General features: G+C 42.6%; 56 protein-coding genes (2 of these 56 running past the window's edge). 16 read left to right on the top strand and 40 right to left on the bottom strand.

Annotated features, from left to right (window positions below; all coding sequences use genetic code 11):
- The 5 genes from rplW to QEP08_RS14485 all read right to left on the bottom strand — a co-directional run.
- Window positions 1-154, bottom strand: the 5' portion of a protein-coding gene (gene rplW, locus QEP08_RS14465) for a 50S ribosomal protein L23 (RefSeq protein ID WP_285059055.1). The gene continues 137 nt to the left of window position 1, outside the view; 154 of the gene's 291 nt are visible here — the first part of the coding sequence; its start codon is at window positions 152-154; its stop codon lies beyond the left edge, outside the window.
- A gap of 1 nt (window position 155) precedes the next feature.
- Complete coding sequence (gene rplD, locus QEP08_RS14470; protein ID WP_285059057.1) at window positions 156-785, bottom strand: 50S ribosomal protein L4; 630 nt, start codon at window positions 783-785, stop codon at window positions 156-158.
- 4 nt (window positions 786-789) lie between these two features.
- A complete protein-coding gene (rplC, locus tag QEP08_RS14475; RefSeq protein WP_285059058.1) occupies window positions 790-1407 on the bottom strand; it encodes a 50S ribosomal protein L3 in 618 nt (205 codons plus the stop codon).
- A 180-nt stretch (window positions 1408-1587) separates the two neighbouring features.
- Entirely contained in the window at window positions 1588-1983 is a 396-nt protein-coding gene (locus QEP08_RS14480; RefSeq protein ID WP_285059059.1) for a DUF1634 domain-containing protein, read from the bottom strand.
- Window positions 1980-2816, bottom strand: a complete 837-nt coding sequence (locus QEP08_RS14485) for a sulfite exporter TauE/SafE family protein (RefSeq protein WP_285059061.1) — start codon at window positions 2814-2816, stop codon at window positions 1980-1982. The genes QEP08_RS14480 and QEP08_RS14485 overlap by 4 nt, the downstream gene beginning before the upstream one ends.
- 81 nt (window positions 2817-2897) lie before the next feature.
- Between QEP08_RS14485 and QEP08_RS14490 the strand changes: the two genes are divergently transcribed.
- Window positions 2898-3503: a hypothetical protein gene (locus QEP08_RS14490; RefSeq protein ID WP_285059063.1), complete on the top strand. Its 606-nt coding sequence runs from the start codon at window positions 2898-2900 to the stop codon at window positions 3501-3503.
- Window positions 3504-3583: 80 nt separating this feature from the next.
- Here the strand turns inward: QEP08_RS14490 and rpsJ are convergent, their stop codons facing one another.
- From rpsJ to QEP08_RS14515, 5 genes are all read right to left on the bottom strand, one after another.
- On the bottom strand, window positions 3584-3889 hold the full coding sequence (gene rpsJ / locus QEP08_RS14495; RefSeq protein WP_008244591.1) for a 30S ribosomal protein S10: 306 nt from the start codon (window positions 3887-3889) through the stop codon (window positions 3584-3586).
- 58 nt (window positions 3890-3947) lie between these two features.
- A complete protein-coding gene (gene fusA / locus QEP08_RS14500) occupies window positions 3948-6062 on the bottom strand; it encodes an elongation factor G (protein WP_285059074.1) in 2115 nt (704 codons plus the stop codon).
- Between the two features lie 13 nt (window positions 6063-6075).
- A complete protein-coding gene (rpsG, locus tag QEP08_RS14505; RefSeq protein ID WP_285059076.1) occupies window positions 6076-6543 on the bottom strand; it encodes a 30S ribosomal protein S7 in 468 nt (155 codons plus the stop codon).
- A 16-nt stretch (window positions 6544-6559) separates the two neighbouring features.
- On the bottom strand, window positions 6560-6973 hold the full coding sequence (rpsL, locus tag QEP08_RS14510; protein WP_008244597.1) for a 30S ribosomal protein S12: 414 nt from the start codon (window positions 6971-6973) through the stop codon (window positions 6560-6562).
- A gap of 114 nt (window positions 6974-7087) precedes the next feature.
- The gene (locus QEP08_RS14515; RefSeq protein ID WP_285059077.1) at window positions 7088-7309 is read right to left on the bottom strand and encodes a VF530 family protein; all 222 of its coding nucleotides are present in this window, start codon (window positions 7307-7309) and stop codon (window positions 7088-7090) included.
- Window positions 7310-7355: 46 nt separating this feature from the next.
- Here QEP08_RS14515 and QEP08_RS14520 point away from each other — a divergent pair, with 46 nt between their 5' ends.
- The gene (locus QEP08_RS14520) at window positions 7356-7997 is read left to right on the top strand and encodes a DUF8465 domain-containing protein (RefSeq protein WP_285059079.1); all 642 of its coding nucleotides are present in this window, start codon (window positions 7356-7358) and stop codon (window positions 7995-7997) included.
- 3 nt (window positions 7998-8000) lie between these two features.
- Here the strand turns inward: QEP08_RS14520 and QEP08_RS14525 are convergent, their stop codons facing one another.
- The 3 genes from QEP08_RS14525 to QEP08_RS14535 all read right to left on the bottom strand — a co-directional run bounded on the left by QEP08_RS14525 (window position 8001) and on the right by QEP08_RS14535 (window position 11200).
- Entirely contained in the window at window positions 8001-9965 is a 1965-nt protein-coding gene (locus QEP08_RS14525; RefSeq protein ID WP_285059080.1) for a M1 family metallopeptidase, read from the bottom strand.
- 71 nt (window positions 9966-10036) lie between these two features.
- A complete protein-coding gene (locus QEP08_RS14530; protein ID WP_285059081.1) occupies window positions 10037-10753 on the bottom strand; it encodes a carboxypeptidase-like regulatory domain-containing protein in 717 nt (238 codons plus the stop codon).
- A 99-nt stretch (window positions 10754-10852) separates the two neighbouring features.
- A complete protein-coding gene (locus QEP08_RS14535; protein ID WP_285059083.1) occupies window positions 10853-11200 on the bottom strand; it encodes an arsenate reductase in 348 nt (115 codons plus the stop codon).
- Window positions 11201-11335: 135 nt separating this feature from the next.
- Between QEP08_RS14535 and QEP08_RS14540 the strand changes: the two genes are divergently transcribed.
- The 5 genes from QEP08_RS14540 (at window position 11336) to QEP08_RS14560 (ending at window position 19563) form a co-directional block, all read left to right on the top strand.
- On the top strand, window positions 11336-12850 hold the full coding sequence (locus QEP08_RS14540) for a sensor histidine kinase (protein ID WP_285059085.1): 1515 nt from the start codon (window positions 11336-11338) through the stop codon (window positions 12848-12850).
- A gap of 8 nt (window positions 12851-12858) precedes the next feature.
- On the top strand, window positions 12859-13545 hold the full coding sequence (locus tag QEP08_RS14545) for a LytR/AlgR family response regulator transcription factor (RefSeq protein ID WP_285059086.1): 687 nt from the start codon (window positions 12859-12861) through the stop codon (window positions 13543-13545).
- Between the two features lie 94 nt (window positions 13546-13639).
- Window positions 13640-17122, top strand: coding sequence for a hybrid sensor histidine kinase/response regulator (locus QEP08_RS14550; RefSeq protein WP_285059088.1), 3483 nt, complete (start codon window positions 13640-13642; stop codon window positions 17120-17122).
- Between the two features lies 1 nt (window position 17123).
- Window positions 17124-17951: a CheR family methyltransferase gene (locus QEP08_RS14555; protein WP_285059090.1), complete on the top strand. Its 828-nt coding sequence runs from the start codon at window positions 17124-17126 to the stop codon at window positions 17949-17951.
- 25 nt (window positions 17952-17976) lie between these two features.
- Window positions 17977-19563 (top strand): response regulator, encoded by a 1587-nt coding sequence (locus QEP08_RS14560; RefSeq protein WP_285059091.1) that lies wholly within the window; start codon window positions 17977-17979, stop codon window positions 19561-19563.
- On the opposite strand, the gene pth is transcribed toward QEP08_RS14560, so the two are convergent.
- The 3 genes from pth to QEP08_RS14575 all read right to left on the bottom strand — a co-directional run bounded on the left by pth (window position 19553) and on the right by QEP08_RS14575 (window position 21799).
- Window positions 19553-20113: an aminoacyl-tRNA hydrolase gene (gene pth, locus QEP08_RS14565; protein WP_285059093.1), complete on the bottom strand. Its 561-nt coding sequence runs from the start codon at window positions 20111-20113 to the stop codon at window positions 19553-19555. The two genes, QEP08_RS14560 and pth, sit on opposite strands and share 11 nt — an antisense overlap.
- Window positions 20114-20208: 95 nt before the next feature.
- Window positions 20209-20787 carry a 50S ribosomal protein L25/general stress protein Ctc gene (locus tag QEP08_RS14570; RefSeq protein WP_285059094.1) on the bottom strand — a complete coding sequence of 193 codons (579 nt, stop codon included), beginning with the start codon at window positions 20785-20787 and terminating at the stop codon, window positions 20209-20211.
- Window positions 20788-20857: 70 nt separating this feature from the next.
- Window positions 20858-21799 (bottom strand): ribose-phosphate pyrophosphokinase, encoded by a 942-nt coding sequence (locus QEP08_RS14575; RefSeq protein ID WP_285059096.1) that lies wholly within the window; start codon window positions 21797-21799, stop codon window positions 20858-20860.
- A 673-nt stretch (window positions 21800-22472) separates the two neighbouring features.
- Between QEP08_RS14575 and QEP08_RS14580 the strand changes: the two genes are divergently transcribed.
- Complete coding sequence (locus tag QEP08_RS14580; protein ID WP_285059098.1) at window positions 22473-25502, top strand: DUF2723 domain-containing protein; 3030 nt, start codon at window positions 22473-22475, stop codon at window positions 25500-25502.
- Between the two features lie 266 nt (window positions 25503-25768).
- On the opposite strand, the gene QEP08_RS14585 is transcribed toward QEP08_RS14580, so the two are convergent.
- The 9 genes from QEP08_RS14585 to QEP08_RS14625 all read right to left on the bottom strand — a co-directional run bounded on the left by QEP08_RS14585 (window position 25769) and on the right by QEP08_RS14625 (window position 39438).
- Window positions 25769-26734, bottom strand: a complete 966-nt coding sequence (locus tag QEP08_RS14585) for an acetyl-CoA carboxylase carboxyltransferase subunit alpha (RefSeq protein ID WP_285059100.1) — start codon at window positions 26732-26734, stop codon at window positions 25769-25771.
- 136 nt (window positions 26735-26870) lie between these two features.
- The gene (locus QEP08_RS14590) at window positions 26871-27560 is read right to left on the bottom strand and encodes a GDSL-type esterase/lipase family protein (protein ID WP_285059102.1); all 690 of its coding nucleotides are present in this window, start codon (window positions 27558-27560) and stop codon (window positions 26871-26873) included.
- 46 nt (window positions 27561-27606) lie between these two features.
- Window positions 27607-28941 (bottom strand): glycerol-3-phosphate transporter, encoded by a 1335-nt coding sequence (glpT, locus tag QEP08_RS14595; RefSeq protein ID WP_285059104.1) that lies wholly within the window; start codon window positions 28939-28941, stop codon window positions 27607-27609.
- Window positions 28942-28994: 53 nt separating this feature from the next.
- Window positions 28995-29897 (bottom strand): glycerophosphodiester phosphodiesterase family protein, encoded by a 903-nt coding sequence (locus QEP08_RS14600; protein ID WP_285059105.1) that lies wholly within the window; start codon window positions 29895-29897, stop codon window positions 28995-28997.
- A 19-nt stretch (window positions 29898-29916) separates the two neighbouring features.
- A complete protein-coding gene (locus tag QEP08_RS14605; RefSeq protein ID WP_285059106.1) occupies window positions 29917-31329 on the bottom strand; it encodes a calcineurin-like phosphoesterase C-terminal domain-containing protein in 1413 nt (470 codons plus the stop codon).
- A 78-nt stretch (window positions 31330-31407) separates the two neighbouring features.
- Window positions 31408-32961, bottom strand: a complete 1554-nt coding sequence (locus tag QEP08_RS14610) for a DUF5689 domain-containing protein (RefSeq protein ID WP_285059108.1) — start codon at window positions 32959-32961, stop codon at window positions 31408-31410.
- 34 nt (window positions 32962-32995) lie between these two features.
- A complete protein-coding gene (locus tag QEP08_RS14615) occupies window positions 32996-34450 on the bottom strand; it encodes a SusD/RagB family nutrient-binding outer membrane lipoprotein (protein ID WP_285059110.1) in 1455 nt (484 codons plus the stop codon).
- An 11-nt stretch (window positions 34451-34461) separates the two neighbouring features.
- Complete coding sequence (locus tag QEP08_RS14620; protein ID WP_285059112.1) at window positions 34462-37716, bottom strand: SusC/RagA family TonB-linked outer membrane protein; 3255 nt, start codon at window positions 37714-37716, stop codon at window positions 34462-34464.
- A gap of 105 nt (window positions 37717-37821) precedes the next feature.
- Window positions 37822-39438: a glycerol-3-phosphate dehydrogenase/oxidase gene (locus tag QEP08_RS14625; RefSeq protein ID WP_285059867.1), complete on the bottom strand. Its 1617-nt coding sequence runs from the start codon at window positions 39436-39438 to the stop codon at window positions 37822-37824.
- Between the two features lie 201 nt (window positions 39439-39639).
- On the opposite strand from QEP08_RS14625, the gene QEP08_RS14630 reads away from it, so the two are divergent.
- Window positions 39640-40404 (top strand): DeoR/GlpR family DNA-binding transcription regulator, encoded by a 765-nt coding sequence (locus QEP08_RS14630; protein WP_285059114.1) that lies wholly within the window; start codon window positions 39640-39642, stop codon window positions 40402-40404.
- A 10-nt stretch (window positions 40405-40414) separates the two neighbouring features.
- Here the strand turns inward: QEP08_RS14630 and QEP08_RS14635 are convergent, their stop codons facing one another.
- The 7 genes from QEP08_RS14635 to QEP08_RS14665 form a co-directional block, all read right to left on the bottom strand.
- Window positions 40415-41869, bottom strand: a complete 1455-nt coding sequence (locus tag QEP08_RS14635; protein ID WP_285059115.1) for a M28 family peptidase — start codon at window positions 41867-41869, stop codon at window positions 40415-40417.
- 6 nt (window positions 41870-41875) lie between these two features.
- Window positions 41876-42847: a polyprenyl synthetase family protein gene (locus QEP08_RS14640; protein ID WP_285059117.1), complete on the bottom strand. Its 972-nt coding sequence runs from the start codon at window positions 42845-42847 to the stop codon at window positions 41876-41878.
- Window positions 42848-42886: 39 nt separating this feature from the next.
- Window positions 42887-44302, bottom strand: a complete 1416-nt coding sequence (locus QEP08_RS14645) for an MBL fold metallo-hydrolase (protein ID WP_285059119.1) — start codon at window positions 44300-44302, stop codon at window positions 42887-42889.
- A gap of 10 nt (window positions 44303-44312) precedes the next feature.
- Entirely contained in the window at window positions 44313-45329 is a 1017-nt protein-coding gene (locus QEP08_RS14650; RefSeq protein WP_285059121.1) for an asparaginase, read from the bottom strand.
- Between the two features lie 2 nt (window positions 45330-45331).
- Entirely contained in the window at window positions 45332-46096 is a 765-nt protein-coding gene (locus QEP08_RS14655) for a TatD family hydrolase (protein WP_285059122.1), read from the bottom strand.
- An 80-nt stretch (window positions 46097-46176) separates the two neighbouring features.
- Complete coding sequence (locus QEP08_RS14660; RefSeq protein ID WP_285059124.1) at window positions 46177-47175, bottom strand: FKBP-type peptidyl-prolyl cis-trans isomerase; 999 nt, start codon at window positions 47173-47175, stop codon at window positions 46177-46179.
- An 11-nt stretch (window positions 47176-47186) separates the two neighbouring features.
- Window positions 47187-48197 (bottom strand): DHH family phosphoesterase, encoded by a 1011-nt coding sequence (locus tag QEP08_RS14665; protein WP_285059868.1) that lies wholly within the window; start codon window positions 48195-48197, stop codon window positions 47187-47189.
- Between the two features lie 144 nt (window positions 48198-48341).
- Here QEP08_RS14665 and QEP08_RS14670 point away from each other — a divergent pair, with 144 nt between their 5' ends.
- The 3 genes from QEP08_RS14670 (at window position 48342) to QEP08_RS14680 (ending at window position 49812) form a co-directional block, all read left to right on the top strand.
- Window positions 48342-48761 carry a nucleoside-diphosphate kinase gene (locus QEP08_RS14670; protein ID WP_285059126.1) on the top strand — a complete coding sequence of 140 codons (420 nt, stop codon included), beginning with the start codon at window positions 48342-48344 and terminating at the stop codon, window positions 48759-48761.
- Window positions 48762-48858: 97 nt separating this feature from the next.
- Window positions 48859-49596 carry a BamJ family beta-barrel-assembly machinery protein gene (gene bamJ / locus QEP08_RS14675; protein ID WP_285059128.1) on the top strand — a complete coding sequence of 246 codons (738 nt, stop codon included), beginning with the start codon at window positions 48859-48861 and terminating at the stop codon, window positions 49594-49596.
- Window positions 49597-49644: 48 nt separating this feature from the next.
- Entirely contained in the window at window positions 49645-49812 is a 168-nt protein-coding gene (locus QEP08_RS14680) for a hypothetical protein (protein WP_285059130.1), read from the top strand.
- An 8-nt stretch (window positions 49813-49820) separates the two neighbouring features.
- Here the strand turns inward: QEP08_RS14680 and QEP08_RS14685 are convergent, their stop codons facing one another.
- Together QEP08_RS14685 and recF are read right to left on the bottom strand one after the other, a co-directional pair.
- Window positions 49821-50111, bottom strand: coding sequence for a DciA family protein (locus QEP08_RS14685; protein ID WP_285059132.1), 291 nt, complete (start codon window positions 50109-50111; stop codon window positions 49821-49823).
- Window positions 50104-51207 carry a DNA replication/repair protein RecF gene (gene recF, locus QEP08_RS14690; RefSeq protein ID WP_285059133.1) on the bottom strand — a complete coding sequence of 368 codons (1104 nt, stop codon included), beginning with the start codon at window positions 51205-51207 and terminating at the stop codon, window positions 50104-50106. The genes QEP08_RS14685 and recF overlap by 8 nt, the downstream gene beginning before the upstream one ends.
- Window positions 51208-51343: 136 nt before the next feature.
- On the opposite strand from recF, the gene QEP08_RS14695 reads away from it, so the two are divergent.
- Complete coding sequence (locus QEP08_RS14695; RefSeq protein ID WP_285059135.1) at window positions 51344-52012, top strand: tetratricopeptide repeat protein; 669 nt, start codon at window positions 51344-51346, stop codon at window positions 52010-52012.
- Window positions 52013-52062: 50 nt separating this feature from the next.
- On the opposite strand, the gene QEP08_RS14700 is transcribed toward QEP08_RS14695, so the two are convergent.
- Together QEP08_RS14700 and QEP08_RS14705 are read right to left on the bottom strand one after the other, a co-directional pair.
- Window positions 52063-52704, bottom strand: coding sequence for a DUF6266 family protein (locus QEP08_RS14700; RefSeq protein ID WP_285059137.1), 642 nt, complete (start codon window positions 52702-52704; stop codon window positions 52063-52065).
- Window positions 52705-52947: 243 nt separating this feature from the next.
- Window positions 52948-53220: an ORF6N domain-containing protein gene (locus tag QEP08_RS14705; RefSeq protein ID WP_349019040.1), complete on the bottom strand. Its 273-nt coding sequence runs from the start codon at window positions 53218-53220 to the stop codon at window positions 52948-52950.
- 677 nt (window positions 53221-53897) lie between these two features.
- Between QEP08_RS14705 and QEP08_RS14710 the strand changes: the two genes are divergently transcribed.
- From QEP08_RS14710 to QEP08_RS14720, 3 genes are all read left to right on the top strand, one after another.
- Window positions 53898-54242 carry a helix-turn-helix domain-containing protein gene (locus QEP08_RS14710; RefSeq protein WP_285059139.1) on the top strand — a complete coding sequence of 115 codons (345 nt, stop codon included), beginning with the start codon at window positions 53898-53900 and terminating at the stop codon, window positions 54240-54242.
- Window positions 54236-55516: a type II toxin-antitoxin system HipA family toxin gene (locus QEP08_RS14715; protein WP_285059141.1), complete on the top strand. Its 1281-nt coding sequence runs from the start codon at window positions 54236-54238 to the stop codon at window positions 55514-55516. Before QEP08_RS14710 ends, QEP08_RS14715 begins: the two co-directional genes overlap by 7 nt.
- 221 nt (window positions 55517-55737) lie before the next feature.
- Window positions 55738-56073, top strand: coding sequence for an MmcQ/YjbR family DNA-binding protein (locus QEP08_RS14720; RefSeq protein WP_285059143.1), 336 nt, complete (start codon window positions 55738-55740; stop codon window positions 56071-56073).
- A gap of 64 nt (window positions 56074-56137) precedes the next feature.
- On the opposite strand, the gene QEP08_RS14725 is transcribed toward QEP08_RS14720, so the two are convergent.
- From QEP08_RS14725 to QEP08_RS14740, 4 genes are all read right to left on the bottom strand, one after another.
- On the bottom strand, window positions 56138-56314 hold the full coding sequence (locus QEP08_RS14725; protein ID WP_285059145.1) for a hypothetical protein: 177 nt from the start codon (window positions 56312-56314) through the stop codon (window positions 56138-56140).
- Window positions 56315-56377: 63 nt separating this feature from the next.
- Window positions 56378-56617 carry a HepT-like ribonuclease domain-containing protein gene (locus QEP08_RS14730; protein WP_285059146.1) on the bottom strand — a complete coding sequence of 80 codons (240 nt, stop codon included), beginning with the start codon at window positions 56615-56617 and terminating at the stop codon, window positions 56378-56380.
- Window positions 56618-56643: 26 nt separating this feature from the next.
- Window positions 56644-56955, bottom strand: a complete 312-nt coding sequence (locus QEP08_RS14735) for a nucleotidyltransferase family protein (protein ID WP_285059148.1) — start codon at window positions 56953-56955, stop codon at window positions 56644-56646.
- Window positions 56956-57299: 344 nt separating this feature from the next.
- A protein-coding gene (locus QEP08_RS14740) for an ORF6N domain-containing protein (RefSeq protein ID WP_431844614.1) crosses the window boundary here: on the bottom strand, window positions 57300-57671 show its 3' portion. It continues 42 nt past the right edge of the window; the window shows 372 of its 414 coding nt (coding positions 43-414); its start codon lies off the right edge, out of view — the gene reads right to left on this strand; the stop codon is at window positions 57300-57302.

A 57671-nucleotide genomic window follows, 5' to 3' on the forward strand; every position in this document is an offset into this window, starting at 1 on the left:
TAATGGCCAAAACATTTACTCCATACATTTTTTCAATAACCTGCTTTATCTGCAGTTTATTTGCTTTATGATCTACTTTAAAAGTAAAGCGGTTAGACTTTTCTGTTAATGCAGAAGCTTTTTCTGTTAATATTGGTTTTCTTAAAAGTTCCATATTACTTGGCAAATGCCTCCTCCAAAGTTTTAAGAGAATCAGTAGTCAGCAAAAGTTTGCCACAATTCAATACATCATAAGTATTCAATTGATCTGCAGTTATAACTTTCACTTTCTGTATGTTTCTGCTTGATAAATAGATATTGTTATTTTGTGAAGGTAAAACCAACAATGTCTTTTCGCCGGTCAGATTCAAAGCGCTAACTAAATTAACGTAGTTCTTAGTTTTAATAGAATCAAAACTGAAATCTTCCAAAACCAAAACATTTTCGTCTTGTGCTTTATAAGACAATGCGGACTTACGAGCCAGCACTTTCAATTTTTTGTTCAATTTGAAACTATAGTCACGTGGCTGGGGACCAAACACACGACCACCACCATTAAACAATGGAGATTTAATACTTCCGGCGCGAGCACCACCAGTACCTTTTTGTTTGTATAATTTACGGGTTGAACCGGCAATCTCGTTACGTTGTTTAGATTTATGCGTTCCCTGACGCTGATTGGCCAGATACTGCTTAACATCCAAATAAATTGCGTGATCAACAGGCGCTATACCGAATACCGACTCAGGAAGTTGCACTTTGGCACCTGTCTCTTTTCCTGAAATGTTTAATACTTTAACTTCCATCTGCTTACTTATCTAAGATTACGTAAGAACCCTTGGCTCCCGGTACGGAACCGCTAACTACAACCAGATTTTGATCAGCATAAACTTTCAAAACCTGTAAGTTCTGAATTTTCACTCTGTCTCCACCCATTCTTCCCGCCATACGCATACCTTTAAATACACGTGAAGGATAAGAAGCAGCACCCAATGAACCCGGCGCACGCATCCTGTTGTGCTGTCCGTGAGTCTGACCACCGACACCGCCGAAACCATGACGTTTTACAACACCTTGAAATCCTTTACCTTTTGACGTACCAACCACATCTACAAAATCTCCTTCATTAAAGATGTTTACCGTAATGGTATCACCTAAATTTAAAGACTCCTCAAAGGGATCAAATTCAACCAATTTACGTTTTGGCGTTGTGTTTGCTTTCGCAAAGTGACCTTTCAAAGGTTGTGTTGTGTTCTTCTCTTTGGCTTCGTCGAAACCCAATTGAACTGAAACGTAACCGTCTTTCTCTGCGGTCTTAACCTGTGTAACTACACAAGGCCCAGCTTCGATCACCGTACATGGAATATTTTTTCCATCGGCGTCAAAAATGCTGGTCATTCCTACTTTTTTTCCAATAATACCTGACATTTTCTATTTTAATTTAACACCCATCGAAGCAGTAGGGCTTCGTTCAAGGTGGATATACATTCCCGTTAAGGGACGGCAAAAATAGGAAAGAAATCTTAATTTTCAAATAGTTAGCTCATTATTTTTTCAAATAAATGCAAAAAAATATTTCAGAGGGATAAGACACCATTAAAGCGAGTTTTACCCGGTCAACCTGTTGCTCAGGCTAAACAAAATCACAATTAAAACCAGCAATCCTATTAAAACATAGAGGTAATCACGCTCTGTCAGGAAGCCGAAAATTGAAAAAACCACTCTTAATATTGGTGTAAAGATCAGCAGTAAAACCCCAAACTGGATGATTGCTTCGCTATCTAACCGGCCTAAGCCCAGAAAAATAGCCGCAATGGAAGAAAATTCAGTTCTATGAGCATCAAAAGTACCGTAATCAATGATTCCTGAATAATTAAACAGCAAATAAACTACGCCTCCAATCAACACCACGCTCATTGAAGCAATTACCCCAACCCTTAACAGCGTTCCGAGAATGATCTCAATATCTTTGCCGCGCGGAAAATCTTTATCTTTCTTCATCATAGCCTTCCCATGTAACCATTATAGATCATCTGCAACGCCAGAAAAGTAACTACAGCTGCAAATATTACCTTAAGCCTGTCCGCTTTAACACGCATCAGAATTTTAGACCCAATTGTTGCACCGAGCAATACACCAACAGCCACCGGCATTGCGATTCCGGGATCAATCTGTCCCCGGTGCAGATAAACGACCGCACTCGCCGCGGCAGTAACCCCCATCATAAAATTGCTGGTTGTCGTCGACACCTTGAAAGGTATCCTCATGATGTTATCCATTGCGACCACTTTCAGCGCACCTGAACCTATCCCAAGCAAACCCGAGACTATGCCAGCTATGAACATCATAAAGAATCCTCCTGCCACATTGTGAACAGCATACTTTTTAATGCCCGATCCAGTCGGATATGATCCGTTCAGTTTAAAAAAAATAGCCAGCCGGCCGGATGTATCGTTATCAGAACGGTCTACCTTTTTTCTGATCATCATTGCTGAAGAGAACAGCAATATAGCACCAAAGATTATGGCAATATAATTAGGATCAATAAACACGGTGATCACCGCTCCGATAACTGCACTAACAGTGGTCGCAATCTCCAGGAACATTCCAATACGAACATTCGTGATTCCTTCCCTGACATACGCGGCAGCCGATCCCGATGAAGTTGCAATTACCGATATAATAGAAGCTCCAATAGCATAATGTATATCCACTCCCAATACCAGGGTAAGTAATGGTATAATAATTACCCCTCCACCAAGTCCGGTCAAAGACCCAATCAGGCCGGCCAGAAACGCTCCGGCCAGGACTATAAGTGTAAATAGCAGTACAGACATTCCCCGCAAATATACTATCTCCCGCTAAAACACAATAAAATTAAAATATGATTGTTAAATTAGACAAGAACAAATTCCTATATGAAAAAAACTCTATTCATTTTTATCGCTGCATTTATCAGCATCACTTCCACTGCGCAATTGCGAAAAGACAGCATCAAAATTGATCCAACCTTAAACGGACAATACCAGCTCCTGCTTAGTAAATCCAGAACACTGGATGGCTATAAATTGATTAATCCGAACAGACTTTCCCTATTTTGGAAAAATGTCAGAGACACACTCAATACTACCCGCAGGCAACTCATGAACACCAAAAAAGAAGCCGTAAATTATCAAAATAAAATCGCCGGACTCAATAAGCAAGTTGCCGGCGCAGAGACTTCCCTGGCCTCTTCAAACGCCAGGCTAAACGAGATCAGCTTCCTGGGCATAAGCTTTACCAAATCCGGTTATAATATTTTTGTCTGGGGACTCATTGCCTCGCTCACTGTAGCACTGACGGTCATCATTCTAAGATCTGCCAGGAATGTTCATGAAGCAAAGTACAGAAGTTCCCTTTATGAAGAAATTAACCAGGAATATCAAAACTATAAAGTGAAGGCCAATGAAAAGGAAAAAAAGCTGGCCAGGGAATTACAGGACGAAAGAAATAAGCTTGAAGAAATCAGGAGCAACGGCAGATGATATTAAATAAAAATATCCCGTAAACAAAAGCGCCTTCAGGAAATCCTGAAGGCGCTTTTGTTTACCTGTTAAAAGTATCATTAAACTTTAATCTCTACTTCAACGCCGCTAGGCAATTCAAGTTTCATCAAAGCATCAACTGTTTTAGAGTTAGAGCTATAAATGTCCAGCAGACGTTTGTAAGCGCACAATTGAAACTGCTCACGTGCCTTTTTGTTCACGTGGGGTGAACGCAAAACAGTGAAGATTTTCTTTTCTGTAGGCAACGGAATTGGTCCGCTTACCACTGCACCCGTAGGTTTAACAGTTTTTACGATTTTCTCGGCAGATTTATCTACCAGATTATAATCGTAAGATTTTAATTTGATTCTGATTCTTTGGCTCATATTCTTATTAATTAAGGCGCCGGTTAGAGCTATTAATAACCGGCTGCCGATTTATTGTTTAGTCTATTGACTTAATTCTGCCTTTTGATTTAGCAATCACCTCATCCTGAACATTCTTCGGAGCCGGATCATAATGATCAAATTCCATAGTAGAAGTTGCACGTCCTGAAGTGATGGTACGCAATTGTGTTACATATCCAAACATCTCTGAAAGCGGCACAGTCGCTTTAATTACCTGCGACCCGTTACGTGTATCCATACCCAGAAGCTGACCACGACGACGGTTCATATCACCGATCACATCACCCATGTTTTCTTCAGGAGTAAGAATCTCAATTTTCATGATAGGCTCCATCAATACCGGGTTACATTTAGGCAATGCTTCACGATAAGCCATTTTAGCAGCAAGTTCAAAAGACAAAGCATCTGAATCGACTGCGTGGAAAGAACCATCAATTAAACGAACCTTCATATCAGGAAGCGGATAACCAGCCAATACGCCGTTAGCCATAGAAGCTGCAAATCCTTTTTCTACTGAAGGGATAAACTCACGTGGAATAGAACCGCCTGTAATTTCATTCACAAACTGCAATCCACCTTTCTCCCAATCTGCATCAATTGGTGAGATCACAACCTGAATGTCAGCGAATTTACCACGGCCACCAGATTGTTTTTTATAAGTTTCACGGTGCTGAACAGTACCATTGATTGCTTCTTTATAAGCTACCTGTGGTGCACCCTGATTTACCTCTACTTTAAACTCACGTTTTAACCGGTCAATCAGGATATCCAGGTGAAGCTCACCCATACCAGAGATCACAGTCTGACCAGTTTCCTCGTCAGTTTGTACCCTGAATGTAGGATCCTCTTCTGCAAGCTTAGACAAGCCCATACCCAATTTATCAATATCAGCCTGAGTTTTAGGCTCAATTGCCAAACCGATAACCGGCTCAGGGAATACCATCGATTCCAATACAATAGGGTTTTTCTCTTCGCAAAGCGTATCTCCTGTTTTAATGTCCTTAAAACCTACAACAGCTGCAATATCACCGGCACCAACATTCGGGATTGGATTTTGCTTGTTAGCATGCATCTGGAAAATACGTGAGATACGTTCTTTGTTTTCAGACCTTGCGTTATAGATATAAGAACCTGCTTCAAGATTACCCGAATAAACACGGATAAAGCAAAGACGGCCAACAAAAGGATCCGTAGCAATTTTAAAAGCTAAAGCTGCAAAAGGTTCCTTTTCGCTTGGCTTACGTAATATTTCTTCTCCTGTATTAGGATTAGTTCCAACAATACCTTCAGAATCCATTGGTGAAGGCAATAACTCCATCACATAGTCAAGCATTGTCTGAACACCCTTATTTTTGAAAGACGAACCGCAAACCATTGGAACAATTTTAGCATCCAATACGGCCTGACGCAATGCATCCAAAACTTCACGCTCAGTAATTGTTTCAGGAGCTTCAAAGAATTTCTCCATCAAAGATTCGTCGTATTCAGCTACTGATTCCAACAATTTCTCTCTCCACTCAGCTACTTCGTCCAGCATATCTTCAGGAATCGGCACTTCTGTAAAGGTCATACCTTTATCATGCTCATTCCAGACGATACCACGGTTGTTGATCAAATCAACTACACCCTTAAAACTGTCTTCAGCGCCGATAGGCAACTGCAAAGGAACGGCATTACTGCCCAGCATGTCCTTTACCTGTTTAACAACTTTTAAGAAATCAGCACCTGAACGGTCCATCTTGTTCACAAAACCGATACGGGCAACATTATAATTATTTGCTAACCGCCAGTTGGTTTCAGATTGAGGCTCAACACCGTCAACCGCAGAAAACAAGAACACCAAACCATCCAATACACGTAACGAACGGTTTACCTCTACGGTAAAATCCACGTGTCCGGGAGTATCAATAATGTTGATGTGATAATTGTCACCTCTGTATTTCCAGTTTACTGTTGTTGCAGCTGAAGTAATGGTAATACCACGCTCCTGCTCCTGTGCCATCCAGTCCATTGTTGCCGCACCTTCGTGCACTTCACCAATTTTATGACTAACACCAGCATAATAAAGGATACGCTCTGTTGTTGTGGTTTTACCCGCATCAATGTGAGCTGCGATCCCGATATTTCTTGTGTATTTTAAATCTCTTGACATTATATAATTTCAATTAAAAACGGAAATGAGAGAACGCCTTGTTAGCTTCTGCCATTTTATGCGTATCTTCTTTTTTCTTAACTGCTGCGCCTTCACCCTTAGCCGCCGAAACAATTTCACCTGCTAATTTTTCTTTCATGGTTTTTTCACCACGTTTACGGGCGTAAGAAATTAACCATTTCATACCCAGGGCAATTTTACGGTCAGGCCTTACCTCAGTAGGTACCTGAAAGTTAGCACCACCTACACGGCGTGACTTCACCTCTACCGCAGGCATTACATTAGCTAAAGCACGTTTCCATATTTCCAGACCGTTTTCGCCTGCTTTTTTCTCAGCCAGTTCAACTGCGTCATAAAAAATATCATATGCGATGGATTTTTTTCCATCATACATCATATTATTTACAAATCTTGTCACCTGAACATCGTTAAATTTAGGATCAGGAAGGATAATTCTCTTTTTTGGTTTTGACTTTCTCATTTTTCTTTCCTCCTAATTATTTCTTTTTACCTTTTGTTGGTGCCGCAGCAACTTGTCCTGGTTTAGGGCGCTTAGTACCATATTTTGAACGGCGCTGATTACGACCAGCAACTCCCGAAGTATCTAATGCTCCACGGATGATGTGATAACGAACACCCGGCAAATCTTTAACACGACCACCACGGATCAATACGATTGAGTGCTCCTGAAGGTTGTGACCTTCTCCAGGAATGTAGGCGTTAACCTCTTTACCATTGGTTAAACGTACACGCGCTACTTTACGCATTGCTGAGTTTGGTTTTTTAGGGGTAGTGGTATATACACGTGTACATACACCTCTTCGCTGTGGACAGCTGTCCAACGCCGGAGACTTACTCTTGAACTCCAGTGCTACTCTACCTTTTCTAACTAATTGTTGAATGGTTGGCATTGCTCTTTTTTGTTTTTCTATTAATGTTTAAAAACTTTACCCCTCAATAAGGGACTGCAAAGGTAAGACAATACATTTTATAAATCAAGGGGTTAACAGAAAATAAATAGACAGTTAATGAAAAGTATTTAAATAGAGCTTTTCTACTTTTTTTCTTGCCCAGTCTGTCTTGCGCAAAAACTTCAAACTGGAGTTCATCGTAGGATTGTTATTAAAACACGCAATCTTTACCAGCGTACCCAGCTCTTCCCATCCATAATGCCATACCAGCTGCTTAAGGATAAATTCCAGTGTCAGTCCATGTAAAGGATTGTTTTTTTGCGCCTCTGCTGCCATCCCGCAAAAATAACATAAATTTGTCCTGTGTTAAAACTATAAACAAATGATTTACAAATTAGGAGATTTTGTACGTTTTGTCGATGAAAATTTAGAAGGATACATCACCAGAATCATAGATAAAGATACCATTGGCGTCACCGATGCCAATGACTTTGAGATCCCGGTCCTTGTCTCAAAGGTTACCCTCGTACATGGACATGGAGATCTCCCTGATGAAGATGCCGGCATTGTCAAACCACTACAGCTCACACCCGATACCCCTTTTGTCAAAGAAGGCGTGTACCTGGGTGTTGTTGTCGATCAGCACAGCCCTTCAGTCGTTCATTTTCACATTATTAACGAAACCTCTTTTCAGTTGCTGAGCAGTCTGACCACTGAGAAGGGCGGCATCTATAAAGGCGAATTCGCCGGTATCCAATCCCCACACAGCACCAAAAAGGTTTATTCGGCACAGCTGTCCGATATACAGATCTGGCCGAAGTTTAGAATAGAAATTCTTTTTAATACACCTTTAAGCATAGAACCCGGCAATCCCGTTTCCTTTCATCAGCACATAAAAGGCAAAGACCTCTCCGTAGCCAAACAAGATATCATCAGCCTGAAGCAAAAAGGCTGGCTGATCCGTTTGGATGAACCCGGCCCTGCAATAGATGCAGAAAAACTAAAGCAAAGCTTTTTTAAATAAATCCTATTTTTTTTGCCAGCTGTTATTGTCTTCGTTCACATCCGGCAATACTTTATCAGGATCGAGCACTACTGAAACGATCTCTTCTCTGACCGGATACCTGATCACCCAGGTTTTATTTCTCATCCAGACATCCACCGGCAGTTTGATAAGATCAGTTTTACCACTTTTTGTTTTGACCTGCAAAATCACCGGCATCGGCATCTGTTCCAAATTCGCTACAGTAATATTATAACCTGCAATTGATCCGCCCTCCCTGATCTCTGAAACTCCCGCAACCGCCTGATCCATTTTCCAGTTCTCTAAAAACCAACCTTTCCAAAACCAGGAGAGATCTTCGCCCGCACCATTTTGCATTGCCCTGAAGAAGTCAAAGGGTGCCGGATGTTTAAACGCCCATTGTGAGATGTAGTTCCTGAATGCATAATCAAACCGGTCCGCACCCAATATTTCATTTCTCAGGATTTCCAGTCCCCATCCCGGTTTGCTATACAGATTCGTCCCTATATTTCTTTCCCTCATCGCATCAGGCGTCAGCATGATGTATTCCAGTTCAGGCTTCTGCAGTTTGCGTGCTATCTCATGCATGTTCGCCTTAGGTTGTTTATATTCCCCGTTATTAAAAGATGCTGAAGAGATCCCATTAATGAACGTATTGAAGCCTTCGTCCATCCATCCATATTTACGTTCATTCGTACCTACGATCATCGGAAACCAGGTATGTCCAAATTCATGGTCGATCACTCCCCATGCATCTGCATTCCTGGCCTGCCAGCCACAAAAAACGATTCCTGGATATTCCATGCCACCGACATTACTTGCCACATTAACCGCCATTGGATAAGGATACTCAAACCATTTGGCTGAATAATGCTCAATAGATGTTTTGATGTATTCCACTGCCCTGCCATAACCGTCCTCTCCATTACTCTCCACGGGATGTGCCGCGACAGCAAGCGACTTCTTACCGCTTGGCAAATTTATACGTGCCGCATCCAGCACAAAAGCTTTTGATGAAGCCCACGCCGCATCACGTGTATTTTTAATCCTGAATTTCCAGACCAATTTATCCTTTGCCGGCCGTGACGCGGCATCCAGTACTTCTGATTCTGAGCGGATGGCAATCTTTTTATCACTGTTCTTAGCAGCATTCCAGCGTTGCAGCTGTACCGGCGTAAATACCTCCTGCGGGTTCAAAAGCTCACCCGAACCCATCACAATATGATTGGCCGGAGTGGTCACTGCAAAATCTATATCTCCGTATTCACAATAGAACTCTCCCGCGCCCCAATACGGCAAAGTATTCCATCCCAGTACATCATCATATACACACATTCTGGGAAACCACTGAGCAATAGAAAATATCTCTCCGTTCTTCGTTGTCAAATGACCCATACGGTCTGAACCATTTATTGGAACCACAAAAGAAAAATTCATCTTTATCGTGATCGCGTCACCACCTGCTTCCATAGCGTCTTCCAGACGGATCTGCATCCGGGTATCTTCGGTTATAGCTGTAAATTTTTCTGTTTTCCCCTTCTGGGATATAGACAGCCCCTCTATAGTATACCCCCCGTCCAGCTTTTCGCCCCGGCTGCCATACCTGCTCCCCGCAGGGATAAGCGCATTTCCACGCGATTTAGCGGAGAACAAATTCTGATCAAGCTGCAGCCACAGGTAATACAGTTTATCCGGACTGTTATTCTTATAGGTGATCGTCACGCTGCCTGTAACCTTATTATTCACATCATCCAGATTAGCAGTTATGTTGTAATCAGCGCGGTTTTGCCAGTACTTTGGGCCGGGATAACCACTCGCTGACCGGAATTCATTCCCATTCTGGGAATAAAATAAAGGACCGAAAGCCGCATGCGGATCATAATTACTGTCAGCGCCCAATTCCTGCGCAGCTGCGTTTCCGCCAAAAGCGCACAACAATGCTAAAAGCATCACCAATTTATTAAACATATAGTCCAGGATTTAAAGATTAAGGATAAAGATATAAAATGATAACTTATTCTGTCTAATCGGCAAACTGATTAATTTGACTTAAGCTTAGGTACAGGCGGCAGTTTGCGCTGCCATTCGGGAAGTTTCAGCCACTGATGATAGGCTTGTACCGTATAGTAATCATAATTGAAGGGCCGCTCAGCTTTCACGAGCACCGCTGTGGGTCTGTACAACGACATAAAATCTTTGAGGTCCTGCCCTTTCAATTTTACCAGATCTGAGACGTATGCTTCTGTAAAAACCTGGTTAATTTCCGTCTCGTATTTATCCCGTTCTTCCAGGAGTCTTATCTTTTCCTGTTCTCTGCGGTACTTACCGTATCCCAGATTAAATTTCAGCCCGCCGGCACGGTCGTTATTATTTTTTCCCCTGAGTCCGTCCGTCCGGATTCTCTTGAACTCCTGTGCTTCAGGATCCGGCGCAAAAACTAAAGGATTGATTTTAGCGCCAACGATTTTAACCTCGCTCAATGCTATTGAATTACCGGGAAGATAAACAATCTTTGGCAGGAGGTCAATCAGGTAAAGGGTATCGGTATGATATCCCGACAGTGAAAACACCAGGAGATCCCCGGATCTGGCCGGCAAACTGAATTGTCCCCCTGCTTTGGTTTTTACTGCCTGATTATTGTTCAGATTCTTCACATTCACCTCCTGCAATGGGACGGCTTTATTGTCCAGATCATATACCTTACCCGTGATCTGCTGTGCAAACACAGAAACCGGAATGAAAAGTATAAAAATCAACAGCAATTTTTTGCACATATCCAAATGTAACGCTGTTTTAAAACGTATTCCCTTTATTTAACAAACTTTAACAGCAAAGACCGTGCAGGTCAAAGAAGATTACTTCAAAATTTTGGTATAATCAGACTCATCAAAACCGATCAGCACCGGCTTACCGTTCACTTCAACTATCGGTCGCTTAATGGCGCTTGTATATTTTAGCAAAATATGTATTGCACTCTCCCGGTCCAAAACGCTCTGCTGCTCTTCTGTGCTCAGGCTTCTCCAGGTGGTGCCTTTTCTATTCAGCACTTTTTCCCATCCAAAAATATCACACCATTCTCTCAGCTTTTCTGCAGTAATCCCGTTCTTCTTAAAGTCATAAAACTCTGGCGCAAATCCATTTTCACTAAGCCAGGTTCTCCCTTTCTTTACAGTATTGCAATTGGGTATCCCATATACGATCATGCTACAAACTTAGAAAAATCATATTCAAAATGCAATTCGTCACATTTTTAAAGGGTTTGGTCACATTTTAAAATTTGGAGACAAAAGCCTTCGTACTATTGCAGCGTACTTACCATGATTAAAACGTATAAACTGATGAAAATAAAAGATCTTGCCAAGATAGAGTTCTGGATCGCCACCGGCCTTTACGGCTTTGCCATTATTTTGCTGATATCTAATTCCGGTGAAAGAACACCAAACTTCACCGAGTACCTGATGAAGGGAGCAAATTTGCGTTACTCTTACATCTCCAACTACCTTATACCCGAATTATTCCGCTTTTCTATCTTATATTTTAGCTTCCTGTTACTCAATTTTTGCATAGGGCCGTCTATCTTTAAGCCAAATACCAGAGTCCTGTCGATTTTGGTCATCATCATTCTGTTTTTGGGAACAGGATTGACCACAAGCATTATCTACACCTATAGCCAGGCCCATCTTTTTGCTGATTTCCCTACCACAGACGAGGCATATGCCCATTTTTTCTTCAAGGGATATACTTACGCAGCATGGCTGATCCTGGTTATCATGATCTATATCGCCTTAAAGAAGCTCATTGTCTATTTTAGGGAAAACGAGACCAGCAAGTATGATCCGGCAAGCCGGATGAAACTTGAAGCCGTATTCGGAGGTGCGTTCTGGTTTGTCGGCCTGCTTTTTCTGATCGCCACCTCATCACCCTTTGAAGTAATGGTTTGTTGGACGCTGGTCATTTGTGCAGCAGTCTTTATTGTTATCTATTCCCTCTATTACCTCATCCCGGAAGTAAAAACCTCTGGCAGGACTTTTAAAAACTTCTTTTGGAAAATTCTGCTCATCACCATCATATTTTGCATCCCGCTTTCCCTGATTGCACTGTTGTTCAGTAACCGGGGAGAAATGGCAGGGATAGTGATCCTGTTTCACATCCCCACACAAATCATTATCAGCGCACCTCTTTCCTGGTACATCTATAAAAAACGCAGGGAAAGCAACGCAGAACTCACCACCTTAAAAACAGAACTTGACAAGTCCGATGCCAGCCTGAGTTTCCTGCGGTCGCAGATCAATCCGCATTTTCTATTCAATGCACTCAACACACTTTACGGAACCGCCCTTCAGGAAAATGCAGAACGGACAGGCGAGGGCATACAAATGCTTGGCGATATGATGCGTTTTATGCTGCAGGAAAACATGCAGGAAAAAATCTCCCTGACCCGGGATGTTGATTACCTCAATAATTACATCGCCCTGCAAAAACTTAGAACTTCCCGCTCACCGTCCATTAGTATTGAAACACAAATTGATGAGCAGATCAACAACCAGCAAATTGCACCGATGCTGCTTATTCCTTTTGTAGAAAACGCATTCAAGCACGGCATCAGTCTGCAACAACCCTCACACATTAAAATTACGCTTCAAACTAAAGGAAATACCCTATACTTTGATGTACACAACAGTATTCATATTAAACCCGACAATGATCCTGAAAAACTAAAAAGCGGTATCGGGCTGAAAAATGTTGAACAGCGGCTTGAACACCTTTATCCAAACCGGCACGAACTGATCATCAGGGAAAGCGCTAAAGAATTTTTTATCCACCTAACCTTGCAACTGACGGGAAATAACTAATTTTAGGAATGATCGCTATCGCAATTGATGATGAGCCTATAGCTTTGGATGTCGTAAAATCACATGCATCCAAAGTCCCGTTCATTGAGCTTAATGCCACATTCACCAACGCATTTGATGCGATTGCTTACCTGCACCAAAACAAAACAGATCTTATTTTCCTGGATATTAAAATGCCGGATATTAATGGTATAGACTTTCTAGGCAGCCTTTCCAATCCCCCGATGGTGATTTTCACGACAGCCTATTCTGAGCATGCTGTAAAAAGCTTTGAGCTCGATGCAGTAGATTACCTGCTTAAGCCTTTTTCCCTTTCCCGCTTTCTTAAAGCCTGTAATAAAGCCCTGGAACTGCACAACCTCAGGAACAAATTTGAAAGTACCGGGCATCCTGACTCTATTTTTTTCAAAGATGGTTATGAGCAAATAAAGGTACAGATTGAAGACATCCTGTATATAGAAGCCTGCGGCAATTATACCCAGGTCCATTTAACTGGCGGAAAGTTGCTTAGCACCCGGGTTTCCGTGAGCGAGATGCTGCTGCTGCTCCCGGAAAAGAAATTTATCAGGACCCATCGCGCTTTCATCATAGCCAGGGATAAGATCAGCAAATTTGACCGCTCGCAGGTTTGGATCGGCAACAATATTATACCTATTGGCGCCACCTACGCCACCTGCCTGCAGAATTTGCATTAAAACCACTTGTAATTTTTATATAAGAAACCCTAAATCAGATATTATTCCTAATATTGTATAATACGGATTTCCTGGTAAAACATTAACAAACCATATGTTTAAACTTTCCTTTAAACAGCAAGTGCTGACCGGATTTTCGGTCTCTTTGGCATTTGTCCTCGTTTCAGCGGCAACCTCTTATTTTAGTATAAAATCACTCAGTGAAGATGCCCGGTGGACGAATCATACCTATGATGTCATAAATTTAATTCAAAAAATTGAAAATCTGTCAGTCAGCTCTGAAACCGCGGTAAGGGGCTACGCACTGTCGGAACAAAAAAAATTTCTCGAGCCCTATACCGCAAATGCCACTAAAATTGGCCCCACCATTCGGGAACTGAGAAAATTAGTACTTGATAACCCCGAACAAAGTAAAAGTGTTGATTCTCTTGAATATTACGCCAATGAAAAACTTGCGGATATGCGGAGTATACTCGAAAGCAATGCTTCCCGGGGCCGCACTGCCGGTCTGGAGCAGATCCTGACAGGCAATGGACAGCGCATAAAAGATAAGATGCTGCGGATTAGCAACAAAATCACCAAAACCGAACATTTGCTGCTTGAAAAAAGAAAGGCAGATACAGACAAAAGTAATACCAGGACCATATGGATTGTTTTACTCAGCGCCGTTATTATTTTTGGTCTTATCTTATTCTTGTTTTCCTATATCAAACGGACTTTTGATCAGCAAAAACTTACGGAAGAGCAGATGCGGGATTCCAACATCCGGCTCGAAAAAATCTCTGCCGACAATAAGCAAAAAAACTGGTTACTGACCGGGGTGACGGAGGTCACCGAATCTATGCGCGGTGAGCAGGAAATTGAAGAGTTATCTGCAAATGTAGTTTCCCGAATCTGTAATTATACCGGTGCCAGTGTTGGCGCGCTTTTTCTGCTGGACGAAAAAAGGAAAACTTTTGTATTCAAAGGAGGCTATGCCTACCAGCGGACAAAAAGTGCAAGTCGGGAATATTCATTTGGCGAAGGCATGATTGGGCAGGCGGCAATCGAAAAGAAAAGTAAAATGCTCGACAATATTCCTGAAGATTATCTTAAGATCAGTTCTGCATTGGGAGACACCGCACCTTCCTTTATATTTATTCTTCCTATAGTATTTGAAAATATGACCATAGCTGTGATTGAGCTTGGTCTGACGGAAAAACCCAATGAATCTAAATTATTATTCTTAAATACCATCACAGAGAGCATCGGCGTGTCAATCAACAGTGCCATCGCCAGAGTCAAACTCAGCGCACTATTTGAGCAGACCCAGCAGCAGGCAGAAGAGCTGGAAAGTCAGCAGGAAGAACTGCGTACCACCAACGAAGAACTCATCTACAAATCGGAGCAGCTTCAGGCGTCTGAAGAGGAACTCAGGGTACAGCAGGAGGAGCTGCGACAAACCAATGCAGAGCTGGAAGAAAAAGCACAACAGCTGGAAGAACGCAATGTACTTGTAAATCAGGCGCGTGAGGCCATGAGCCTCAAAGCAGAAGAACTGGAATTGTCCAGTAAATACAAGTCAGAATTCCTGGCCAATATGAGCCATGAACTGCGCACCCCGCTCAACAGTATCCTCATTCTTGCGAGGATCCTCAAGGAAAACAAACCGGAAAACCTCAATGAGGAGCAGATAAAATATGCTGGCGTAATCCACAATGCGGGAACCGACCTGCTTACACTGATCAATGACATCCTGGATCTCTCCAAAATTGAATCAGGAAAAATTGATCTTACGATAGAAGAAGTCAAGCCGCAAAGCATCAAACAGGACATGGAGGCCTTATTTACTGAGCTTGCCAAAAGCAAAAAGATCAGGTTTGACGTTCTTCTGGGCCACGACCTGCCGGGAATCATTCTTACAGATCGGTCAAGATTGGAACAGGTGATAAAAAACCTGCTTTCCAATTCGTTTAAGTTTACACCCGAACACGGTCAGATCACCTTCAGCATCACTCAGGCTCATAAGGGTCATAGATTTTACTCCGATCGGCTCAATGGCACTCCGCAGAAGGTACTTGCACTCGCAGTGAAGGACTCGGGCATCGGGATACCTGAAGACAAACAGCGGCTGATATTTGAGGCATTTCAGCAGGCAGACGGTTCTACCAGCAGAAAATATGGCGGAACTGGCCTGGGTCTGTCGATCAGTAAGGAACTTGCCAGTATACTTGGAGGTGAAATCCAGGTACAAAGTGAAGTGAATTCAGGAAGCACTTTTACGCTGTTCATCCCCGAGCAGCACACGGCAAATGCCAGTCAGATAGCCGGCTATGTATCTGAAGAGAATCCCCAGGAGCCTAAAATTGCACCACTCATCCCAAATGCCGCGACTACGCCGATAAAAACCCATAGGCTTCAAACCCTCCTCATTGTTGAGGATGACCAGGCTTTCGCAGGAATACTAAGCGATTATGCCTCCGAGAAAGGTTTTAAGCCCATTCTCGCCTATAGTGGAGATAAGGCACTTGAATTGGCTACATCCCAACTTCCCGATGCAATTGTCCTCGATATTATGCTACCCGTCATGGATGGCTGGACCATCCTGAAAAAGCTTAAGTCTGATGTGCGGACTAGACACATCCCCGTACATATGATGTCGGCCGGAACAGTAAAAGAAAGTGACGCAAAACAACGGGGAGCCATTGGCTTTCTCAAAAAACCGATCGAAAAAGATCAGCTTGATAAGGCATTTGACCAGCTCAGTTCGGCCCATACCAAATATAACCTTAACAAAGTGCTGGTCATTGAAGACCAGGAACTGCAAAGCAAAATCCTGACGCGGCAACTCACCGACAAAGGTGTAGAGGTCAAACAGGCATTCACTGGAAATGAGGCATTGGAACTGCTGAAAACACATATTTTTGACTGTATCATCCTCGACCTGAGGCTGCCTGATATTTCGGGTTTTGATCTTCTCGACGAAATTAAATCCCAGCCTGAACATTCGCATATTCCGGTGATCATCAACACGGCAATGGAACTGGATGACGACAAGATGGCACACATTATGAAGCATACAGAGGCCATGGTATTGAAATCCAACAAATCCAACGACCGGCTGATTGATGAAGTGAGTCTCTTTATGAACAAATTGAAACAGGATGAAAGACCGGTTTCCAGAACCATTGCAAAAGGGAAAAGCGTTTCAACCCTTGAAAAAGCACTTAAAGGAAAAACTGTACTGATCACCGACGACGACATGAGGAATATTTTTGCCCTCTCCAGTGCCCTGCAAGAATATGAAATGAACATATACATTGCAAATAATGGAAAAGAAGCCATTCAAAAACTACACGAAAACCCTGGAATAGATCTCGTACTGATGGACATTATGATGCCGGAAATGGATGGTTATGAAGCCATGCGGACTATCCGGGAGGAAAAGAAATTTGCCAAGCTGCCAATTATCGCATTGACAGCAAAAGCGATGAAAAATGACCGCGAAAAATGTATAGAAGCAGGCGCAAATGATTATATTTCCAAACCTGTTGACATGGATAAACTCCTATCCATGTTGAGGGTTTGGCTAAGCTAACATGAATAGTTCTCATCCCGAAACGATTACTTATGAGCAGCTTTCAGATCTTATCAATTTGATCAGACATACACATGGGTTCGATTTTAGCGATTATTCGGCTGCATCCTTAAAGAGAAGGGTCACCAGGATCATGCAGCTTCAGAAGCTGGATCTTCTTGACCTTCGCACATTATTAACCAATAATGCGGATTACTTCGAATCCTTTTTGATAGAGGTGACTGTGAATGTTACAGAAATGTTCAGAGATCCGTCTTTTTACCAGTCTCTGACCTCACATGTTATTCCCTATCTAAGATCATATCAGCGAATCAAAATATGGAACGCAGGATGCTCAACCGGTGAAGAACTGTATTCTTTCGCGATACTCTTTTCAGAAGAAAATTTGTACGACAGAACGTTTTTCTATGGAACAGACATCAACAACGATGTACTTGAATATGCTAAAAATGGCATCTATGCACTTGAGAAAATGAAACAATATTCCGAAAACTACCATAAGACCGGTACACACCATACACTGTCGGACTATTATACAGCAAAATATGATGCCGCAAAAATAAATCGTTCGTTAAAAAAGAATGTATTGTTCTCGGTTCATAACCTCGCTTCGGACGGCGTATTCAATGAATTTCAGGTGATATCCTGCAGGAACGTGCTGATCTATTTTAACACAGACCTTCAAAATCGGGTTATTGACTTATTTTACAATAGTTTAGCTAATTTTGGCTTTCTTTGCCTCGGGTCAAAAGAGACACTGCGATATAACGAAATCGGGCGTTTTAAGATCGTTGACAAAAAAAACAACATTTACCAGAAAATAGCCTGAGGGCCCAATAACAACTCAAAATCCCATGGAAAAAATTAACATATTAATTGTTGATGACAGGCCCGAAAATATTGTTGCCCTTGAAGCACTATTGCAAAGAGCTGATATCAACCTGATCAGTACTACCAATCCCAACGAGGCCTTAAGACTTTCCTGGGAAATGGATATCGCCATAGCACTGGTTGACGTACAAATGCCTGAAATGGACGGCTTCGAACTGGTTGAGATCTTAAAAAGCAATCCGCGCACGAAAGACATACTCATTATATTCGTTACAGCAATTTCCAAAGAAACCAAATATGCAGTTAAAGGCCTTAATACAGGGGCGGTTGACTATCTGTATAAACCTCTTGACCCTTTTGTAACTTCTGCCAAAGTGGATTCATTCATACAGTTTATCCGAAACCAAAGAGAGTTAAAACGCAAGAACAAAGAACTTGAAGCCTATCAAAAGGAGCTGATCAAAGCTAAAGAGCAGGCAGAACAGGGCAAAAGAATTAAAGAAAATTTTCTGGCCAATATGAGTCATGAGATTCGCACGCCTATAAATGGCATTATAGGAATAGCACACCTGCTGGAACGCAGCGGACTCAATGCTGAGCAAAAAGAAATGATAGATCTGCTTGAGACCTCTACCAACTCCCTTCTTGGTGTAATTAATGACATCCTTGACCTTTCCAAGATAGAAGCAGGGAAGTTTAAGATTAACAGAAGCGCAACAGATATCTTAAATATTTGCAACGCCGTGGTAAACCTGTTACGGATAAGGGCAAAAGAAAAAAAACTGGAGCTGATCACTCATTTTGATCCTGACCTGCCAAACCACATCATGGCAGATTCCCTCCGTCTGAACCAGATCCTGATGAACCTTATTGGGAACGCTATTAAATTCACCTCAGAGGGCAGCATTACACTAAAGGTGGAGATTCTGAATAGAAAAGGAAATAATGTACGGATCAAATTCTCAGTAATTGACACAGGTATAGGCATCGCCAGGGAAAATATCGACAAGATCTTTGAAACATTTGAACAGGCTGACGAACAAACCACTGTAAAATTTGGCGGAACTGGCCTTGGTCTTTCCATAGTAAAGAACCTTGCAAAACTCAAAGGCGGTCTGCTTGAGGTAATCAGCGAAGAAGGCCAGGGCAGCACGTTTTGCTTTACAAACTGGTATGAAGTCGTCAAAGAAGTTCAGATTTCCCAAAAAATAGTAAAAGAGAAACTTACACCGTTCAACAACCTGAGAGTATTGGTAGCGGAAGACAATCCCATCAATAAATTCCTGATCGTCAAGATCCTTAAAGACTGGATGATTGACGCAGATGTTGTGGAAAACGGGAAAGACGCGTTGGACAAGCTCAGGGAAAATGACTATGACATCATACTTATGGATACCTTCATGCCGGTGATGAATGGCCTTGAAGCTATAAGATTAATCAGAGAAGGTTATGTCCAGGGCAAAGAAAACGTACCGGTGATTACTTTCTCGGCAGCAGTGATGGAAAACGACAAAAAGACCGCAATAGAAGCGGGTGCTAACGATGTGATCAGCAAACCTTTCGAGCTCGAGGTTCTGCACGAGAAGCTCCGTCAGTACACTACTTATTAAAAAAGGTCATAGTTTGCGCAGGCCCCACAGTTACAAAACTTTTGATCAGCTCCGCACATTTGTCTATTAGACCGGGCAATTCCGGCTGCTCATCTTTGTCAAAAGGAGCCAGTACATAATCTACCTGCCTGCCTTTTGGAAAATTGTCGTCGATGCCAAAACGCAGACGAGCATAATTTTGCCCGCCGCAGAGGTCCTCTATACTTTTCAATCCGTTATGCCCTGCGCTGCTGCCCTGAAGTTTTAACCTGAGTTTTCCAAAAGGCAATGCCAGGTCATCAACCAGAACCAATACATTTTCAGGAGCAATTTTTAATTCACGCATCCAATAGCTGACTGCTTTGCCACTCAAATTCATAAAAGTGGTCGGCTTTATCACATGCAGTTTTTTGCCTTTAAAGGATACTTCGGAATAATACGCCAAACGTAAATTAGAAAAGGAGCCGCCAAGCTGCCCTACCAGTTCATCAGCAATATTAAAACCTATATTGTGTCTTGTATTTGCATATTCGGGGCCAATATTTCCTAAACCAACAATTAGATATTTCATTTCCCGCAAAGATAATAGTTTAAATGGTAGCAATTACTGTTCATAAAAAAAGCAGCCCCGTTATGGCGCTGCTTTTATGGCTGTGCTGATAAAAATTATTTTTTACCTGCTTGCTGCTCTGCTTGTTTCAATGCTCTTGACATACCTACAGAAACAATGGTATCTTCAGGAGTGTTTGTCACTACGTATTTACCTCCTTCAAGGTCACGTACGCGGAACAAACTACCAACTTCTAATTTAGAGATGCTTACTTCAACTGCCTGAGGCATGTCTTTAGGCAAAGCTTTAACACGAAGTTTACGTAATTTTTGCACCAGTTTACCACCCATTTTAACACCAGGAGAAGTTCCGGTCAATTTAACAGGGATTTCCATCAGAATTTGTTTGTCATCAAACAACTGAAGAAAATCAACATGTAACAACATGTCTGTAAGTGGGTGAAACTGTAATTCCTTGATCACTGCTTTGACTTTTTCAGTACCTAAAGTGATTTCAATAAAGTTAGCTTCCGGTGTATAAATAGCATCCTTCAATTCAGTTGTTACTACAGCAAAATGTGCTTGCTCTTTACCACCATACAATACTGCAGGAACCTTGCCTTCATAGCGAAGCTCTTTAGCATCGCGTTTCCCTACGTTCTCTCTTGGAGAACCGCTAATTGCGATTGTTTTCATTTTTTATTTATTTATATAATTACTCAAACCTTTCATGACCGCTTTGATCAATCGGGATTCAATTTTTTTGTTAAACATTAAAAAGATCACTAATGGAGCCATGCTCATTCACATTCGCTATTGCCTTTGCAAACAATGGCGCCGTGCTCAGTACCCTGATCTTCGAACTCTGTTGTTTCAACGGAATGGTATCCGTAACGATCAATTCCGTAAGCATTGAGTTCTCTATTGTCTCATATGCCTTGCCGGACAATACGGGGTGTGTACAAACTGCCCTTACACTTCGGGCCCCCTTTTCCATAATCAGGGCAGCGGCTTTGGCCAATGTGCCCGCAGTATCGCAGATGTCATCCATCAGCACGACATCGAGATCTTTTACATCACCGATGATCGACATCGATTCAATCTCATTGGCACGTTTACGGCGTTTGTCGCAGATCACCACCTCAGCATTAAAAAATTTAGCAAAGGTACGCGCTCTGTAAGAACCACCCATATCCGGAGAGGCTATGGTCAAATTCTCCAGTCCTAAACTCTTGATATAAGGAACAAAGATCACTGAACCATCCAAATGGTCAACAGGTATATCAAAAAAGCCCTGGATCTGTGCAGCATGAAGGTCCATGGTCATGATCCGGTGGATACCTGCAGACTTTAAAAGATTGGCTACAAGTTTTGCCCCTATGGCAACCCTTGGTTTATCCTTTCTGTCCTGCCTTGCCAAACCGTAATAAGGAACAACGGCAGTAATGTAATGTGCGGATGCCCTTTTTGCTGCATCAATCATTAGCAGCAGTTCCATTAAATTGTCAGATGGCTGGTAGGTAGACTGGATCAGAAATACATCGCATCCTCTTACTGTCTCATCATAAGAAGGCTGAAATTCACCATCGCTAAACTTGCTTAACGTTACATTACCAAGAGGTTTGCCGTAACTTTCGGCAATTTTGTGCGCTAAATCTTTTGTGCCGCTGCCGGCAAAAAGTTTAACTGGGTTAAATTGCAATGGCATTATTGAATACGATCAATACTGTTAAAAAAAATCGGATTGCGCTGTTGAGTTCACAATCCGAATATTGTTTAGTTGTCCGACCTGGATTCGAACCAAGACAAACGGTACCAAAAACCGTTGTACTACCCTTATACTATCGGACAATCTTCCATCAAAACGGTTGCTTTGAAATGGAATGCAAATTTACGCACATTTTTCACTTCTGCAATACCGGAATCAAAAAAAAGTCAAATAATTTCTAAAAAGAAAATGACCAAAAAACAACGACCAGAAAATCAACCGGTTATTACACATCAATAGCGACCATTTAATTCTCTTGTTATATCCCCGATGATATTTAAATAGTTCTTTTCACTTGCTGAGCGCTTTCCGCATACCTGCTGCGCAGCTTCTGCGCTTAAAGTACCCTTTATCGCGGCCGGAGCACAGAAGGACCGCAGAAAGTGTGCAGAATAGCGCAGGAAAAACAACTGTATAGCTATATCCGTATCGGACCGGTCAGTGCTGTCGAAAGACGGCTCAATTATTTGCTCCCGTTTGCCATTACCGCAGCCCCGGCAGGCAATCGATTAAAAATTGTTAAACTCGGCATTACTTTACCCGATTATCAATCTTATTCTTTATTTTCGGCAGCAATTAATAGCCTTATTAGTAGTAATCACTTGATAACGAAATGAATTATTCGAAGATTAATAACATCACTGGTTGGATTTGCTTTGCAATAGCCACGATCACCTATATTTTAACATTAGAACCATCAGTTAGTTTTTGGGATTGCGGCGAGTTTATTGCCTCTGCTTTAAAAATGCAGGTGGTGCACCAGCCGGGAGCACCTCTGTTCCTGATGATACAACGTTTCTTCTCCTTATTTGCTTTTGGTGATGCAACCAAAGTAGCTTATTTCATGAATGTGGGTTCTGCAATAGCCAGTGGCGCGACAATTTTGTTCCTATTCTGGACCATCACTGCGCTTGCTAAAAAAGTACTGATAAAAGAAAACGAAGAAATCAGCAAAGCCAATATGATCAGCATCATGGGTGCCGGTTTAGTGGGTGCTTTGGCCTATACATTTTCAGACAGTTTTTGGTTTTCGGCAGTTGAATCAGAAGTATATGCGCTGTCGTCTTTGTTCACTGCAATTGTATTCTGGGCCATTTTAAAATGGGAAGCAGTGGCCAACGAACCTCGTGCCGACAGATGGCTGCTGTTTATCGCCTACATTATGGGTCTGTCCATCGGTATTCACCTGCTCAACTTGTTGACCATACCTGCAATCGCATTCGTTTACTATTTTAAGAAAACAAAAAAAGCCACTACTTCCGGTATTTTTAAAACCGGTATCATCGGCATACTGATCCTGGCTGTAATCCAATACGGCATCATTCAATACCTGGTATCGCTTGGCGCTTACTTCGATCTTTTCTTCGTGAATACTTTGGGGATGGGATTCGGCTCAGGCGTTATTTTCTTCGCTATTGTATTGATCGGGGCATTGGTTTGGGGCATCAGATACTCCATTAAACATCAGAAAAAAATCCTTAACCTCGCTTTGCTTTCTACGGTACTGATCATCTTCGGCTACGGCTCTTTCGCGATGATCATTATCAGGGCCAAAGCAGATCCTAACTTAAACAACAGTGATCCTGACAATGCATTTTCTTTCCTGGGCTATCTGAACAGGGAACAGTATGGTGACAGGCCATTGTTGTTCGGGCCGAATTATAATTCACAGCCGGTTGAGGTCAAAGAAGGCAAGACATTGTACAGAAAAGGCGCAGATAAATACGAAAATGCAGGCAAAAAGAGCGAGTATGTCTATGACAGAACTACTCCTTTTCCACGCATGTACAGTGATGATGCCAGGCATGTAGGTTATTATAAAGACATGCTGGGACTGGATGATGCACATTTTCCAACGCTAATAGACAATGTCCGCTTCTTCTTTAGCTATCAGCTTGGGCTCATGTATACGAGGTATTTCTTATGGAACTTCGTGGGCCGCCAAAATGACGACCAGGGTCAGGGCAGTGCCTATGAGGGCCAGTGGCTGAGCGGAATAAAACCTATTGACGGTTTGCTTTTAGGCAGTCAAAAAAACCTTCCGCCTACAATCGTAGACAGTAAAGCTTACAACAGGTTCTTTTTCCTGCCACTGATTATTGGTTTACTTGGTGCTATATGGCATTTTAAACGCAGTCAAAAGGACGCCGGTATCATAGCCCTTTTGTTTTTCTTTACGGGCATCGCCATAGTTTTATACCTCAATCAAAAACCGATGGAACCGCGGGAGAGGGATTATGCCTATGCGGGATCTTTTTATGCTTTTGCCATATGGATAGGTTTAGGTGTACTGGCACTAAGAGAATGGCTGAGCAAAAAGCTTACACCCGCAAATGGTGCTATACTGGCTACAGCTGCGGGTCTGCTTGCCGCACCAGTGATCATGGCTGCACAGGGCTGGGATGATCATGACAGGTCAGAAAAAATGGTAGCTCATGACATCGCTGTTGATTACATGGAATCCTGTGCCCCGAATGCGATTTTATTCACTTATGGTGATAATGATACTTACCCGCTTTGGTATATCCAGGAAGTTGAGAACGTAAGGCCGGACATCCGTTTGGTAAACTTAAGTCTGTTTGATACGGATTGGTACATCAATGGCATGAAGCGCAGACAAAATGAATCTGAGCCTTTGCCGATCAGCATGAAAGAGTCCCAGTATATTCAGGGCGTGAGAGACGTCATGTATTACCAGGACTACAAACTCGCAGGTTCTGTTGAACTCAGCAACATCCTTGCGATATTGCTTTCTGACAATGATGCTGACAAAATAGCCCGTCAGGATGGAAGTAAGGATAATTTCATCCCTACTAAAAACTTCAAACTTACAGTAAACCGTGAGGATGTACTCAAAAATAACGTTGTCGCTGCTGCTGACTCCGCAAAAATTGTCCCTGCCATGGAATGGACCTTCAACAAAAACTATGTGACTAAAGGAACACTTGCTATGTTTGATATCCTGGTACACAACAACTGGAAGAGGCCGGTCTACTTTGCAAGTACAGTTCCTTCAGAACAATATAACGGACTTGACAACTATTTGTATACCGAGGGCCTTGCGTTGCGACTGAGACCTCTTAAAGTAGACACTACCCTTGGCAGATCTGACCTGATCAATACTCCGGTACTTTACAATAACCTGATGAACAAATTCAAATGGGGCAATGTGAAGACTGCAAATTACCTGGATACACAGTCTGCTGATGACATTTCTATATTTACCAATCTTTTCAACACCGCTATGAGCGGATTGTTAAAGGAAGGAAAAATTGAAGATGCTAAAAAGGTGGCTGACCGTTATTTCCAGGTAATGCCGGATAGGTTCTATGGAATGAGGTCTACGATGGGCGCTTATTTCATGTCTGAAAATCTGTATGCGATCGGTGATGTGAAAAGGGCAAACCAGTTGATCGAAAAGTCTGCAGTTTACATTAAAAAAGAGCTGGACTATCTTGCGGATATTTCTGAAAGCAAGAATAAATTTACGGGTGGGCAGAATGTTCAGCTGGGTATGTCATTCTTAAACCAAATGGCGAATATAGCTGAGAAAAACAAGCAAACTAAGCTGAGTAAAGAGCTGACAGATGAGTTTAATTATCTGGAAGGCAGGTTTAGTAAGTATTTTGCGGCGCAACAGTAGTAAGCTCGCAGCATGATGGAAAGTAAAGCGGCAAAATATTGTTAGCTATACAGACGACGAAGGCCCCAGATGATTATCTGGGGCCTTCGTCGTTATTTCTCAATTTATTTCGATCAGGTTGCTTTCAATAACCTTCTCGGCTTCATACATTAACTCATTTTCTCCCTAAATTAGCGCCAGAAGCGAGTGTTCTGTGAACAGGCATAGCGTTGGTCCCGATTCTTCATCGGGGCTAAATGCAGCCGGAGAACAGAATGCGAGCTTACTTATCCTTCTTCAACAACCCCCATTGCACAGAATTTTTCAATCCTTGTCGCAATCATCTTGTCTACCTTTTCTTTTTTAAGTTCCTTCAGGTCTTTTAATATCTGCTCTTTAACCGTTGCCGCCATCGCCTCCGGATTCTGATGTGCACCTCCCAGAGGTTCTTTGATGATACCGTCAATCAATTTGTTTTTAAACATATCATCAGAGGTAAGTTTTAAGCATTCCGCAGCTTTCTCTTTATAATCCCAGCTTCTCCACAAGATAGACGAGCAGGATTCAGGAGAAATTACAGAATACCAGGTATGCTCCAGCATGTATACTTTATCGCCAATCCCAATTCCCAGCGCACCGCCCGAAGCGCCCTCACCTACTACAAAGCAGATGATAGGCACCTTCAATATTGACATTTCCAGCAGGTTTCTCGCAATGGCTTCTCCCTGTCCGCGTTCCTCGGCTTCCAGTCCGGGATATGCCCCCATAGTATCTATAAAAGAAATGACAGGCTTGTTAAATTTCTCCGCAAGTCTCATCAGGCGCAGCGCTTTCCTGTAGCCTTCCGGATTGGCCATTCCAAAATTACGGTATTGTCTTTCCTTAGTATTCTTACCTTTCTGGTGACCGATGATCATTACGGTTTGTCCGTCTATGCTGGCAAAGCCTCCAATGATCGCTTTATCATCTTTTACAGTCCTGTCTCCGTGCATTTCTATGAAATCGTCGCAGATCAGACTGATGTAATCCAGTGTCTGCGGTCTTTCAGCGTGGCGTGACATCTGAACTTTTTGCCAGCCCGTAAGATGAGTATAAAGACCCTGCCGGGTTTCTTCAAGCTTCTCTTCAAGCTCTGTTATTGTAGCAGACATATCTACTTTTGTTTTATCGGCAACCTGTTTTACCTTTTCGATTTGCTGTACAAGTTCAGCTAAAGGCTTTTCAAAATCAAATGATGTTTTTATCTGTTCCATAAGCGGGCTGTAAAAATAGGAATTTTCTTTATCATTTCATGTCCGGGCAATATTTATTACCACAACCTCGCCTTTAGCATACACAACACTGGTATCCAAAAAGTGTTTGGTCTTTTTTAAGGCCTGGAAATAATAATTATAGGTATCCGCCGCTCTTCAAAATCTCGGCCCATAGCTGATAACCTTCAGAAATCAGGTGTAATCCATCTTTTGTCAAATTGGCTTTTAAATGATTGTTTTCATCCAAAAACTTAGGATAAAGATCAATAATTGTCACCTTTTTGGCGCTAAGTTTTCTGATCTGATCGTTCAGCCACAGGATATGCTCATCCTTCCCGTAGTGGTTTTTAAACTTGCCGAAACTGCTGTTTACAGGCAGCAGGGTATAGAAATAAATCTCAGTACGTTTTGAGCCAGACCTTATCCTGTCGATAATCCGCTTATAATTTCTCAGGATCAGGCTGTCAGGAATGTTTCTTGAAATGTCGTTAATGCCTATCAAAACAAATACTTTGGCCGGCTTGCGGGCTATAACTTCATCAAGCCTTTCCAGAACACCAAAGGTAATGTCCCCGGAAATACCCCTGTTCTTTGCCTTGGGGAGATTTAAAAGTTTGGCCCAGTCAGTCCCGGCGGTGATGCTGTTTCCCAAAAAGACAATGTCTTTTTTTGATTTTGTTTCGGCCATAAATTTAGTGACCTGCTCTTTGTATTTTCCTGGCCTGTAAGTACTGTCCCATTTTACTTCCTGCGCCTTTAGTTGCACCACGACAGTGGTGAAAAAGAAGACCAGTATTACTTTGATTAGGTTTAACGGATATTTCATCAGCGGTTTATTTAAAATATTTTATTTGACAAAACTAATTCGAAAACTAGGCATCCAGCAGATTTCTCTTTTCCCTGTTCCAGGTTAGTGCGGTAAAGAACACCGCAAGAACGCAGGCTGCAACAATCACCTCAAAACCGCCGTCCCAACCCCATTTATCCACAACAAGACCGATAGCGATATTTGCGAATAAGGCACCGCCCATGTATCCAAACAAACCGGTCAGCCCTGCAGCTGTTCCCGCTGCTTTTTTGGGTACGAGATCAAGTGCCTGAACTCCGATAAGCATTACCGGGCCGTAAATTAGAAAGCCAATAGCGATCAGGGCGGTGTTATCTATCCAGACATTTCCGGGGGGATTTTTCCAGTAAACAAGTACTGCCACAAGTACCAGCACCATATATATAACGGTAGCCGGAGCCCGGCGGCCTTTGAAAACCTTATCGCTGATCAACCCGCAAAGTAAAGTCCCTGGGATACCCGCATATTCATATAGGAAGTATGCCCAGCCCGACTCTTTTAGCGAGAAGCCTTTCACTTCTTCCAAAAAAGTTGGCGCCCAATCCAGAATGCCATACCTTACCAGGTAGACAAAAGCATTCGCGAATGCGATATACCACAACATCCTGTTGTTGAATACATATTTGAGAAAGATCTCTTTGGCTGAAAGCTCTTTTTCCTGGTCAGCAGAGTAGTTCCTGGGATAGTCGTTCTTATGGGCCTCGATAGGGGGCAACCCGCAGGATTGCGGGGTATCTCTGATGAGCAGGAACCCAATCAATGCAAAGACGAGGGCAATCATTCCGGGAAAATAGAACTTACTGTGCCAGTCTGAAAAGATCTCTATGGCTAAAATGGCTATCGGACCAACAAGTCCCCCGCCCACATTGTGCGCTACATTCCAAATGGACATCATTGTCCCGCGTTCTTTAACCGAATACCAATGCACAACCACCCTGCCGCATGGCGGCCAGCCCATTCCCTGAAACCAGCCATTTAGGAACAATAGCAGAAACATCACAGCTATGGACGATGTTGCAAATGGAACTACACCCATCAGGATCATGGTCAATGCGGAAAGCACCAGGCCTGCGGTAAGGAATGTGCGGGCGTTACTTCGGTCAGAGACATTGCCCATCAGGAATTTACTTAAACCGTAAGCGATGGACACACCAGACAAAGCAAAGCCCAACTGGGCCTTGTTAAAGCCCTGGTCAATCAGGTCGGGCATCGCCAATGAGAAATTTTTGCGTACGAGGTAATAGCCGGCATAGCCCAGAAAGATCCCCAGGAATACCTGGAGGCGAAGTTTCTTATATTCAGGGTCGATCTTGCTTATGGACAAAAGTTCCCTGTGGGCTGCTGGAGAAAAGAATTTCATACTTATTTGGTTAGGTTAGTTTTATAGGTTTAGTGGGGTGGTCTGCGCTGCGTTTAGTTGACCAGCAGGTCTGGATAATCAGAGATGATGCCGTCAACTTTCAGTTGTTTCAGCTTATCAACGTCTTCTTTAGTATTGGGTGTCCAGGGAATTACTTTTACATTTCGCGCATGACATTTCTTGACCAGTTCCTCATTGACCATTTTATATTCGGTACTCAGGATGAAGGGGTCAAAACCAAGATCACTCAGGTTTTCTTCCACAGTCTTTTGATTATTTACCAGAAAGGATGTCCTGACATTTGGATATTTCATATGCAGAATCTGTAAAGTTCTTTTATCAAAAGACTGGATGACTACAAAAGGGCTGATCCCTTTTTTTTCGATCACATCCATTAAAAGTTTGACAAAGGTCTCCGGATCCGGATTGGTAACACCATCACCTTTAGGGCTGCATTTGGTTTCAATATTGTAAAACATTTGCTTTTTACTCCTGGTATAAGTCTGTACCGAATCAATCAGGTCAGCTAAACGTGGTATATAAGTCTTTATTTTTTTCTGCTTCGGGAAACCTGTAAGCGGCTTGGTACCGATGTCAAAAGTTTTCAATAAAGAATAGTCCATTTGGTATACTGGATATTTTTTGGAGTCCGCGGCTGGTATTTCCTTACCTTCCGGAGTCAGCATAAAACCAGCACTCAGATAATCATCGTGGGTAACGACCACTTCTCCGTCTTTGGTGATATGGGTATCCATTTCCAGAGTGGTAACGCCGATGTCCACAGCATTTTTCATAGCAATTATGGTATTTTCCGGCATTAAACCCCTGCCGCCCCTATGGGCTTCAGTACTAAATGCCGGAAACTTCACAACTGCTCCCCGGTTTGCTTTATTGATGGTTTTACAAGCAGACAGACCCACCAGGGCAAGGGCCGCTACACCAATTAAATTCTTCATTTCTTAATGTATTTCTAAATTACGCATCTATTGCAGCCGTATATTTTTCTCCAAAACAATCTGTTGCTATCACTTTGATTTTTTTCGGTCCCGGTTTGAAATGTGCCATAAACAAGTGGTCCATCATTTTGGGTTCCGGAAAAGATCTGCCCGCAGGCATTTTATCTCCTTTATAGAGTTCTACCGATAACGGATCAAAACCTTTCTGCTGCTGGAGCAAACCCATAGGCTTGTCGTCCAAAAAATACTCCACTTTCCATTCGGGATCCCAGTTCCAGACATTTGCAATTATCCTCTTCTGATCGGTCAGCGTATCTGCATAGAGACTGATCTGTCTGGTCCTCTCCAAACCCGTTGATTTGTAATACCATTTAAGATCAGTACCGTCTACTTCATATACACCATATCCCCTTGGTGTACCATCTTCGCAGATCGGTCCGGTCCACCACGCGCCGCAAACGGCTCCATGGTTGTGTTCATAAATCCCATTTGTGATCTTGTTGACGTTGTAATGGGTATGACCGGACATGATGTGCACGTTTTTATAACCGGTCAGCAAAGCATATAAAGCACTGTTGTTTTTAACGGCATTGTGAACCGGGATATGCAGGTTAATGACCAGCAGCTGATCTTTTCCCACATGCTCCAGGTCCTTTTCCAGCCAGCTGAGCTGATCTTCGGAGATATAGCCGTCGTAAGTACGCTCCACGCCCAGGTACCTCACATCATCCAATACTACATAATGCGCTTTCCCGCGGTTAAAAGAGTAATAGGTCGGCCCATAAGTGGCTTTAAAAGTTTTGTCAGAGGTTTCATCTCCTCCCTGCCTGTAGTCCATATCATGGTTGCCTAAAGCCTGGAAAAACGGAATTCCCATTTTTGCCACAGCTTCGTTGTAATCCGGAAACAAAGCATGGTTGTCCCATACAATATCTCCAACACAGATGCCGTGCACCAGAGCATTGGACCCGAGCCTACCGATCAGCTGCTGTACATCGGGAACTGCAGTTTCCATCATTTGCTGTACATCTTTTTTATTTTTAACCTGTGGGTCTGCCCAGATAATAAAATGGTGCTTACTATCGTCTTTTTTGAGGCGGGTAAGCCTAAAATCATACTCGTTACGGCTGCCCAGTGTTTCGTATTGGCGGGTTACGTTATAATCTGTTTTAAATTCGTAACCTGAAGGCGTACTCATAAATATATTGGTAGCTTTCGGATCTGTGGAGATGGTATAGCTGCCTTTGGCATCGGTGACAACCACCGAATATCCGTCAGAAATCACCACGTTTGCCACTCCTCGTTTTCCATCGGTTACGCGGCCTTTTATCGTATTGGTTCTCTGCAGACCTGAAAAAGCGTTGCTCTGCAGGCTGATAAATGCACCTCCGGTAATGAGGCCGGCTTTTTTTATAAAGGATCTTCTGTTCATAACAATTGGGACTTCAATAGATCAATGGGGTATGTATTAAATTAAAGCCGGCTTTGACACCGGCTTTATGAATAATTATTAATTGGTGAGTATGGTTACCTCTCCATTCTCAATAGCTGATAATGGTGTATCCATGGCCATCTGGAAGAATACATGTGCTCTTGGTGTCACCCAGGTTTTAGTTGTTGCATTAAACACACCTCCAAGCTTGGTGAATTTTCCAAGATCAGCAGGGTTTTGGTGTGGAATTACATATAGATTTGTTCCCTGATAAAAGAAGGGCTGCGCTGTTGAGGTAGCTGGATCTACAGGGTTATAATGGTCGTTTTCCGGAATGCGGTAGCCATTGTTATTAGTTTCATCATAGATTGTAGTTTTTCCCGTACCACCAAAGAAAACCGCATCAACAGGGACAGACTCCTCAGCCACATTAATTCCTTCAAATATAGCAATGCCGCCAGCATTACCGCTATTTGGTAGCAAGCCTCCGCTTTTTGCACCAAAGCCATCACCGTCGTTTGTTACATAAGCGATGCTTCTTATCCATTTGGCGTCGCTGATCAGCGTAGAGTTTGGTCCGTTTATCCGTTTATTGCTTCCGCCGACATAGAAAAATTCGCCCTTGGTCACCGATCCTGAAGTCAGATTAAATTTATATGTCCTTCCTCCTCCGGTAGCCCATCCGCCTGCCGGAGCAGTACCAGCGTAAGGCGCAGCGCTACCCGCATTGGTACAGGTAACTACAGCCATCGGTGTCTTTTCAAAATCTATATCCCTTGTTGCAAGAAACTGAAAGTATTCGTAATTGCCATCTCCACCTTTTGCATCGCTAACAAAACCGGTAATGATAACTGGGAATTTGCCCAGCTGCGGTCCGTTTGGATCCACCGGAGCCACGCGGTCAGTAATATCCGCACCGGTCCGTGGCCATACCTGAACAACAGGAACACCAGCACTTGTTTGACCCATCATTAAAATTCCGGTAAATGTCGCAGTTGCAGGGACTTCGGCATCAGCAAAACTTGCGGCAGGTTCCGTGTGCAGTATCACGCTGTCAGCACCGTTTACCACACTTTTATCTCCTGCAAAAGTATCGCCGATTGCCGGCATAGGATTAATCGTTCCTGCAGTTATTTTAACAAGCGTGCTTTCAAAATCACCGGGTTTTAGATTAATGCTGTAACTGGAGGTCGACTGGATATTCATCCTGTTTCCTTCTGATATTTTTTTGATTGATGTGGCCGTAAGCCCTTTGATCTGAAGGGCGCCATTAACTTTGGTCAGTGTCTTTCCTTCAATTTCAATCAGAAGAGAATCACCAGGTTTATAATCAGAGGTATTGTCAAGGCTGAGTATTATCCCCCTGATTTTACTTCTTCTGGTACTTTGTAGCACCACAATACCAGCAGGAACATTCCCTGAATCCGGATTGGAAATCACTATTCCTGAAATTTGATAGGCTCCCATCAGGCTGTTTCGGTCTAGAATAAAATCTGTGCCCTTATATAAACCCCGTACATCTTCTAAGGAAGTGATCGGGCTCAAGGTACCTGCTGCATAATCATGCTTTTTGCATGCAGACCAGATAACTGTCGTGCAGAACAGTAGGAAATATAATAATCTTGTTTTCATAACAACGAATTTTTTCTTTAATGCTTAATATAAATTAAGGTCTTTGCCACCAAACCAAAGTATTAATATTATCCGGGCCCTGAGCAGCAACTGCGGCCCTGTAATTATTTCCATTGGCCGCCTGAACATATACAGGATAGGTAAGCCTTGCCGGCATTACACCTCCGTTGCCCAGTCCAGCGCCTTTGGGAAGGGTAGGATAGCCTGTACGGCGGTATTCAAACCATTGCTCCATACCAGTGAAGAACATCGCATAATACTTTTGAATATGAATAAGCTCCATTTTCTGCTCCATGGTATAATTATCATCCCATTTTACTTTTTCAAAAGTCAGGTAATTGGCGGGAACAGTATATCCCCAAAAGGTAATGCCATTTGTTGCCCCGGTTTCATAATAGGTTTTAGCAGGATTTGCAGCGATCCATCCTTTTATCGCTGCCTCAGTAAGTATTAGCTGCAGTTCACTATAGTTCATAATATTACCTAGCAGCGGTTCTGTCATCAAGGCCACAGGAAAAGCAGATTTACCTTCCGGGGCCTGTCCCACAGGATAGCCACTTGGAATCCCTTCATAGTCGCCCTGGTATAAAGAAGCCCACCTCTGGATTCTTGGATCGCTCCTCTCATTTAGATTATCGACAAAAAAGCTGGATAACTTAGGTCCGTACCAATCCCCATCCCGCCAGGTTGCAAAAGGAGAAACATATGGCGCGGTGCCGGTCCACCTCAAAACAGCTGAATCATCATTGCTGGTCATTATTGGATATTCAGTAGCTTTCGTGTCAACGATCTCCTTGATCTTTTGTATAACCGGAAGCTCTGCTTTTGAGGACACCCTTAATAACAGTCTTAAAAACAATGAATTACCAAACTTCCTCCATTTTTCACGGGATCCTGCATAGATCGGATCGCTGGCAGAAGCGATAGCGTTCGCAGTGGAGTTTGCCGGTTTCAACAACGTGTTCGCATTCTCCAGCATCTGGAAAATTCCATCATATATATCTTTTTGCTGGTCAAACTTTGGTGTAAAATTCCCCTCTTTTGCTTTATTGGATTCCGTAAATGGCACATCGCCATAAGTGTCCGTTAGCATTGAATATATCCAAGCCTGACATATCAGTGAAATTGCCTGGTAGGAGGGGTTTAATATATCTTCCCCCCCCTGGTAGATGTCCTTAAAATTGGTAAGCTGCGTATACCATTCATTCCATAGATAATCTGCCTCAGCAGTCCGCACTTCGTACCGAAAGATCTTTCCTTCGGTATCACCCATGTTTACAGTAACCTGCATCAGTTCATTGTTTACCCGCTGACTGCGGCTCATATTTGCGATGACCACATTAGCCAGCGCGGGAGCAAGAAGCGATTTAGGCAAAACTTTTTCCTGTGTATTAGGATTGGTGTTAATCTCCTGAAAATCTTTCTTACACGAACTTGTTATAATGGATAAGCCCAGTGCCATTATAGCTATATATTTAGTCTTTTTCATTATTTTTTTAGTTAGATGCCGATTACCAAATTCAAACCGAATGATCTTGTAGAAGGAAATTGTCCATACTCAAAACCTTTATTAATCTCTGCGCCGCTCAATGTTCCGAATTCCGGATCGAAGACAGGCCATTTTGTCACCGTGAACAAGTCTCTGCCATATACCCCGATAGTGGCACGCTGCAATCCAAGCCGGCTAGCGATTTTCGGCGTAAAAGTGTAATCAAGTCTCACTTCCCTCAGTTTTAGAAAGTCGGTTGAGTAGGTCGTTCCTTCGACATTATCACGTCCATAATGTGCTGTATAATAGGTCCAGGCATCCCGTCCTATTACGTCATTTGGACGAAACGTCCCATCCGAATTTTTCTGTACGCCGTTGCCGATAATTCCATTGTAACGGCCGGGCAGCGTATTCACTGTTTTGCCTTGTTCGGCAAGTGCCGCAGCTGACAATGAGTAGGCTTCTGCACCATATTGGGCATCCAGCAGGAAATTCACAGATATTTGCTTGTATTTGAATGTATTGCCAATGCTGGCCTTCCATTGTGGGTTGGTATTTCCAATATACATCATGTCACTGGTGATCATCGGATAACCATTGGTGTCATAGATGATCTGTCCCTCCGGCGATCTCTGGTACGCCCGGCCATATAGATCACCCATACTTCCGCCAACTTTTGCGATGATTGAACCCCTGCTCCCGGGACCATTCTGAAGTATTAGGCCCTCTTCAAGTTCTGAAGGGAGTTCCACGACATTATTTTGGTTTGCTGCGAATGTTCCAAAGATGTTCCAGTTGAATCCGGTCTCGCTTTTAAATGGTGATCCGTTTAAGGCGACCTCTATACCGCTGTTGGTGATCATACCTGCATTGACCACCGCTCTTCTCCTGCCTGATGAAGCATCAACGATGGTAGACAGTATTTGGTTCTTTGTGTTTCCCGAATAGTAGGTGATGTCTGCTCCAATCCTGTTGTTAAAAAAATGCAGGTCAGCCCCAAATTCATAACTAGTTGTAAATAGGGATTCTAAGTTTGGATTAGCCAGAGTAGTAGAATTTGCCGCCCCGCCAGGAAACTGAGGAAGATAGGTATAAGTATCAGATGTTAAATAAGCCTCGGTTCCGCCGCTTCCTACTCCAGAAACTGACGCCCGGAGTTTTGCATAGGAAATGGACTTAGGCAATTCAAAAAGTTCTGAAAGAATGATACTTCCGTTCAAAGATGGATAAAAGAACCCGGTTCTTCCGGTTCCTAGTGGAGAAGCGAGGGCACTGTTCCAATCCCATCGGGCTGTTGCGTCCAGAAACAGGAAGTCTTTATAGGCCCCTGTAAACAAGCCATAAAAGCTGTTCAAGGCGTACTTACTCTTGTAGGGAATGGCCAGAATTAGCCCTGCAGCATTGGCATGCTTAAAGATGCCTGGATATGCTAGTGAATCTGATCTGAGGTCATCCCGAATATAACGGTTACTGGTCATGCTTCCGCCACCTGTTGCGCTTACGGTAAAATCCTGATTTAATTTTTTATTGTACCGCAACAGGAAATCACTTGTCACCTCTTGTGAAAAGATGTTTTGGGTACGGTACATTCCTTTATTAAACTTTTCCGTATCATATGGCCGCTGCTGAGAACGCTGGTCCTGTGCGAAATCAAGTGATGTTCTCAGCATTACGCTTAGCTCTTTTGTGAAATTGTAGGTTGCCTGAACATTGCCTGTAATCCCGTTCCGGTTAGATTTGTTCAGCATCTGATTGGCAATCAAATATGGATTGTCAGGGAAAGAGCTAAATGGATAACTTTGTTTTATGTTTTCCTGGCCTGGTAACCAGTAATCTTTTAGCCAGTCGATATTGGCACTCGGTTCCCAGAAGAGGTACCAGTACATTATCGACTGGTTGTTATATCCTGTTGATGGTAAATTATCACTCCATTTATTGGTATAATTTACTTTAGCAGCAATCTGAAGCTTGTCATTAACCTGTTGGCTTACTGAGAGCGCCACGGTATTCCGCTTATAACCCGTATTTGGAATGATCCACGAATTATTTACATTGGTCGCAGAAAAACGCGCTGTTGTTTTTTCACTCCCGCCATCTACGGTTACACTATTGGTAAACGTTTTCCCTGTCTCAAAGAAGCGTCTTGAATCGTTTACATATGGAACCCATGGGGTTCTTACCGTTGCTTTCGTATGGGTAACCGGATCATATTGGTAATATTCCTGCCCGTTGAATTTTGGTCCCCATGCAGAACTTGTACTTCTTGTACTTGATCCGTCTTCTGATGCATTGTAGGAATAATAGTTATCACCTTCTACACCCTGACCATATTCGTATTGAAGGTCGGGCCAGCGATTTACATTTTCTATCATAGAATTAGATGTAACGGTAACGCCTACCCCCTTTTGCTTATGTTTACCAGACTTGGTAGTGATAATTACGGCCCCATTTGCGCCACGCTGACCATAAAGGGCGGCAGCTCCCGGACCTTTAAGAACGGTTACATTTTCAATATCCTCTGGGTTGATGTCCCCAAGGCCGCTACCAAAATCTACCGGGGTCTCTTCTGCAAGGTAACCCGAACCGCCATATCCTGTAGCACGGCCGCTTCCCTGATTGATAATTACACCATCTACAACAATAAGCGCATCATTATTTCCGGTCAGATTATTCTCACCTCTAAGGATAATTTTATTAGATCCGCCGGGTCCTCCATTAGACCTTACCAGGTTCAGACCAGCAATTTTGCCGGATAGCGCATCTGTCCAGTTATTGGACAACGCGCCGGTGAGCTGTTCGCCCTTTACTGTAGTGGTTGAATATCCTAATGCCCTCTCTTCACGTTTGATACCTAAAGCCGTTACCACTACTTCATTCAATTGATTATTTGCAGCATTCAGCCTGATGTTTACATTACTCTGATTGTTTGATGCCGTATGCTTTACAACTGCATAGCCCACCATGTTAAAAGACAGCTCCGCTCCTTTCTCTGCGATAACTGTGAAGTTTCCATCGGCGTTGGTCACACCCAATACTCTACGCTCATTGTCTGTAACGGTAACTCCGGGTAAAGGCTGATTGTCAGCTCCGTCTCTTACTGTCCCCTTCACGGTAACCCTTTCCTGAAAAGCAACGTTACCGAAGGCTGCAACTGGCGCGGCCTCAAGTATCTGGGGCGACTGCGTAAAGGCTAATGCACATGCAAAAAGCACGTACCCGGAGACCCTCTTCGCCCGCATGTAATTGGTAAAATTTTTTCTCATCATACTATTTATTTATTTGGTTTTTTTGGTTCGTTCGCATTGCGGAATTTCGTTTCATTTCGATTTTATTTTTTCCGCAAATATCCAGTTTGCAGTATTAAGCTATTGTTATGTCTCCGTTAAATTGATCTTCATTGAATAATGTCGGATCTCATCATCGTTGCCTAACAACAGGTATTGCTTTACCAGATCTGTAAAACTGCTGATCTGTGCCTCAATCCACTGGCCATCCCTGCCCAGCTCGTTTGCCATTATAACGGCAACTGCCGGAGCCACTTTTAAGGCAGCTCTTGCATCGAGAAAGAGGAGGCGCATTCTCCTGGAGATCACATCTTCAACATTCCGGGCCATTTCATTTCTCACCATCCAGACTACTTCAGCCTTTACATAATTATATTCCGGGTGGACCGGGATTCTTAATTCCGGCTCTGCCTTCATTAAATCTTGAATACCTGCGGCATCAGCCCCATACAGGGCCAGCGGTCCGGTTTGCATTTCCGGGGTATAACCATGGATTTTAACGTCCGCCGTGATACATTTTTCCTTTTTCAGCTTACCCAGCGCTATGGCCTGGTCAACCACATCCATAGCCATTTTTCTGTAGGTAGTCCATTTACCACCTGTTATGGTAATCAGGCCGGACTGACTAATGATCAGCTTATGGCTTCTCGAAATTTCCTTAGTGCTGTTGGTGTCTTTTTGCGGAGCAGCCAGCGGCCTTAACCCGGCAAAGGCTGAAAGCACATCCGCCCTGGTTGGTTTTCTCACCAGATAATTCCCGGCGGTCTCCAATATAAATTCAATCTCATTTTCCAGCGGCCGGGGCTCCAGGCTATGCTCATCCAGGGGCGTATCCGTAGTTCCCACAAGCACCTTTCCATGCCATGGGGCCGCAAACAGCACACGCCCGTCTGAAGTCTTTGGAATCATCAGTGCACTATCACCCTGCAGAAAAGACTGGTCGAGTACAATATGGGCACCCTGGCTTGGCCTTACAATTGGCCTGCTCGCGGGCGTATCCATTTTCAGTATGTCATCCACAAATACACCCGTTGCATTTACAATGACTTCTGCCTGCAGCTGATAGGCTTCGCCGCTTTCCATATCAACGACATCCACCCCGTCAACCCCTCCGTTTTTTTTGGTCAGACCGGTTACTTTCATATAATTTAACAGGACACCACCATACTCCGACGCAGTCTGTGCAAGATTTAAAGCAAGGCGAGCGTCATCAAACTGGCCGTCACTATAACTTATCCCACCCCTCAGGGCTCGTCGTTTCAAGCCTGGGATTGCACCTAAAACTTTATCTGCGGAAAGCAGGGAAGAACTCTTAAATCCACTTTTCCCGGCCAGGAGATCATATAGTTTTAAGCCGATTAAATATTTAATTTTTGAAAACCAGGAATAGCATGGAATAATGAATTCCTGGTCCTTTACCAGGTGCGGCGCATTTTTCAACAACAAACCACGTTCATGAAGTGCTTCATAAACCAATGCAACATCACCCTGGGCCAGATACCTTACGCCGCCATGCACAAGTTTTGTGCTTCTGCTCGAAGTGCCTTTAGCAAAGTCGGATTGCTCCAGCAGAAGCGTTTTGTACCCCCGTGAAGCAGCATCTACCGCAGTACCCAAACCTGTAGCACCGCCGCCGATAATAATTACATCCCATTTAGCCTGTTCCTTTACCCTTGCTATAAATATATCCCTGTCAAATAACATTTCGTTTGTTTTCAATCCAACCTATGTATAATTTCATAAACTTTCGTTTATAATCAAATAAACAACAAAACGAAACTAAACATAATTTTTATATAATAAAAACAAAATGCTGAATAATTTTTAGGCGGGCAATTTTAATCTTAAACCTACTACCTTCGTTAAAATATTTACTATATTACTACCTGCAAATATTTAAGTTAAATGATCAGTATAGCCGAAAGACATCAATATATTTTAAATAAAATCCAGGTAAACGGATCACTGGACGTTCAGGGGTTATGTAAGGAATTAGATGTTTCATCTGTTACAATCCGTAAGGATCTGAAACTTCTCGAAGACAAAAATCTGCTATACAGAACTCATGGTGGCGCAACCCTCAACAATCCTTATACTGTCGACCGTCCAGTGAATGAAAAAGAACACCTTCAGTCCGATGAGAAGATGAGGATCGGTGCTTTAGGAGCAGAACTGATAGAAGACAACGATTCAGTCATTATAGCATCAGGGACTACTGTTCTTGCGCTGGCGAGATGCATCAGGCCCAAAGGGAACCTAACCGTGATCACCTCCGCGCTCAACGTCGCGCTGGAACTCGTACACAACACCAATATCGAAGTGATACAACTTGGGGGATTGCTAAGAAGAAGCTCTTCATCGGTTACAGGCCCATACTCCGATAATGTTTTAAGCAGCGTTTTTTGCAGCAAGCTCTTTCTGGGTGTGGACGGAATCGACCTTGAATTTGGGCTAACCACAACAAATGCATTTGAAGCGCATCTAAACAGGCAAATGATCGCTTCTTCTCAAAAGATAATTGTGCTCGCTGATTCGACGAAGTTTGGCAAACGGGGGTTTGGCAAAATCTGTGGCATTGAGGAAGTTGACCATATCATCACCGACCAGGGTGTATCTGACCATACCATTAAAACACTGGAAAGCCTTGGGATTAAAATTTCTATAATTTAGGCTGCACCTTTTACCATCGCCACTCACCGGCGATTTTTAGTGGAACTTCCAGGTTGTTTTCCTGCAAAAAGGTTTTTAACGTTGCCTCATTTTGCCTGCTGACGGGAAGTGACGGAGCAGTTGCTAAAGCATAAGCAAGCATTGTACCGTATCTGACCGTATTCTTTAAACCCAGCTCATCAACCAATTTAAAAACATCACCATCGGAATGATAATAGGGAGCCGAATTGTTCGGGAGCTGGCCCCCGGTTCCACCTCCTATCGGGATACCCTGGAGCATGAATGGCTGGTGATCACTATGCATCCATGCGCCGGAGAAAAAGATATTTTTAAATCCTGTATCCAGTTTACTGATCTGACTGCCCCAGCTCATGAATAAATCTTTCATCTCTTTCCTGCTGGCAGAGAATCCCTTAGGATCATTGGTCATATCATAATTCAGCATGAATTTCACCTGATCCAAAACCGCGGTATGTTTTGCAGCGTTTACATAGGCTTTTGAACCTAGCAAACCCTGCTCTTCGCCCATAAACAATACAAACTCAATATTGCGTTTAACAGGCAGATTAAGCACTTTAAGGGTTCGTGCCATATCGATCACCGCAAAAGCACCTATCCCATTATCTATCGCTCCTGTGGCCAGATCCCAGCTGTCAAGGTGACCACCGACTACAATTTTTTCCTGCGGAATAGCGCTTCCTCTCAGTGTAGCAATTACATTCCGGGCTTTGATCAACCCTGAGAAATTGGTCATATTCAGGCGTGCGAACTGTTTCTGTTCTTTCAGTTTCTCTTTTATCCGCATCCCATTTTCCAAACCTATACATACCGCAGGGATCTGGATCAGCTTTCCGGTTACAGAAGCTGTCCCTGTAAGCAGCACCCCGCTTTTTACAGTATTGATGATGATGATACCGACAGCACCATATTTTGTAGCTATTGCGGCCTTTTCAGAGCGGTGGAGCAACTGCGTTCCTTCCGGCGAACCAGGGAGTATCCCCAGGTATACCAGCGCTATTTTCCCTTTTACCTTTCCGGAATCGCTCACATAATCTGCTTCGAGCCCGTTGCCAAGATCAGCCAGTTCAGCAGTGATGTCGGCCTTAACCGGTGAATGCGCGAGCGTTACAGAAGTTATTTTATTCAGTGCATTCTCTGCGTCACCCACATACGTCTCGTTAGTCAGCCGGCTCCAGCTTTCCACTTCGAAAGGCTGGTATCTTACCTCATAACCATAGGACTTCAATAGTTTAAAAGCGTATTCTTCGGCCTTCGCCCCATGATCAGAACCAGTCAGCCGGTGACCGATATTTTCTGTTGCAAACTTTAAATTGGCATAAGCTTTTGAACTTTCCAGCACCTCCGTACTGATTTTACGAAAGGCTTCATTAAAGTCATCCTGCGCAGAGGCATTAATGCCGGCAAACAGCAACAATAAGATGCCGGCTGAAAAGAGAGATTTCATAGCTGCTTATTTTTTTCGTTCTGTAGTATAGCGGACCAGCTGTTCCAAACCGGTTCTTGCATCACTAGCTTCAAAGCTGTAAAGGATATCAAAGGCTTCCTGCTGATATTGCTGCATTTTTTGATTGGCGTAATGTACTCCCTCTCTGGCATTCACAAAATCTATGATCTCCTGAATTTTTGCCGGCTCGTCCTGATGGTTCTTCACCAGGCTGATGATGCGCTTTTTCTCAGCTTTATCAGCGTTGTTCAATGCGTAGATCAGCGGCAGCGTAACTTTCTTTTCCTTGATATCAATACCCAAAGGCTTCCCTACATCATCAGTACCAAAATCAAACGTATCGTCCTTGATCTGAAAAGCAATACCAACTTTTTCACCGAACATCCGCATTTTCTCAATTGTTTCATCATCGGCACCAGCCGAGGCTGCTCCGCAGGCACAGCATGACGCTATCAATGAAGCAGTTTTCTGACGGATCACATCGAAGTACAGCTCCTCACTAATGTCCATTCGCCTGACTTTTTCAATTTGCAGCAATTCGCCCTCACTCATCTGTTTTACAGCCTCAGACACGATCTGCAGCAACCTGAATTCGCCGTTATTAACGGACAACAAAAGACCTTTTGCCAGCAAATAATCACCTACAAGAACCGCAATCTTGTTTTTCCACAACGCATTTATAGAAAAGAAACCCCTTCTTTCATAAGCATTGTCGACTACATCATCATGTACCAGAGTAGCGGTATGCAACAGTTCGACCAGGGCCGCACCTCTGTGCGTGGATTCAATTATTCCACCGCATAACTTCGCAGCAAAAAAAACAAACATAGGTCTGATCTGCTTACCCTTCCTCTTTACGATATAATGGGTGATCCTGTTCAGCAATGGGGCATCACTATGCATAGAGTCTTTGAATTTCGCTTCAAAGGCATCAATATCTGCGGCTATTGGTAATTTTATCTGATTTATTCCCGGCATTCAGGTTAAAAATATGTGTGCAAACATAAATTAAATTTCTCAGATTTTCATCGCTTTAGAAGGGCATGAAAAGTCTGTGCGCTTTAAATTCGTTGCTTTCAACGCCCCATAGCCCCCTGCAATATCAACCACCTGATCTACCCCCCTGGCTTTTAAAATGGAGGCAGCGATCATTGACCGGTATCCGCCGGCGCAATGAATATAGTAGGTCTCTTTCGGGTTGATATCATGAGTCCAGTCATTGATGTAATCCAGCGGCCGCGCGAGTGTCATTTCCAGGTGTTCCGACTCATATTCACCCGGCTTTCTCACATCAAGCACATGAACATCCGGATCTTTCCTGTAAATGTCTTCAAATGCTTCAGCAGAAATAGATGATATCGTATCTGTGTCCTTACCCGCAGCCTGCCAGGCAGCAATCCCTCCTTCGAGGTAGCCTATTGTATTGTCATAACCAACCCTGGACAACCTGGTGATGGTCTCCTCTTCGTTCCCTTCATCACCTACCAGTAACAGCGGCTGTTTCAGATCTGTGATCAAGGCCCCTACCCAGGGCGCAAACTGTCCGTCCAGCCCAATATTTACCGAAGAGGGAATAAAACTTTTGGCGAACACCCGGGCAGGTCTGGTATCGAGTATCACAGCTCCGGTCTGATTCGCAAGCAACTCAAATTCCTCAGGTGTCAGCGGATTCAATCCCTTCTCATGAACCTCCTCAAACCGCTCATATCCATTCTTGTTCATATCTGCGTTCTTTGCAAAATATTGAGGGGGTGGCAATATCCCGTCAGTTACTTCTTTTATGAACTGCTCTTTTGTCTGCGCTTTTAATGCATAATTAACTGCTTTCTGATGACCCAGTGTATCAAAAGTCTCCCTGCTCATGTTCATTCCGCAGGCTGATCCCGCACCATGCGCAGGATACACCAAAACATCATCCGGAAGAATCAGAATCTTATCCTGTAAAGAATCATACAAAGTCGACGCCATATCCTCCGCAGTCAGGTCACCCTGCTGGGCAAGATCCGGACGTCCAACATCACCTATAAACAGCGTATCGCCTGTAAATATGCAATAAGGCCTTCCGTCTCCGTCTTTTAGTAAATAAGTTGTAGATTCAGGAGTATGTCCTGGAGTATGCAGAGCAATAACCGTCAATTCCCCGATTTTAAATTCTTCACCGTCAGCCGCAATGTATGACTCAAAGGACGTTTTAGCTGTCGGTCCATAGATAATTTTTGCGCCGGATTTTTCTGACAGATCGATGTGGCCCGAAACAAAATCTGCGTGAAAATGGGTTTCAAAAATATACTTGATGCGCGCGCCGGCCCTCTCAGCCCTTCTCAGATAAGGAGATACCTCACGCAAAGGATCGATAATCGCTGCTTCACCATTGCTTTCAATGTAATAAGCTGCTTCTGCCAGACAACCCGTATAAATTTGTTCTATAATCATATGTTTTACATTAAACGGTCAATTCTCCTCTCAAACTCTGTCCCATCAGTTTTATTACCTCTTCACGTTCCAGTCCCTGTCCCATCAAATACATCAGTTTGGTTGTTGCCGACTCAAAGGTCATGTCATATCCACTCACCACACCCATTTGCTGCAATTTTTTGCTGGTTTGGTACATGCCCAGTTCCACAGAGCCACGCAGACACTGCGTAATGTCAAGTATGATCTTGCCTCCGTCAATGGCTTCCTGCAGGCAATTGATGAACCAGTCATCAGTCGTGGTATTACCAGATCCGAAAGTTTCCATGACGATTGCATCGACTGATGAATGTGTGATCGCTTTCACTGCAAGAGGAGATATTCCAGGGTAAAGTTTCAGCACGCCTATATTCGGATTGTAGTCCAAATGAACTTTTAAAGCCTTGTCGGGCTGAGGCAGTATATAATTGTTAAAAAATGACAAAGTCACGCCAGCTTCTGCCAATATGGGATAATTCGGTGAACGAAAAGCCTCAAATTTTTCCGAGTTATACTTCACTGATCTGTTTCCCCTGAACAGCTGATAGTCAAAATAAATACACACCTCCGGCACCATCGCCTTGCCATTCTGCTTTGTCGCCGCGATCTCGAGTGCTGTGATCAAATTCTCCTTCGCGTCAGTCCTGATCTCGCCAATGGGCAGCTGGGAACCTGTCAATACCACTGGTTTATTCAAATTTTCCAGCATAAAGCTTAGCGCAGAAGCCGTAAAAGCCATCGTATCAGATCCATGGAGGATCACAAAGCCATCAAACTCATCATACCTGTTCTGGATCAGCAAGGCAATTTCAGCCCAAATCTCCGGAGTCATGTTGGAGGAGTCCAGAATGGGATCAAATGAATGCACATCGAGGTTATAATCCAGGCGGTCAAGCTCAGGCACATTCTGCCGGATCTGTTTAAAATCAAAAGGCACAAGCGAACCGCTCTTAGGATCGTTGACCATGCCAATCGTTCCCCCGGTATAGATAATAAGTATGCTCGTCATGACTAAATATTAAAAATACTTACAGAATTGGCAGTGGTCACTTTTGCGATTTCCTCTACACTGACCTGATAAATTTCCGAAAGCTTTTCAGCGATATAAACAAGGTAGCTGCTTTCATTGGGCTTCCCTCTAAAAGGCACCGGCGCCAGATATGGTGAATCTGTTTCCAGCACGATCCTCGACAAAGGCACATCCTTCAGCACTTCATCCAACCCGGATTTCTTATACGTGACCACTCCGCCGATACCCAAATAAAATCCCAGTGCCATAGCCTTGTTTGCCTGTTCCAGATTACCGGTAAAGCAGTGAAAAATACCGCGCAGCTTCTCATCCTTTTCAGCCTCCAGTACCTCAAATATTTCGTCAAAAGCTTCCCTGCAATGAATGACAATTGGCAGATCAAGGTCTTTGGCCCAATTGATCTGTTCCTTGAAAGCTATTTTTTGTATCTCCAGGGTTGTTTTATCCCAGTGCAGGTCAATGCCTATTTCACCAATAGCATAAATCTGCCGGTCAACGATACTTTCGCAGATCTGATCCAGAACCTCTTCATAATTTTCTTTGACCTCACAGGGGTGAAGCCCTGCCATAGCAAAGCAATGATCAGGATATTTATTGACCAGATCATCTATTTGACCAATAGACGCGATGTCTACATTCGGCAAAAACAGTCTTTTTACCTGGTTATCGAAACAGCGCTGCATGAGCAAAGTCAGTTTTTCCGCATCCGTCTCGTAATACAGATGGGTATGGGTATCAGTTAGCATGACCAAAGTTAACAAAAAAACCCTGTATGGTCATATGCCATACAGGGTTCGGTCAATAAGATTATAATGTCTACGGAAAATTATTTAGTCGCAGGGGCAGCAGGTGTTATTGTTGCCGAAGGAGCAGTGCTTGCCGAAGGTTTTTTATAGTCAACGACTTCAACCTCAAATGCCAATGGCGAGTAAGGTGTAATTTTTGCATTAGGCTGTCCGCCTTCACCATAACCCAATTTTGAAGGAATGATCAGCAGGATCTTTCCGCCTTTACCAACCAGCTGAATACCCTCATTAAATCCTGGAATTGCAGCACCGAGTGTAAATGCACGTGGTCCATACTGCGCCATTGGATTATGAATACCAGCATCTTTAGCTGTCTTTTCGATAGACGAATCAAATATACTTTCCTTTCCGTCAGCTTTTTTGGTCAAAAGCTTCCCGGTATAGTTCAGCATAATGGTATCAGTAGGAAGCGGTCTTTCAGCGCTTCCAGGGTTTGTGATCACATATTGCAGTCCTGAAGCAGTAACTTTTGGTTTCAGATCATTGTCAGCAATGAACTTTTTAATTTTTCCGGCTTCCGCATCTTTCAGTTTAGCTACGCTGGCCAGATAATCCTTTTGGAAAAATTCCTGAGCCCTTCTCTGAAAAGTCGAATCGGCTTCATTAGGATTTTTCTTAAATACTTTTTCTACTTTAACAGTAAATACCAGGTAAGTGTCTTTAGCACTTGTTGGAGGTTTTGGCTGTGTAGTACGCTTAGCCATCGTATCCAGGTTCAGTTTGAAAGTCGCACTGTCTCCTTCACCAAAAAGGAACAGCACATCATTCATATCACCGTCATATTGTTTTTTTCCTACCGGAAATACTTGCGCCTGCTCAATATCATAAGTACTGAACATCACAGAATCCCTTTCATTTTTTTGAACGAAATTCAATTTAACAATGTCTCCTGTCGCGATCTTCGCATTTCCTCCATCTTTGTGGATCTGATACATCAAGCCTCCGGGACCTTTTTTGTAGTTGTTACAAGCAGCTAATCCAAGTGTAGCTGCGAAAAGAATTACTATACCTTTCTTCATGTGGTTTTTTTCTATTGTAATAATTGTGTTTTATATTCGGTTAATATCGTTTTAAATTCTTCTATAGTGTCTGCCAGGCTTTTCTCGGAAACCCCTCCGGCAGCGTTCCTGTGCCCTCCGCCGCTAAAGTATTTTTTGCAGATCTCATTTGCAGGAAAATCCCCGGTGGAGCGCAAAGATAATTTAACTTTATCAGTTCTTTCAATAATAAATGCAGCAAGCCGGATCCCATTGACAGAAAGGGCATAATTCACAATCCCCTCGGTATCACCCGTTTCGATATCATATTCATTGAGCTCTTCTTTGCTGACGGATATTATCGCTGTGTTAAACTCCCTGAGTACCTCCAGTTTCTCGCTGATGCAATGCCCCAGGAAGCGTAAACGGTTTTCCGTTGCATTATCGTATACCAACTGGTGAATTCTCCAATGTTCTGCCCCCAGGTCTATTAGTTCGGCCGCGATCCTGTAGACATCTGATGTAGCCGAGGCAAATCTGAAAGACCCCGAATCGGTCATGATGCCCGTATATAAACAGGTTGCAATGTCTTTATTCATCCGCGCGCCGTCTTCCAGTTCATTGACAATAAAATCATAAACCAGCTGTGCGGCAGCGCAGGCATTGATGTTCCAGTGACGGTAATCATCGAAATCTTCCGGATCCAGGTGATGGTCTATCATGAGCTTATATGCTTCAGATGATCTGACCAGTTCTCCGAGTTCGTTTATTCTGCCGAGACTGTTAAAATCAAGACAAAATATCATAGCCGCATCTGCAACAAGTGCAGCCACCTGTTCCTTCTGTTCCGTATAAATGATCACATCCGAATTATTGGGCATCCAGTGCAAAAAATAAGGATAATCCGTTGGTGTAATTACCTTAACATGGTGCCCTAACTGGATCAGATAAGCATAAAGACCCAATGAAGAACCCATAGCATCTCCATCTGGCTTGTGGTGCGTAGTGATCACTATCTTCTGCGGCGTAGCCAGCAATGATTTTATTTCTGAAATGGACAACATAATATTCGGGCGCAAAGCTAATGATTTAATGATTAATTGAAGCCTATTATATTGTGATATAAACGCGTAACAATCTTATGTAAGTTTCAAACTTTAATATTAACAGTATAAAATGTATTTTTGCAAAAAAATTGAATAAAAAAGATGACTACAAACAGAACTTTTACCATGATCAAGCCAGATGCAGTTGCAAATGGGCATATTGGCGCTATTATTAATGACATCACAGCCGCCGGTTTCAAGATCATCGCACTAAAATATACTAAGCTTACTCCTGAGACAGCAGGCAAATTCTATGAAGTACACAAAGGACGTCCCTTTTATACAGACCTGGTAAACTTCATGTCTTCAGGCCCTATTGTGGCGGCAATCCTTGAAAAGGACAATGCAATTGAAGATTTCAGAAAACTGATCGGCGCAACCAACCCTGCAGAAGCTGCAGAAGGCACTATCCGTCAGAAATACGCAAAATCAATTGATGCGAATGCAGTTCATGGATCTGATTCTGATGAAAATGCCGCAATCGAAGGGGATTTTTTCTTTACAGCAGCTGAACGCTTCTAGATTTCAACAGCGACCGAAAAATCGATATCATAGATAAGCACCCCAAAAAGGTGCTTATTTTTTATTTAGTTTGTACCTTTCAAAACAACTTAAACAAATGAAGAAGATCATCATTACCGCTTTACTACCCTTATGTGCATTCGCGGTCTCTGCACAAACCACAAAAAAAACAACACCGGCAAAGAAAACTGTAGCCAGTAACACAGCAAAGAAAACAACCACTCCGGTTATTTTTAAAAATAACCTGGATTCAGCAAGCTATTCATTCGGAACAGCTATGGCAGGCAGCTTAAAAAGCAATGGCTTAACCTCACTCAACTACCAGCTCGTCTTAAAAGGTCTCCAGGATGCATTTGACGGCAAACCATTGCTAATCAGCAATGAACTGTCACAAACCACGATCAACAATGCATTTAAAAGTGCGTCTCAAAAGAAATTTGCCCCGGTTCTGGCAGAAGGGAAAGCCTTTCTGGAAAACAATAAAAAGCAGGCTGGTGTCCAGGTAACAGCCAGCGGCCTACAGTACCAGGTCCTGACCAAGGGCACAGGCATTGCTCCAAAAGCTACTGATACCGTAACCGTACACTACAAGGGAACCTTATTAAACGGGACTGAGTTTGACAGTTCGTACAAAAGAAATGAGCCGCTTTCATTGCCATTAAACGGCGTAATCGCAGGATGGACAGAAGGTGTCCAGCTGATGCAGACCGGTGCAAAATACAAATTCTTTATTCCGTACAACCTTGCCTATGGCGAACGCGGTGCAGGACAGGACATCCCGCCCTACAGCACCCTTATATTTGAGATAGAACTGCTCAAGGTAAATGGAAAGTAAATCCTAAAACCATTATCATCCTATTTTGTTACCTATGAAAAACAAAATATGATGATCAGAAAATATTATCCACTCGCAATTCTTGGCCTCCTTTCTACAACCCTGACAAGTTGTGAATTGGTAGAGGGCATTTTCAAAGCCGGAGTATGGACCGGTGTAATCGTAGTTGTATTGGTGCTTGCTCTGATCATTTGGCTGATCAGAAAGGTTTTTTGAGGAAGAGATTAAAGAAATACGATATCAGTAATTACCTCAGTGCCGGCTCGTTCATTGATCTTTTGAATGATGCCGGCCCTAACCATCAGCAATTCATTCTTTACAACAGACGATTCTAACCGTATAAATAGCTTCTTTTGGGAAATATAGATCTGTGTGGTCCTGTTGGCCACAGCCTTGCCCATTAGCTCCGGCCAAAAAGCGATAACTGCAGTTTCGTCAAATTTTCCCTTCAGCCGGTACACATTCAGTAACTTGCCTATTCCTTCTTTTAAGGTAATGTCATTTGGTTTACGCATGATTTACTGATCCGTTATTTACTTCAAATAATGTTACCGGCACGTTGATCCTGTTAAACAGGGCCAGCACCCTTTCTCTCCCCGTATCCGTGATAAAGATCTGTCCGAAATCCCGGTGCGACACCATTTCCATTAACTTATGCATTCGGTTGTCATCCAGTTTATCAAAAATATCATCCAGCAGCAGCAAGGGTTTAAAACCCTTATGTTTCTGAAGATAAGCATATTGCGCGAGCTTTAATGCAATTAAAAAAGATTTCTGCTGCCCCTGTGATCCAAATTTCTTCAAAGGCATTCCCGCGATGGTAAAGATCAGCTCATCTTTATGGATCCCGGCAGTCGTTCTTTCCAAAATTTTATCTTTCTCAAAGGATTGGACCAGCAAATGCTCAAAAGCAGTATCCACAAGCTGACTCTGATATTGCAGCCCCACCACCTCATTCCCATCGGTCAGGTAGTGGTAGTACTTATCAAACAGAGGAATAAAATCCAGCATGAACTGCTGCCGTTTCGCAAAGATCCTGATCCCCGAATTCACCAGCTGATCATTATAGATCCCGAGCAATGCCGGATCATAGCTGCGGGTTATCGCCATTTGTTTCAGCAGGGCGTTCCGGTTTAACAAATGCCTGTTGTACAGAATCAGCTCATCCAGGTAATGCGTATCTGTCTGCGAGATCACATTGTCCATAAAACGCCGCCGCTCCTCACTGCCTTCCATCACAATATTGGTATCATAAGGAGAGATCATCACCAATGGAAACAACCCAATATGGTTTGCCAGCTTATCATACTCTTTTTTATTGCGCTTAAACTGCTTCTTCTGGTTCCGCTTTACTCCGCAGGTGATCTTTTCGTTCTTTTCTTTCCGGTCAAAATCACCCTGTATCAAAAAAAGGTCCTCATCAGTTTTGATCTGCTGGGTATCTATCGGATTGAAATAACCTTTGCAAAGGCACAGATAATGGATGGCATCCAGCAAATTGGTTTTACCGGCGCCGTTATTGCCTACAAATGCATTTACCGTTTTAGAAAAACTAATACTTGCATCCGCATAATTCTTGAAATTCAGAAGTGTAATATTCTTTAACCACATAAGATCCGGACTCAAAGTTACTCCAATCACTTCTATTTAACGCTCAGATTGTTAAACTTTATTTAAATACTAAAAAAAGCAGTTGATACTTTAATGTAAAAACGTATTTTTGCAATCCTTAATTTTTTTAAATAAGATGTCCATAACAGAAAAAGAAATAAATCAACAGGTAAGAAAGGGTTCTTTTTTACAAGAAAACTCGAAAAGCCTATTGTTCATTGCAGGCGCTATTGTTGTGTTAATCGGAGTGTACCTTTGGTACCAGGGTGTTTACCTTAAAGGCAGAGCAGAAGAAGCAGCAGCTAAAATGTACAAAGCAGAGCAGTTTCTTGGCATAGACTCACTGGCAAACAAAGCCATCAACGGAGAAGGCGGCTACCCTGGTTTTGAAAAAATTGCAGAGGAATATGCCAATACCAAATCTGCTAATCTTGCCAACCTCTATTTAGGCGGCATTTATTTACGCAAGGGTGACTACAAAAAAGCCATAGAATCTTTAGGAAATTATTCCGATACCGGCAGTCCGGTTGCTGACCCGCTGGCTTTAGGCCTCCTCGGCGATGCATACAGCGAATTGAAAGACTATAAGCAAGCAGCTACCTATTACAAAAAGGCAGCCGACAAAGCAAGCAACAAATTTACTTCGCCGATGTTCCTTAAAAAACTAGGCCTGGTTTATGAAAACCAGAAAGACTTTAAAAATGCACAGGAAGCATATACCAAGATCAAGACCCAATATCCTGAAAGCCAGGAAGCAGCAATGATCGACGCATATATCGCACGTGCCGAAGCACAGATCAAGTAATCAATACTAAAAACATTCAAAGGCCGTATCCTCATACGGCCTTTTTTATTTTAAGCCATCCGGACTTTACCAATATAAATTGTAGTACTTACCCTATTTCCGGTCTCACTGGCGTAGCTCATCCAGCAATGCAGGTCATCACCTGAAAAATCAGGAGGCATTTGGAGCATCACTTCCCCGTCCCCTCTTATCGCAGCATCTTTAAACTTTATAAACTTAGTCTTAGCCGGGTTATAGGCCACAAAAGAGGCCTTATCCGATTTCCCGCAAAACAAGGTCTCCTCTTGCTCTTTCCATCGCAAACTCAGCAACCCCTCCGCAAGTGTCAATACCTCCAGTATCCAGGAGGCCAACAGTTCTCCCCTGCTGAATATCGCCTTTTTGTAATCGATGGTCATCTCCCCGCCAGTTCTGGTTACCGCTTCCTTTAAATGATAAGAAACCGCATTGTTCATCGGCGTAGATTTGCCGGTTAGCAAACCAAAGCCGGTTGTGATCACATCAAGCAGCGGCTTGAGCCAGTTAAAAACCAATGCAAACCTATTCCGCTGTTCCTGCTGTGCCAGTGTCGGACCTTTAGTATTGGGTTTTCCAATACTCCTTCCATACTGCACCCCTCTGCATTCAGCACCAATTACAGTGCCTATCTTACCAGAAAAAGCACCATTTATTCCATTATTAAATCTTGCCATAATTTTTCCTTAATTAATAAAACTGTTAACTCTTACGCTTTTCCGACCTGTGCACCGGCCCCGATCACATAAAACATCGCCACTCAACAGCAGCGACAGCACAAACATAAACAGCTTTAAAACAAGCACAAAGCCATCAAATCATTATGGAAGGGATTGGGAGGGATTGGGAATCTCAGCCCTGATTTTGGAAGGATTTGGGAATCTCAACAAATCCTTACTTATATCAAACGCTTCAAAATTTCAGAAGCTGAAAGCGCCATCTTCGAAAATGCAAACCACTTCATACCCAAATCCTTCAATGATTGCTACACCGGATTCCGTAAATGCATATGGTAGAGATGATGAGTGTTTTAAAGAAGCGAACCGGTCGCATTTTGCGACCAGTTCAGTCTTTTCCTCGAGACTTAACTGGAAACAGTATCTTTCTGGAAACCTTTGTATATTCCGTTTAACCTGTTCATTTATTCGCTTAGTCTCTACCTCGTAAAGTTCCGCCAAGTCCCGATCAATCATTCCCTGCCGTTCCTTTTCCTTACCCAGTTACACTCCGCCAGCCGGCGGTAAAAAGTACTTTCCGTAATACACAGCAGATCCATTACTGGATTACTTAATTGATGATGAAAGACATTCGATTTTCGACATCAGTACATACATGACCGACACCATAGATTTCAAATTGTACGAATCAAATCCCCATTTAACAGATAAAGAAATTGATGAACATCCCGATATGATTAATGAGCGAAAGCATCAACTTGAATTACTGCAAATTCCCTTATAAAAGAAACTTCATCCAGGATATGTTTAATCAACTAAACTGAAGTTTATATCAGCCTTAGGGCTGCATATAATAAACGTCAAGTGTACGAGTAAAATCTCCATCATTTAAAATATCTTCAAATGCTCGATATTCCTTATAAAATATAGAAATCGGTGTCGAAGGGCTAAAATAGTCGGATAATATAGGCACTCGATAAAGTTCTATTAACTCCCCCACTGTGGTCATGGCATTTCTGAAGGGAAATGCCATGACTAGTAATACTTCACAAATCAGTCAAGTAAGTATGAAAATTCATACATTAAAACAATTAACATGACATAATGTATGAAATTTCATTCATTACTATATAAAATAATTTTTCTATATATTTGAATGATATTTCATACATAAACTATAGAAAGGATTAATTATGAATGATATTTCATACATAAATGCCAATAGTGATGTTTCAATATTGAAACAGATTGGTGAGTTCATTAAAGAAAAAAGAATTGAACAAAACATCAAGCAGGATGAACTGGCCAGCGGAGCAGTTATCAGCCGATCTACATTGAGTCTTATAGAACGAGGTGAAAGCATTTCTTTGATCAATTTAATCAAAATTTTACGGATGCTGGACGCATTATATGTACTGGAAAGATTTAAAATAGAGCCACAAATCAGTCCAATGTTGCTAGCAAAAGAAGAACAAAAAAAACGTAAACGGGCATTCAGAACGAAAGGACACCCGGAAGAAGACGAGTTAGGATGGTAAGAACTGCATATATAAAATTATGGGGAGAACTGGTAGGTGCGGTTGCTTGGGACGAACAGCAACAAATAGCGTCCTTTGAATACGATACAAAGTTTCTGCAATCTCAATTACCAATTGCCCCAGTTAAAATGCCTTTGATGAAAAGGATCTTTTCTTTTCCGGATCTAAGGGGCAATCAAACTTTCAAAGGCTTACCAGGGCTATTGGCCGATGTACTCCCTGACAGGTATGGAACTGACCTGATCAATATTTGGTTAGCACAAAACGGAAGACCTGAAGGATCATTGAATCCGGTAGAATTGTTATGTTTCATTGGAGCAAGAGGTATGGGTGCCTTAGAATTTGAACCCTCTATTGCTCCTAATACAAAGTCTCATACATTGGAAATCTCCAGTTTAATAGAAACTACACAAAGACTACTAAACAACAAAGAAGCTTTCCAAATCCATACAAATGATGAAATGCGGGACGTTTTGCTGGAAGTACTAAAAATGGGAACTTCGGCGGGCGGTGCCCGCCCAAAAGCAATTATTGCTTACAATGAAAAAACCGGAGAAATAAGATCGGGGCAAACACTGGCTAAAGGCTTTGAACACTGGCTTCTGAAATTTGACGGAGTAAGTGACACGCAGTTTGGCGCAAGTCATGGCTATGGAAGAGTAGAAATGGCATATTACCAAATGGCAACTTCAGCCGGACTGGAGATGATGGAGTCGAGGCTTATAGAAGAAGAAGGTCGTGCCCATTTTATGACCAAACGCTTCGACAGAATTGGTGGCAACCAAAAATTGCATGCACAGACTTTATGCGCTATAGCCCACTACGACTTTAATCAGATACTGAGCTACAGCTATGAACAACTATTTCAGACTATGCGTCAGTTAAAACTAACCTATGCAGAAGCAGAACAGATGTTCCGGAGAATGGTATTCAACGTACTGGCAAAAAACTGCGACGATCATACCAAAAATTTTGCTTTCCTTATGCACCCAGACGGCAAATGGGCTTTAGCCCCCGCATATGACATTTGTTATGCATACAGACCTGACAGTGACTGGGTAAGCCAACACAACCTGAGTATAAATGGCAAACGATCAAATATCACTAAAGAAGATCTCCTAACTATTGCCAAACAAAACTCAATAAGTAAGCCTGAACAAATAATTGACGAAGTTCAATTTGCCGTTAACAATTGGCTTCAGTATGCAGGTCAAAATAATGTAGGGCAAAAGTTAGCAACAGCAATTGACAAGACATTGATCAAAAGCCTGTAAGACAGAAATATCAGAGAGAAAACAGCCAAAAAAAATTTCTTAACTGACACAGTTCAATTTACACTCCCTGTCTATCTACTAATCTTTCAACTTCCAAAAGGGATGTTGGCTTACCTAAAACACATTGCTTTCTGAGATCAGATCTATACTTAAAAAAACATTTATACCCTCCATTCACCATCAAATATATCATTTGTATATTTAGATCACCGGAGATACCCATGAACATAGAAGATTTACGTGATTACTGCCTGAGCAAGCCAGGAACAACCGAAGGCCTGCCATTCGGAGAACAAACCCTTGTATTTAAAGTAGGCGGTAAAATATTTCTGCTGATCGGGTTGGAACAAGCCAATCGTTTTAATGCCAAATGCAATCCGGAACGGGCTATTGAATTACGAGAGAAGCATCCTGAAATTATTCCCGGCTTTCACATGAATAAAAAACACTGGAATACCATATACATGGATGGCCGATTAAAGCCCGCACTCATTCGCGAATTGATTGACCATTCTTATCAACTCGTATTAGAAGGCCTGCCTAAAAAACTACGGTGAAATTGCTTGCTTTCAAACAACTTAATATCCATATTATAAATGTTAGAGCTAAATTAACGAACCTTTAACTAGCAACTATAATAGTATTGCTCATAGTACCTTTCAATAACTGATTTTTTGGAGCGTGCAAAACTGTACCGTCTACTTCTTTTACAAATTTTGTCAATGCACCAAGCTTGCGCTCGGAAAATTCCAATATAGAGTAGTCCCAACTTGCATAAGCAAATATTTTAGCTGTCATGCCTTATTTAATTTTCTGAAATAATAGATTGAATATCCGTTTCCAGATCTGGTAATTTTGTAGTTATGATATCCCAGACAATGTCATAATCCACTCGAAGTAATCATGTATTAAGCGATGTCGGGTATTTGCCATTTTTCGCCATTCAATGTGTGGGTATGCCGCCTTAAATTCTGGGTCTAGCTTCGTACTTGCCTCTCCAACAATTTCAAGGCTTCTGATAATGGCACGTGATAATACAGGATCGCCAATTACGAATTCTTTATCTTCCCCCTTAACAGTAGTTAGTAAAAGAAACCTCATCCAGAATATGTTTAACCAATTCAATACTAGATGGCAACATGCTCAGCCTCTTTTAAGATATGTGGCCCAATGTATTTACTTAAAGATTGAGGTGTAATCACTTCAACTTTTCTACCGAGCAAATCTTCCAAAAAGAATGACAGATCCATAAAGTTGTCGTAGCTTTTTTGATTTGGGTCGAAATCTACCAACAGATCAACATCACTATCGGCAGTAGGCTGACCTGTGGTAAAAGAACCAAAAATACTCAGTTTAGCAACACCATATGACTTCAGTTTCTGGCTATTAGCCTTAAGCAGGGATATTAATGTGCGTTTATTCTGAACTGCTGTTTGCATAACTCAAAGATACTTAATTATTACAAATATCACATTTGTCATAACGACCCTTATTATTTTGCCAATTTCTATTCTCTAATCCACTGTCTCAACCAAGGTACAAATAGTACCCCAGTTGTTTTTAAGCTGTTCATCCCGCTAACATAAGGTAATTTCCTCCTTCCTCCTCTGCCCTTGTTTGATATCGCAATTTGCGATATCAAAGATTCCCACTTGTGATCGTAAGGTCTTTAGGATCCACGTTTTCTTTATTTAGATATTGAGTAATCTCATGAAGATTATTTTCAATCATCGATTGCCAAGCCCTGGTTATACTTTCATAGAAGTTGGACAGCTATTGATGATTATTTTTCCTTTCCTACCTTAAACCCAATCTGCTCCTTAGGCCCATCTACTTTATCCATAAACTTATTTAGATACGTAAACAGCACCTCAATTTTTTGATCCTGTTTAATCATTTGTTTTTCAAACTGTTCAATCCTGACAAACACATCTTTATGTGCTAATAATAATTCTCTGAGTCTTACGTAAACCCTCATAATATGAATGTTAATCTGTATTGCCTGTTTACTATTTAAAACGCTTGACAGCATCAGCACACCATGCTCAGTAAAAGCGTAAGGTAAATAAGTTCTCCCTCCTCTCCCAGTCTTTGAGGTCGCAAATTGCGACCTCAAAAAATCTGACTCTTCATGATTCAGCTGAAACATGAAGTC

It is taken from the genome of Pedobacter ginsengisoli (assembly GCF_030244015.1).
Classification (GTDB): domain Bacteria; phylum Bacteroidota; class Bacteroidia; order Sphingobacteriales; family Sphingobacteriaceae; genus Pedobacter; species Pedobacter ginsengisoli.

Bases quoted from the DNA above. Each gene is read 5' to 3' on its own strand.
- rplD (WP_285059057.1), bottom strand. From the start codon at position 785: ATGGAAGTTAAAGTATTAAACATTTCAGGAAAAGAGACAGGTGCCAAA.
- rplC (WP_285059058.1), bottom strand. From the start codon at position 1,407: ATGTCAGGTATTATTGGAAAAAAAGTAGGAATGACCAGCATTTTTGAC.
- QEP08_RS14480 (WP_285059059.1), bottom strand. From the start codon at position 1,983: ATGATGAAGAAAGATAAAGATTTTCCGCGCGGCAAAGATATTGAGATC.
- QEP08_RS14485 (WP_285059061.1), bottom strand. From the start codon at position 2,816: ATGTCTGTACTGCTATTTACACTTATAGTCCTGGCCGGAGCGTTTCTG.
- QEP08_RS14490 (WP_285059063.1), top strand. From the start codon at position 2,898: ATGAAAAAAACTCTATTCATTTTTATCGCTGCATTTATCAGCATCACT.
- rpsJ (WP_008244591.1), bottom strand. From the start codon at position 3,889: ATGAGCCAAAGAATCAGAATCAAATTAAAATCTTACGATTATAATCTG.
- fusA (WP_285059074.1), bottom strand. From the start codon at position 6,062: ATGTCAAGAGATTTAAAATACACAAGAAATATCGGGATCGCAGCTCAC.
- rpsG (WP_285059076.1), bottom strand. From the start codon at position 6,543: ATGAGAAAGTCAAAACCAAAAAAGAGAATTATCCTTCCTGATCCTAAA.
- rpsL (WP_008244597.1), bottom strand. From the start codon at position 6,973: ATGCCAACCATTCAACAATTAGTTAGAAAAGGTAGAGTAGCACTGGAG.
- QEP08_RS14515 (WP_285059077.1), bottom strand. From the start codon at position 7,309: ATGGCAGCAGAGGCGCAAAAAAACAATCCTTTACATGGACTGACACTG.
- QEP08_RS14520 (WP_285059079.1), top strand. From the start codon at position 7,356: ATGATTTACAAATTAGGAGATTTTGTACGTTTTGTCGATGAAAATTTA.
- QEP08_RS14525 (WP_285059080.1), bottom strand. From the start codon at position 9,965: ATGTTTAATAAATTGGTGATGCTTTTAGCATTGTTGTGCGCTTTTGGC.
- QEP08_RS14535 (WP_285059083.1), bottom strand. From the start codon at position 11,200: ATGATCGTATATGGGATACCCAATTGCAATACTGTAAAGAAAGGGAGA.
- QEP08_RS14540 (WP_285059085.1), top strand. From the start codon at position 11,336: ATGAAAATAAAAGATCTTGCCAAGATAGAGTTCTGGATCGCCACCGGC.
- QEP08_RS14545 (WP_285059086.1), top strand. From the start codon at position 12,859: ATGATCGCTATCGCAATTGATGATGAGCCTATAGCTTTGGATGTCGTA.
- QEP08_RS14550 (WP_285059088.1), top strand. From the start codon at position 13,640: ATGTTTAAACTTTCCTTTAAACAGCAAGTGCTGACCGGATTTTCGGTC.
- QEP08_RS14555 (WP_285059090.1), top strand. From the start codon at position 17,124: ATGAATAGTTCTCATCCCGAAACGATTACTTATGAGCAGCTTTCAGAT.
- QEP08_RS14560 (WP_285059091.1), top strand. From the start codon at position 17,977: ATGGAAAAAATTAACATATTAATTGTTGATGACAGGCCCGAAAATATT.
- pth (WP_285059093.1), bottom strand. From the start codon at position 20,113: ATGAAATATCTAATTGTTGGTTTAGGAAATATTGGCCCCGAATATGCA.
- QEP08_RS14570 (WP_285059094.1), bottom strand. From the start codon at position 20,787: ATGAAAACAATCGCAATTAGCGGTTCTCCAAGAGAGAACGTAGGGAAA.
- QEP08_RS14575 (WP_285059096.1), bottom strand. From the start codon at position 21,799: ATGCCATTGCAATTTAACCCAGTTAAACTTTTTGCCGGCAGCGGCACA.
- QEP08_RS14580 (WP_285059098.1), top strand. From the start codon at position 22,473: ATGAATTATTCGAAGATTAATAACATCACTGGTTGGATTTGCTTTGCA.
- QEP08_RS14585 (WP_285059100.1), bottom strand. From the start codon at position 26,734: ATGGAACAGATAAAAACATCATTTGATTTTGAAAAGCCTTTAGCTGAA.
- QEP08_RS14590 (WP_285059102.1), bottom strand. From the start codon at position 27,560: ATGAAATATCCGTTAAACCTAATCAAAGTAATACTGGTCTTCTTTTTC.
- glpT (WP_285059104.1), bottom strand. From the start codon at position 28,941: ATGAAATTCTTTTCTCCAGCAGCCCACAGGGAACTTTTGTCCATAAGC.
- QEP08_RS14600 (WP_285059105.1), bottom strand. From the start codon at position 29,897: ATGAAGAATTTAATTGGTGTAGCGGCCCTTGCCCTGGTGGGTCTGTCT.
- QEP08_RS14605 (WP_285059106.1), bottom strand. From the start codon at position 31,329: ATGAACAGAAGATCCTTTATAAAAAAAGCCGGCCTCATTACCGGAGGT.
- QEP08_RS14610 (WP_285059108.1), bottom strand. From the start codon at position 32,961: ATGAAAACAAGATTATTATATTTCCTACTGTTCTGCACGACAGTTATC.
- QEP08_RS14615 (WP_285059110.1), bottom strand. From the start codon at position 34,450: ATGAAAAAGACTAAATATATAGCTATAATGGCACTGGGCTTATCCATT.
- QEP08_RS14620 (WP_285059112.1), bottom strand. From the start codon at position 37,716: ATGATGAGAAAAAATTTTACCAATTACATGCGGGCGAAGAGGGTCTCC.
- QEP08_RS14625 (WP_285059867.1), bottom strand. From the start codon at position 39,438: ATGTTATTTGACAGGGATATATTTATAGCAAGGGTAAAGGAACAGGCT.
- QEP08_RS14630 (WP_285059114.1), top strand. From the start codon at position 39,640: ATGATCAGTATAGCCGAAAGACATCAATATATTTTAAATAAAATCCAG.
- QEP08_RS14635 (WP_285059115.1), bottom strand. From the start codon at position 41,869: ATGAAATCTCTCTTTTCAGCCGGCATCTTATTGTTGCTGTTTGCCGGC.
- QEP08_RS14640 (WP_285059117.1), bottom strand. From the start codon at position 42,847: ATGCCGGGAATAAATCAGATAAAATTACCAATAGCCGCAGATATTGAT.
- QEP08_RS14645 (WP_285059119.1), bottom strand. From the start codon at position 44,302: ATGATTATAGAACAAATTTATACGGGTTGTCTGGCAGAAGCAGCTTAT.
- QEP08_RS14650 (WP_285059121.1), bottom strand. From the start codon at position 45,329: ATGACGAGCATACTTATTATCTATACCGGGGGAACGATTGGCATGGTC.
- QEP08_RS14655 (WP_285059122.1), bottom strand. From the start codon at position 46,096: ATGCTAACTGATACCCATACCCATCTGTATTACGAGACGGATGCGGAA.
- QEP08_RS14660 (WP_285059124.1), bottom strand. From the start codon at position 47,175: ATGAAGAAAGGTATAGTAATTCTTTTCGCAGCTACACTTGGATTAGCT.
- QEP08_RS14665 (WP_285059868.1), bottom strand. From the start codon at position 48,197: ATGTTGTCCATTTCAGAAATAAAATCATTGCTGGCTACGCCGCAGAAG.
- QEP08_RS14670 (WP_285059126.1), top strand. From the start codon at position 48,342: ATGACTACAAACAGAACTTTTACCATGATCAAGCCAGATGCAGTTGCA.
- bamJ (WP_285059128.1), top strand. From the start codon at position 48,859: ATGAAGAAGATCATCATTACCGCTTTACTACCCTTATGTGCATTCGCG.
- QEP08_RS14680 (WP_285059130.1), top strand. From the start codon at position 49,645: ATGATGATCAGAAAATATTATCCACTCGCAATTCTTGGCCTCCTTTCT.
- QEP08_RS14685 (WP_285059132.1), bottom strand. From the start codon at position 50,111: ATGCGTAAACCAAATGACATTACCTTAAAAGAAGGAATAGGCAAGTTA.
- recF (WP_285059133.1), bottom strand. From the start codon at position 51,207: ATGTGGTTAAAGAATATTACACTTCTGAATTTCAAGAATTATGCGGAT.
- QEP08_RS14695 (WP_285059135.1), top strand. From the start codon at position 51,344: ATGTCCATAACAGAAAAAGAAATAAATCAACAGGTAAGAAAGGGTTCT.
- QEP08_RS14700 (WP_285059137.1), bottom strand. From the start codon at position 52,704: ATGGCAAGATTTAATAATGGAATAAATGGTGCTTTTTCTGGTAAGATA.
- QEP08_RS14705 (WP_349019040.1), bottom strand. From the start codon at position 53,220: ATGATTGATCGGGACTTGGCGGAACTTTACGAGGTAGAGACTAAGCGA.
- QEP08_RS14710 (WP_285059139.1), top strand. From the start codon at position 53,898: ATGAATGATATTTCATACATAAATGCCAATAGTGATGTTTCAATATTG.
- QEP08_RS14715 (WP_285059141.1), top strand. From the start codon at position 54,236: ATGGTAAGAACTGCATATATAAAATTATGGGGAGAACTGGTAGGTGCG.
- QEP08_RS14720 (WP_285059143.1), top strand. From the start codon at position 55,738: ATGAACATAGAAGATTTACGTGATTACTGCCTGAGCAAGCCAGGAACA.
- QEP08_RS14725 (WP_285059145.1), bottom strand. From the start codon at position 56,314: ATGACAGCTAAAATATTTGCTTATGCAAGTTGGGACTACTCTATATTG.
- QEP08_RS14730 (WP_285059146.1), bottom strand. From the start codon at position 56,617: ATGAGGTTTCTTTTACTAACTACTGTTAAGGGGGAAGATAAAGAATTC.
- QEP08_RS14735 (WP_285059148.1), bottom strand. From the start codon at position 56,955: ATGCAAACAGCAGTTCAGAATAAACGCACATTAATATCCCTGCTTAAG.